Raw genomic sequence first — 46,787 nt, 5'->3', positions numbered from 1 at the left:
AGAATCATAGGTTGCGATATAGAAATTGAAAAAAGAAAAAATTGAAAATATGCAAAATATATAGGATATGATAAAAAGGAAATTTATTGTGCTAGAGTAGAAGCATTGTATATTTATAAAAATGCATAAAAAAAAGAGGCCTTTGAAAGTTAGTATGAGAACATAATTTATACTAACTTTTTAAGGAGCCTCTTTTTTGTATATAGTTAGTTAAATTGACTTAGTTAAGATAAATTTTATTTATAGTGTAACTTTTTTAAAAAGAATAATATACTAACTTAATAACTATATTTATATAAAGGGGGAATGGCATGAGGCGAGTAAGAGATAATAAATCTATATGTGATAATAATGGATTTTTAAATGAGTATGCTATTGGATGGAATGATATACCATTTAAAGATTGTTCTATAAATCAAAGCTGTCTAAAGAAAAAGAAATGGAATCAATATGTTTGGATAGGGAAAGATTTTATATTTAACTTTGTAATATCAGATTTAGGACATTGTTCAATTATACATGCAGACTTTTACAATTTAAAAGATAATATAAAAATAAGTAAAATATATAGACATCCTATAATTAAATATATTGTGATTGATGATAAAATAAACTCATATGCACATTACAAAGGGAAACGTAAATTTATAAATATATTAAGAAGTTCAGGTTACTTAAATTTGGATTTAAAAATAGATAATTTTGATATTACCTCAACTATATACTTAGATTATGAATCATTAAATATACTTATTCCATGGGACATAGAACATTTTCATTACACATCAAAGCATATGAACTTAATAACTAAAGGGATATTAAGAATAGGTAACCAGAAGTATGATTTAAGCGATTCAAGATGTTTTATAGATTATGGTAGAGGTGTTTTAAAACGACAGTGTGATAGAGAATGGTTAACTAGTTATTTTACAAATGAAAAGCATGAACATATATCTATAAACTTAGGATCAAAGTACACTGATTATACAGGTGTAAATGAAAATGCGTTAAAGATTGATGACAAGATATATAAATTTGATAGCGATGTTAACTTCAATTATAACGATGATGGAATCATATATATAAAATCAACTCGACATGATGAAGTAAATTTAAAATTTAAGCCTATAATTAGTGATATAAAGCCTGATAATATAAAAGTATTTAAATATAATTTGAAACAAATGGTAGGATACTTAAGTGGATATGTAATGTATAAAGATAGAAAAATTAATTTTAATGATGAAATAGGGTGGTGTGAAAATCATTTTGCTAAGTGGTGAAGATATTAAAGAATTCAATTATATAGCCGTCTAATAATATGTTAAAATATTATTTAGACGGCTGAAATTATCTCATCCAATTTGGATTCCCAGGTACAAATGGTCTTTTACCAAATTTTTTAGTATATTCCTGAAGAACCTCTTTTATAGCAGGTAAGTTATCTTTAAATGTATATATATTTTTTATACTTTCTAATTGCTGAGAAAATGGACAAACAGCAATGCATATTCCACAGTCAGTTCCTAGGTATCTCCACTTTATATAACATGACTCGGCATCTATTTTCCAGTTATAAACCCCATCAAACTCTTTAGTCGACTCATTAGATAAAGAAGTAGAAGGGCAGTTATAAGAACATTTTTGCATACACTACAAAAATCATCTAAACCAAAATCCATAGGTGAATCTTCATCTAAATCTAAATCTGTAGTTACAACTCCAAGTCTTATACAAGAACCATATTCTTTAGTTGTAAGAATTGTATTCCTTCCAATACAACCAAGACCTGCATCTCTAGCTATTAAAACCGGCATTAAAAGGTAGTTTGAATCCATATGATTTCTAGCATCATATCCTAAATTTCTTATATAGTAACTAAGAATCATACCTATAACTGAAACATCTACATAAGCTTTACTTGTTTCAACCACTTCAGCTAGCATAGGACCTCTATTTATCATATCCTTTTCCATTGGAACTGCAAAAACTATAGCATATTTATGATTAAGATCTACTTTTTTTCCGTAAACATCTTCATGTCTACCTCTATGAGTATAAAAATGATAATCTTTAAGTTTTGTAATTCCAACTAATTTAGCTCCGTAATGTGAAGCAAAACCTTTAATACGCTTAGTTATAATTTTTTTATTAACTTCAACTTTTGTATCATTAACTTGTCCTTCACAGAGGTGTTTAATATCTGATAAAAATTCAAATGCAGAAGACGCCATAGGAGAATTAACTTCATTGTATGTCATAGTACCTTCTCCGCAAAGTTCTGGTCTAGACCTGATACTATCATCTATAGCTTTTTTATCTGGATTTTTTTCATAATAATCATTATAAGCAGGTGAGTTCTTTTCATAGCTAGCCCTTGAAAATATAAGATCTCTTTCATCAACTCTATTCATAATATTCCCCCTATCCCTATAATAAAATTATATACTATCTTAATTAAAAAAGGGAAAAGATTATCTTTAAAAAGACAAGCTTTTCCCTTAGAAGGTATTCGCCTATAATAAATAGGAGTAGAATTATTATAGTAAGGTCGAATCCAATATATACTAATATTAGTATATATTAAAGTATATTAAATTATTACTATTTATGTTACTAAATTATTTTATATTTTTGATACTTTCATTAGCAAAACTTGTATCAACTATTTTTTCATAAGGAGCTTTTTTATCAAGTTCATTAGCTTCTTCCATTACATTCATTAAAAGATTTAAACTATCTTCTTTTAATACAGGGTCAGAAGACCACGCATCTATAGATTTATATCTTTCAACTACTGATACTAAATCTTTTTTCTCGAAATCTGTAAAGAAAGGTTCTATAGCTGTAGCTACTTCTTCAGCTGTATGATTTTTAACCCATATTTGACCTTTATAAACTGCATTTGTAAATCTTTGGATTACTTCTTTATTATCCTTTATATAATCTTTAGGTGCAGAATAAGCAGTGTAAGGAATAAGTCCAGACTCTTCACCAATAGAAGCTACTACATAGCCCTTACCTTGCTTTTCTATTTCAGAAGCAGCAGGTTCAAATAATGCAACATAATCACCTTCACCACCGGCAAATGAACCTGATAAAACGTTGAATTGGTTATCGGTTTGTTTATATCAGTTTTATTCTATCTTTGGATGGATTGTAATTTCCACCTTAGATTTCTTTGAACCTGGTTTTCTATAATAAATTACTTTGTCTATAATGCTTTTTAATAACTTATTTCTTTGTGCAAAAGAAGTTTCAGTATAATATAGTTCTAAAACATGTTCTATAAGAGGAATAGTACCTTCAATTAAAAGACTAGATTCTTCTTCATTTAGAATTTCATTTTTTATATTATTAATATTAGTTTTATTCTTTTCTATTTTATCTGATAAAACTTTAGATCTATCTAAATAAGTATCTATATCGTAAATTCCTTGTTCTAGTAAATTGTGTAGATTTTCTTTTTGAGATACCAAGGTAGATGCTTCATTTTCAAGTGTACGTAATATCTTATTTAAACTTGCTAAGTTATCATTATTAGAACTAGAGTATTCGATGCCATTAAAATCAGCTTTATAGTTTATAACGAACTGATTGAGGTTATTTATAATTTCTTCTTCCACTATATCAAGTTTTATCCCTCTATTATCACTGCAATTAACACATCTAAGAAACTTTTCATAACCGGTTTTTGTTGTACTTGCGCTTCTTGCAATCATAGTATGGGCACAACACTTACATACAACTAAACCTGCTAGAGGATTAGTTATTTCTTTAAATACAGCAGTAGGGGATATAGCATTACCTTTAAGCATTTTTTGAGCCTTATTCCAAGTTTCTTCGCTTATTATAGGTTCATGAATACCTTTAGATTCTAAAACTTCACCAGCTGGTCTATTTCTATAATATTCTTTGGTTCTTTCAACTCTATTCCATACAACATAACCGCAGTAAACTTTATTCTTTATAATATCTCTAACACCTTTGTCATACCACGTTCTACCTGTGGTAGTTTTCAATCCTAGTGCATTTAAATGATTAGCTACTTTATTAGCTCCATTTCCATTTATATAAAGATTAAATATTAATTTTACGACATCGGCCTTATCTTGATCTATAACCATTGATTTATTACCACTTTCATTGAATACAAACTTATACCCATAAGGCGGTTTAGAAGCTATAAACTTTCCATCTTCAACACTTTTTATTCTACCTCTTTGCATACGTCTAGTTATTAATTTAAGTTCTTTACGAGCCATAAAGGCTTCGAACTCTGAGTATTCCTCATCAAATTCATTGGTTAGATCATATGTTTTTCTAGGAGTTATAATTTTAGTTTTAGACTTTTTGAAAGTTTCTAAAATTAATCCTTGGTCCTGCATGTTACCTCTACCAAGTCTATCTATATCCATAACTAACACTGCATCGTATAATCCTTGTTTAACTTCATCTAAAAGTTCTAACATTTTAGGTCTATACTGTATGCTTTCTCCAGATACAAGTTCTTCTTTGATTTCAACTATATTCAGTTGTTGTTCTTTTGCTACTTTTAAAAGAGTAGATCTATGTCTACTTAAAGTTTCAAACTCGCCTTTATTTTCGGCTTCTTCATCAGCTCTAGATTTTCTCAAATATATAGCACAACGCATTATGTATACCTCCTTTATGATATAAAATAACTAATACTATATTTTAGTTTTTAAAACTATAGAATATATCAAATATATTTAATGATAGACATATCATAGATAAACATATTAGGAAGATTAGTTAAGGAAATAAACCTATCATTACCTAAGTGTAAAGATTTAGTTTCTAAAGATAAAAACTTAAGCTTACTTAGTAACATTTCAATATCAACATTTAAATAGTCGCATATATCTTCTACAGATGTAGGGTATTTATTTATAGCATCAATTAAATCAAAAGTAGATATTAAATAGTGACACAGCCATTTTTCAGCTTTTATTTCACACTTATTGATTTTAAGTTTATCTAAATAAGTATCAACGCAACTAATAGAGTCCCCACAACTTGTATAGTGATGACCTAATTCTTCTAATAATATTTTATATGCTTTTTCATCATTGTTTTTTAAAGAATCATCTAATAGTATCATAGAAGGTGATTCGTAACACTCTACATATAATCCCAAAAAACCTAAAATTTTCAAATCCTTATAATATATTTCAATGCCTTCTTTTTCGGCCAAATTAAATAGTTTTTCTAATTTTGTCATAAATCCCCCTTAACATAAAAGAACATATGTTCTTTGAAAGTGTATAAAAAAGAGCAGAAATACTGCTCGATTATGTATTATTTTTAACTTTGAAACTTAATAAAAAATAATCATTTTAAATATCGTTTAAATTTATACTTATGCCAAAACTTGAAGGATAAATTTTATCCTCGATAACATCCCAATTATAGTCTTTTTTAGGGTTAATAGTATTAGGTAAGTTATTTAAATTAAACATTATTTTTTCATAAGAAAAAGAAGGACAGTTTTTATAAGGTACATAATATTGATTAATTCTATTAAGTATAGCATCCTTATCAACATGCCATATTCCTTTAGTGTCTAACATTCCGAAACTCCACCAAGGATTGTTATGTTCACTTACTTGCAACCTATGACAACCAAATGGGTTAGTTGTAAACTCACTAGCTCCATAACAAAATTTATCATTACCAGAACGACACTTATCACCGTAACAATAGTTTAGTTTCCCTATAATTTTTCTATCAGATATTTCTCCGTTTATAAATACAAATGATGACTTCCAAGATCCTACTAATTCATATAATTTTATGAAATTTAAATAATCATTAGCAGAAGATGTGAATGTAGCTTGATGTATTATATTTTTACCTTCACCATCTTCAAAGTAATTAGATGACTGTTTTGCGAGATAAACAGCTTTATCATAATTAGAAGATGTAGATCTTCCAAAGAAATACTTATATTCCAACTTGAAATATAAGTAGAAAGTTGATTTTCAGGTTTATGCAACGGAGGTACTGAGACCTCTTTAGAATCTGCTTTTTTATAGATTTAGGATTAGGTGGATTTTTAATTTTACTTTCTAACCTAGCTATTCTATTGTCAAAATAACTTATATCAATATTATTTTCATTTATACTACGAGTTATGAGATTTTGTTTGCCTATCATGCTTATAGACAGAGCCCTTTTATAATCTCTGATTTTTTCTAACATTATAGCTGGTCTCTCATAATATGAACTTCCTTCTGGATTATAATTATTTATTACATCCATATATACAGATAAGGCTTTTTCAATTTCACCGGCTTTTTCCAAATCCTTAGCTTTTAGGAACTTAGAATAATACTCATTAAAAGTATTTTGTTTTAACTTTTCTTGAGCTTCATACTCCTTTAACTTATTTTTCAATTCGTTATATTGTTGTTTTGAATTAGGTTTACCTTTAATATAATTATTTAATATTCTTCCGGTATCTTCTAAATCTATATTTAAAATATCGTTATTCAGAGAATTACTAGAAGTTTTAGCTAAAGTTCTAATATTATGCTTTTTAGTAGCTTTCTTCTTCTTAAAGAAATCAAGTATTCCCATATATTCCCCCATAGTGCATTATTTTATTTTTTATTATGTTGCATTCTAATAAATTCTATATATTCATTTATTTTGTCAATAGCATCATCATCTAAGTCTTCAATATCACTTAATCTATGAGCTGCTATTGTTTTTATGCTTGTATCAAGTTTTGATTTTTCTTTAGTTATATTTCTTCTATCAGTTCTTCCAAGGAGATAGTCTACAGATATCTCCAATGTATCTGCAATATGTCTAGCAACCTCTAAGCTAGGGCTTCGCTTTCCAGTTTCATAACCATTATAAGTATTAGGAGGTACCTCTAGTTTTTGAGCCATCTCCTTTTGCATTAATCCTAATCTTTCTCTTTCTTCTCTCAACCGATTCGCAAATATTAATTTTTCTTCTATAAATGCCAACAAAATCACCTCCAATACACCTATATAATATATCAAAATACTCGTTCTGAGTATTTAATTCGCAAATTTAGATTTTTTTATTAAAAATGCATTGACAATTCGCAAAATGAGTATTATATTAATAATATAGAAATTCACAAAAAGCGAATCGAGGTGAAATGTATGAAAAATTATACTCTTAAGTCACTTAGAGCTAAAAGGGGTTTAAGACAAAAGGATTTAGCTAAAGCATTAAACATATCTGCATCAACATATTCTAGCAAAGAAAATGGTGAGAGAAGATTCACTATAGAAGAAGCAATAGCAATTGCAGATTTTTTTAATCAAGATATAAGAGAAATTTTTTTAACTTCCTAATTCGCTTAATGAGAATGAAAATTCAATCTATTTAAAGTTATTTTTAACGAATGGGAAGTTTATATGCAATTAAGGAGGAACAAATGATGGAAAGATTAGCAATAAATAAAACTGAAATAGCAACAGTTACAAGTTTAGAAGTAGTCGACTTAATAAACAAATTTAGATTAGAAGAAGGAAATGAGACAGTTAAAGAGCACAAGGATTTTATGAAAAGTGTCAGAAATGAAATAGCATCACTTGAAAAAGCAGGAATAATTAACGGGGGAAATTTTTCGCTGGTTACATATATAGATGCAAAGGGTGAATCAAGACCATGTTATCAAATGAGTAAAGCAGGAACAATGCAAATGCTAAATAAAGAAAGTGCATTAGTTAGATATAAAACACAACAGTATATAGAAGCTTTAGAAAATAGATTAAAAGAGCCATCCAAACCATTGGGCACTATGGAATTATTAAAACTTCAATATAGAGCATTGGAGGAACAGGATAAAAAGATAGAAGAAGTTGATAAAAAAGTAGACCAAAAATTCGATGATTTGCCATTGTTCCCATCTGATTCGAAAGTTTTAAAAAAATTAGCGAATCAGACTGTAGTTCCACTACTTGGAGGAAAGAAATCTAATGCTTATAAAAAATTAAGTAGAAAAGTATTTTCAGATTTATATAAGCAGATACACAGAGAATTCGATGTAGTAGGATGCGAAGAGATAAAAAGAAAGGACTTAGAATTTGCAAAGGAGATTATTTATAACTATAAATTACCGAGAGCTTTAGAAGAAGAAATTAAACTATTAAATAGCCAAGTTGCTTTTGCATAGGACAATTTTAATCAGACATATATTTTATAGAAGGAGTGATGGGATTGAGAGAGATATATAAGGCTGAAAATGAAAGAGCTATAGTAACAATCATTCCTCCCAGTGTGACATTAGGAAGGGAACTTACAGAAGAAGAAAAAGAACAAGTCATACAAGAAATAAATGCGGTTAATTATGAAATTGTTCTTAAGTTATATAAAGAAGGTAAATTAGCTACTTTTAAATAGTAGCTATATATACAAACTTAGGACAAGGTAGGTGATATAAAATGAACATATCAAAATTTCAAACTATGACTATTCAAGAAAAGTCACTTTGGTTTGTAAGAAAATTAGTAGATTACAAGTTGAAAGTAGGTGATAGATAATGGATGGCTTACTTAGGATAAAAGAAATATTACAAACACAAATAGAAGTAACTCAAGATATGTTTAATCAAGCAATTAAAAAAGAGATTCCAGCTAAAGAAGAAAACTATATGAGTTTCTATACAGAAGGTTTAAAAAACAAAATAGAAGCTTGGGAGCAAACATTAGAATTTGTTAATACAGAAATAGACATAAAAAAGAGCCTGCAAAGGCTCAAAATAAAAAATTTAATTAAAAAATCGTAAATATAGTATACCACAGGAGGATAAATATGAGTTCAATATTTTTAAGAAAGTTAAGTATAGAGAATTTTAAAGGGATAAGATCACTAGAAATAGATTTTTCAAAAGTAACTAACATCCAAGGAGAAAATGCATTAGGTAAAACAAGTATATTCGATGCTTTTAACTGGGTGATGTTTGATAAGGACAGCAAGAATAGAACTACTTTTGAGATAAAGCCACTGGATGAAAATAACACTGTAATAAGAGGATTAAATCCAACAGTAACAGCAGTTTTAGATATAGATGGAACAGAGATTAAGCTTACTAAGATATATAAAGAGAAATGGACTAAGAAACGTGGAGAAGCTGAAAAAACATTTACTGGTAATGAAACTATATATGAAATAAACGATGTGCCAGTTAAAAAAACAGAGTATCAAAATAAAATATCTGAAATAGCAGATGAAAAACAATTTAAGCTACTAACTAACCCATATTACTTTAGTGATTCACTTAACTGGAAAGATGCTAGACAACTTATATTAGAAGTTGCAGGAGATATAACAACAGACCAAGTTATAGATAGTAAAAATGAATTAGAACCTTTAAGAGCAGAGTTAGCAAGCCAAGACATAGAAACGGTTATGAAAAGTAAAAAAGCTACTATAAAGAAGCTTGGAGATAGAAAGAAAGATATACCAGTAAGAATAAATGAATGTGATAGAAGCATAGTTGACATAGATTTTAAGGATATAAAAAGTGAAGTCAATGAACTTAATGACTTACTAGAATATACAGAAGATAAACTTTTAGATAGCAGTAAAGCAAACGAGCAAATTTTAAAAGATAAAGAAACTATCTTCTATATGAAACAAAGAATACAAGAAATAAATCAACAAGCTATCAATAGAGGTGGAGCTAAGAAATTAGAGCTAATGGACAAGTTAAGAGTTGCTGAAAATGAAGTTAATGAATTTAGAATGAAACTTATAACTGTTGATAATGAAAAGAAATCTAAGGATTATCAAAAAGACACACTTGTAAATGAAATGAATAAATTAAGAGCTGAATTTGGGAATAAGAAAGAAGAAAACTTAGATACAAGTTCTATAGAAACAGAGTGTCCAACTTGTAAAAGAGCCTTTGAAACTAATGATATAGAAGCTAAGAGACAAGAGTTATTAGAAAACTTTAATTTAAATAAATCTAAGGTCCTAAAAGATATACAAGCTAAAGGTATTGCAGCTAAAGAAAGAGTTGAAAAAATAACTTTAGAACTAGATGAATTAAACAAGCAATCAACTGAGTTACTTGGAATCATACAAGAAAAAATATGAAAGTAGCACAAATAAAAGAAGAAATAGAAAAGCTTAAAGTTGAAGCTGTTTACCTAGATACAGATAAAGAAAATTTAGAATCACTTAATAATGATATAGCAGAGTTAGAAGCTAAGGTTTCAAATCCTAATGATACAAATGTTGAAGAACTTAGAGCTAAGAAAAGAGAAGTTATAAACCAAATAAATGAGCTAAATAAAACTCTATCTAAGGAAGAATTAAACAAGGATTTAGAAGTTAGAAAACAAGAGTTACTAGATGAAGAAAAAGAGCTTGGAGTTGAGATAGCTAAACAAGAAAAGATAGTTATGCTATGTGAGTTATTTATAAAAACAAGAGTTAATATGCTTGAGAGTAATATAAATAGCAAGTTTAAAAATGTTAAGTTCAAGTTATTCAAAGAGCAGGTTAACGGTGGAATAGATGAAACTTGCGAAGCTTTAGTAAATGGAGTTCCATTCTCTAGTGCAAATACTGCAGGTCAAATAAATGCAGGATTAGATATTATAGATACGTTAAGTAAGCACTTTGATGTACAAGCTCCAATATTTATAGACAACAGAGAAAGCGTAAATAACCTTATAGAAATAGATAGTCAAATTATAAACCTTGTGGTTACTAAAGATAACCCATTAAAAATACAAAATTATTCAATAGAAGGAGTGATGTAATATGTCAAATCAAATACAAACACAAAAAAATAATGTAAAGGTAGCTGGTATAAAGCAACTTTTAGATATGGATGTTTATAAGAAAAGAATAAATGAAATCATGGGTAAAAAAGCAGCTCCATTTATGGCATCAATAGTTAATGTTTCAAATTTACCAAGTTTAAAAGACTCAGATCCAAACAGTATTATAAGTTCAGCTATAGTAGCAGCAACATTAGATTTACCTATAGACCAAAATTTAGGATTTGCATATATAGTTCCTTACAACACAAAAGAAGGTAAAAAAGCTCAATTCCAAATGGGATATAGAGGATATATACAGTTAGCTATGAGAACTGGACAGTACAAAACAATAAATGCAATAGAGATATATAAAGGCGAAATAAAGAGAGTAAACAGACTTACAGGCGAAATGGAATTTAATGATGATGAAGATTTAATAGATAGAGATACAGTAGTTGGTTACATGGCTTATTTTAAACTACTTAACGGTTTTGAAAAGACATTATATATGACAAAAGAGGAAATGGAAAGACACGCTAAAAAATATTCTCAAAGTTATAGTAGTCAGAAAAAATGGGTAGTTGATTCTAGCTTATGGAGCACTGACTTTGATGGAATGGCAATAAAAACAGTTATAAAAAGACTTTTAAGTAAGTACGGAATATTATCAGTAGAAATGCAAAATGCAATAAGTAATGACCAAGCAGTTATGAATAATGAAGGTAAGCCAGAGTATGTTGACAATGAAGTTAAAGAAGAAATAGCTCAAAATGCTAATAAGAAAACTATAGATATACCTCAAGAAAATGTAGTAGATACAACTTTTAAAGAAGTTGAAAATGTAGAGCAAAATACATTTGATGGACCAGGGTTTTAAACATGAAACTGAAAGTATTAGCGAGTGGCAGTAAAGGCAACTGCTACTTGCTACAACAAAAAGATGAAACTCTTATCCTGGAATGTGGAATAAGATTCAGAGAAATAGTAGAAGGGTTAGATTTCAATTTAGAAAATGTGGTTGGCTGTTTAGTAACTCATGAACATAAGGATCACTCTAAAGCTATCAAATATTTAAATATGGATGGAATAGATGTATATGCAAGCAAAGGTACTTTTGAAAGTTTAGGAATAGAACATCACAGGGCCAAAGTTATAGAAAGTGAAAAGTTATTCAAAGTTGGAAACTTTACTATAATGCCTTTTGAAACTAAGCATGATGCAAAAGAGCCACTTGGATTTTTAATAAATCATAAAGAAATAGGAAATTTACTTTTTATAACAGATAGTTATTACTGCGAATATAACTTTAACAACTTAAATCATATTTTAGTTGAATGCAATTACAGTAAAAATATACTAGATGGAAATATAGAGAATGGAGTTATTCCAGTGTCTCTAAGAAACAGAATAGTTAAAAGTCACTTTGAATTAAACAATGTAATAGATTTCTTAAAATCAAATGATTTAAGCCAAGTAAAGAATTTATTATTAATACACTTAAGTTCATCAAACAGTGATTCAGATTATTTTATACAAGAGACAGCTAAGGCAACAGGACTAGCTATAGATGTAGCTAGAAAAGGACTAGAAATATATTTATAAGCAAAAGAAGAAGGTGATATAGATGGCTAATAAAAAATACTACTGGCTAAAGTTAAAAGAAGATTTCTTTGAGGAAGATGCAATAAGTTGGATTGAGGAACAAGAAAACGGAAAAGATTACTGTTTATTTTACTTGAAGTTATGTTTAAAATCGTTAAAAACTAATGGATTATTAATAAGAAATGTAGGAAGTATGCTAGTTCCATATGACATAAAAACACTAGCTAGAGTTACTAATACTGAGCCAGATACAGTTAGAGTTGCTATGGAACTTTTTAAAAAATTGGACTAGTTCAGATATTAGAAAATGGAGAAATTTATATATCTGAACTTCAAAATATGGTTGGAAGTGAAACTTCAAAAGCTCAACTAATGAGAAATAAAAGGCAAAAAGATAAAAAAGTAATTGAAAGTGGTAACAATGTTACCTTGATGTTACCCGACAGTTACTTAAATGAGGAAAATCGTTACACAGAGATAGAGAAAGAGATAGAGAAAGAGATAGATATAGAACAACAACATATAGATAAGGTTGTTGTTGATAACGAAATAGAAAGAAGCTTAGTTATTGTTGAATTAAAAAAAGCTTATAACCAACTTGGAGATAAAGACATAAAAAGAATAGCTGATACGTTATCAGCTAAAAGGGAGAATTACGACTTAGACTATCTCAAAGAAAAGATTGAGCTTTCTAAGAAACAATCTAATATTAGAAATCTAGTAGGATTTCTTATAAAGGCAATAATTGAAGATTTTGATAATGAAAGTATAACCAATTTTAACAAAAACAATTCAGATAAGAAATTAAATCCTAAAGTTCATAACTATATGGGAAGTGACAACTTTGCTAAGTACACTGAGGAAGAACTTGAAAAAATGATATTAGAAAATCAAAAAAATAAATTTAAATAGGAGGGTTAATCCCTCCTGGAAGTAAGGGGATAAAGATATGAGCGAAGTTATAGATTTAAATTATATAAAAAAAGAGCAAGAGCGCTTTGCTAAGCATTTAGAAACTACAAAAGGTATAAAGTATCAACAAGGTAATTTAAAAATCACAGAAGGGCAAATATTACATTTACAATCTGAGTTATTTGAGGTTTTGAATGAAACTAAAATACATAAAGAATATGACAATGATGTTGATAGAAATAAATTGCTAGAAGAATTAAGCGATTGTTTAAGCTGCATAGGTAATATAGCTAATAGTATTGATGTTGATTTAGTTATAAATACAGAAATAAGACAAGTATCGGACCTTATAAAGCAATTTAGAGAATTAATATATGATACTTCAAGGTTAGATAAAGTACCTAAGATAGGAGTATCCAGAAGGAAGCTAAAAGAGATTATAGTTCCTAATTTTATAAATATGGTATATAGCTTAGGGTTTAACCTGGATGAACTTAAAGAAGCTTATTTTAGCAAAATGAAAAAGAATTATCTAAATCCTAAGTTTATGGAGAGTTGATATGAAAAAAGAAACTAATATATCAAGTATAAAAGATACATTTTTTAAGCCAAGTGATTATAAAACATATCCAAATTACATGGCATTGGCACAATGTATATGCGGAAAAGAAATAAACGGAGAGAGAAAGTATCCAATTAGTCCAGATAAGTTAATGACTGCATGGGGCATAAAAGGTGGAGAGAAATAAGGGGGAAGTATGGAAATATTAAGACAAGCTTTAGGAGAAATGTATGAGACGTTTGGACATGCTCCTGAAACGGTTAAGTTAAGCGAAATATTAGATAGATATGTAGTTGAAGCACAAAGAAAGGAGCTAGATAAATGCAAATCAATAAAGAAGTCAAAAGAGCTAGTTGTAAACTTGTAGTTACATTAAATAATCTTATAGATTCATCATTTATAAATACTCATAACAGAGTAGTAGAAAAGTTTGTAACTGATAACTACAACGTGATTATAAATATACATGAAAAGAAGCGTAAAAAGAGATATGCAGACTTCAATACATTTGAAAGAGAAGAAGTATATCAAGAGGGTAAAGAGTACGGAGATTACCTTGTAAATAGATTTTATATTGAAAATTAAACTAATTAGGGGGAACTAAAGATGAAAATAAAATTACCAGTGGTTTTAAGAAGTACTTATGAAAGAGAAACTAATGAGTTAGTTTCAGATATAAATGTTTTAGAAGGTGTAAAAGATGCATCTGATAAAAAGATAGAAAGTTTAAAGTCAGACTTCCAAGAACTTAAGGATTCAAGCTACTTTACAGTTAGAGAGAAAGATAGAGAGATTGAAGAATTAAAACTAGAGTTAGAAAAAAGAGAAAAGCAAATCAAAGGTATGGAATGGTGCATCCAGGAGAGAGATAAAGAACTGGATAAAGTAAAAGCATTTAACATGGATCTATACAAGAAAGTTGAGTTAGCAGGTGAAATGTATAGACAGTTTAAAGATAAAGTTGATAAGGCTTGTGAGATTGAGTTTGTAACTAGAACTATTACACATGAAGATATTAAGAAGTTTATGAAAGTAGAAGATATAATCCAGCTATACACTTTAATAGGAATTGCAGGTAAATAGTTATGGCTCATATATTAAAGCTAGTGACTAAGAAAACTTGTCACCACTGTTCGGAGAAATTTATTGTGATAGAGGTTAGAGGAACTGAGTATTATCAATGTAAAAGTTGTGGGTGCATGACTAAAAAATAGGAGGTTATTATGAGAGTACCTTTAGATGATGATTTATATGAGAAGCTAGATAAAATAGGAGAGAAATTCAGAATGACAACAGATGCTTTAATTGAACTTGCAATAGAGCAGTTTATAAAAGAGGTAGAAAATATAAATAAGTAAAATAAGAAGGAATACATATCATTATCAGTACATTTATCTAAGTGTATTGATAATGATAATTAGAACACTTCAAATTAAATGTGATGATGGGAGAGTTTTTTACGCTCCATACACAGATTTTATAAAAATAAATTAAAACATATTTATCATAGGAGATTTAACATGAAAGAAATATTAGTAGGGTTTATAGGAATTGGATTACTGCATATATGTTCTAAAAATGAAAGGTTAGGATCATTAGCTTTTTATGGAATGAAAGCTATGCTGATAGTAACAGCTGCATATTTATTAGGAGCAGTTATATTAGGGACTATATAAATTAATATAAACAATAGAAAAGCGGGATATTATTTTCCCGCTCCACCTATAATCTGTCTAAGCTTATTTGAACTGTCATAACCTGAAGAAAATGAAACAATAGCATCAATTAAATTATCAGGATCTTTAGTTTCAAAATATGCTTTTAGCCTGCTTAAAGAAATTTTATAATAATTTAATATGGATTGCATAGATAGAATTACATCATTATCTCTTTGAGGAAGTTTTAATGTTTCAGCAGTTAAAGTGTTAATTGCTGCTTCTATAAACTTAATATCCTTTTCAACTTTATCTTGTTTATAGTTTCCGGCAGCTACATATTTAATTAGAAGGTACATATTATTATCAATCAATTCAAGGTCTTTAATCAATCGATTGTTAACCGGAACAGGAGCAGAAACATTACAAGCATTAGAAAAACTTATAGTGCTTGTAAATAAAATTAAAGTTATAGCAAAAACAATATTTAGCTTTTTCCAAGACATAAATTCACATCCTTTCTCGAATAGTATGTGTAGTATTAATAAACTATAGTTATGAAAAATTTAACAAAAGAAATGTAGTAGATAATTAGATTTGCAAAAAGATAAGAAGGCTAGAAAGAATCTAGCCTTTACTGGTAAAAAATGTTTTTATCACGATGATATTACTGAGAAGGTTAAGTATATTATTTGCAGTTTTTAAAATAGATATTCAAAAAATTAGGAGATTGATATGGATAAATATTTAATAGAGTTTTGCAAAGAGGAAGGAATTGAAATTGATAAGCTAACTAAGAAGCAAGAGAGAATGATTAAAAATACGTTAAGTTTTAATGTTTATGCATTAAGAGAAAGTATTATAGAAAAATTTAAAATTATTACAAATAAAAAGTAGGAGATTGGTATGAAAGTTAATTTTACGATAGATGGGGAAGCAAAAGGAAAAGAAAGACCAAAGTTTTCAACTAAAAATGGTAGAGCATTTACACCAGAGCAAACTAAGCATTATGAAAACTGGGTTAAGCTATTATATAGAACTACAGTTAAGCATTATTTTGAAGGTAATGTAAAAATGTCTATAGTTTGTTATTACGGAATCACTAAAAAAGATATAAATGCGATAGCAAAAAATAATATAAAAACTAAAGAGTTTAAAGAAGCTAGAGATAAGTTAGATGGAGTTATAAGACCAACTAAGAAACCGGATTTAGATAATGTTATAAAGGCTATAGCTGATAGTTTAAATGGAATAGCATATAAAGATGATGCACAGATTGTCGAGGTAGTTTCTAAGAAGTTCTACAGTGACAGAGCTCGTGTAGAAGTCACAATAGAAGATTTAGCTTAATATATAGGGGGAATTATTATGGAAAATTTAGAAAAAGAGCTTGAAATAGATGAACTATTTTCAAAAGTAGAAGGAATGTTTTATCACTATGAAGATTTAAAAAAAGAAATTACATATCTAGATGAAGAGATAGAATTTATAGAACAAGATTATTTAGGTTGTGGATCTATAAAGTATTCAGAAAGAGTACAGACAAGCACTAATATAACATCTTCAGTAGAAAGGGAAATAATAAAAAACAAATCAAATAGAATTTTTAGAGAAAGAAAAACGTAAAAAGGAAATGGATTTAAAAAGGATTGAAAGAGCGAAATCTAATTTCAACATGGAAGAAGAACAAATGTTTAAGATTAGATACTTATTAAAAATCAAAGATTGGAAAGTTTATTCAGATAAAATGAACGTAGGGAAAGATACTTATTACGCAATAAGGGACAATATGATTTATAAGTCGATGTCTACAATGTATCCTTTTTATAATTTTAAAAATACAGCAATGGAAAATATTATAAATTTCTAAAAAGGCAGAAAAATTTCAGAAAAAATGTAGAAAAGTTTCAGAAGCATAAGGGATGTACATGTGCTATTATGTTAATATAAGAAATTAAGCACCCTAATTTCTTTATTCTCAACTCAATCTTTTTACAAATAAAATGGCCAGGGCTAACCCCTTGCCCTGGTAATGTGCAAGTAAGAGTATTAGTTGGTGCAACTCCAACGACTTGCTAAATTAGGACTACGAAAAGAGAAACTCTGTAGAGGTACGGAGTATAAACTAAAAAAATACGTATACTCGTTTTTAACTAATGAAAAGCCTAGAAGCCAACTAGGCTTTTTTATTTTTAAGGAGGGGTTAAATGAAAAAATTATTTATATCTCAACCAATGAGGGGATTATCAGACGAAGAAATCCTAAAGGCTAGAGAAGAAATAAGGATAAGGGCAGAGAAAGCTATAGGTGAAGAAATTGAATTAATAGATTCTTTTATAAGTAAAAAACCATTAGAAAGCACTAAGCAAGTACCCGTTTGGTATTTAGGAAAATCAATACAATTCTTAAGTCAAGCAGATGTAGCTTACTTTGGAGGAAATTGGAGAAATGCTAGAGGTTGCAAAATAGAGCATGAAATAGCTAAGGAATATGGAATGGATAGAATCGAAGAATAGTTTGTAAAAGGCATCTGAACAAGATGTCTTTATTTTATTTAAGGAGAGTTAAATATGGATAATAAAGCTTATTGTTTAGATGTTATACAAGGTATAAATGAAACCATAGAAGATGATGATTGGTTTGACAATAAAGAAAAAATTCAATTCATATATGATAGATCAGAAGAACTAATGAATGAAATGTATGCCAAGGGCGCATCGGAAGAAATATAGCAATTAATTAAGTAGGTTGTTTTAATTGTATATAAAAGGTGATTATATGAAAAAGTGGAAAGATGCTAATGATGTAATTAAGATGATTCATGATTTAGACAGCCACGAGTTAAGACAGTTAGCTAGAGAAATGAGCAAGAAACCTAATTTTGATAAATGTAAGAAAAGTAAGAGGAGGAACAATGAAAAATAGTAAAAATTTTATAAGTGATAGTTTTGAGAAAATAATTATAAAAAATCAAGATACGAAAGAGATTATAGCTGAAATAAATAATGATGAAATTATTCCAGCTATAGGCTTTGAGATTATATTAGTTCCCAAAGTAAATTAATATTTTTTATCTCTTGGAGGAATAGGATCATTTCCATAGCTATCCTTATCCCTGATTTGGCCGTTAGGTCTATGTATAACAACTTCGCTTTTTTGATTGATTGCTATATCTCTTGCTATGTTTATAGCATCTTGTTGAGTGGAAGTTCTAGCCGTAGCTTTTTCATTTCCGGCACCTTTAACTTGCCATCCTCCATCTGGATGTGGAGTTACATGTTGATTTTTTCCCATAGGATCACCTCCTTTCAAATAATATATTCTACAAAATGATACAAAAACCTCTATTTATATAGAAATATTTGGATAAAAAAGAAGGAAAACCTCGATTTAAGTAGAATTATTATGGTTGGAAAAGAGGTGACAGATATGAAGATTAATGGAGAAAATAAATGTTTTCAATGCGGAAAACTGATAAAGTGGTATTCGTACACTAGAAACTCAGAACATAAATTCGGGGTTATGAATAGTATAGAAGCTGAAGTTATAGCTATTGGTAGTTATATGAGTAGCAATGGAAATTCAACTAAATATGAAGTAATAGTTGAATGTAAACATTGTGGAATAAAAAATAAATTTGAAATATAACAATATGTTGTAGGCAAAGAACTCTCTAGTAGGGTTCTTTTTTATTTCCAAAACGAATAAGTGAGGTGGTGATGTGGCTAGGGTAAGAAGTCCAAATAGAGATAAAGCCTTTGAGATATACAAAAACTATGACGGAAATATTGATTTAGTTGAGATTGCGAATATTTTAAATATATCACCAGGGACCGTTAGAGGTTGGAAAAATAAAGATGCCTGGGAAGAAAAATTAAATGGAACGTTCCAAAAGAATAAACAGAACGCTCCGAAAGAAAAACGAACCAAAGGTGGTCAGCCTAAAAATAAAAATGCTGAGAAGTTTGGTTTTTTCTCTAAACACTTGCCAAAAGAAACTTTGGATTTAATGAAAGAGATATCAGAGAAAACTCAACTTGATATACTTTGGGATCAAATTACAATTCAATATGCAGCAATAATAAGAGCTCAACAAATTATGTATGTTGAGAATAAAGATGAAATGATAAAGGAACTTAAAAAGCACGAAACTAGTGAGTTTGGTGAAAAGATAGAATACGAGTTCCAATTTGCTTGGGATAGACAAGCTACCTTTTTAAATGCTCAAAGTAGAGCTATGGGAGAATTGAGGTCATTAATAAAACAATATGATGCTATGATTAATAATAATTGGGATTTAGCTACAGAGGAGCAGAAACTTAGAATAGATAAACTTAAAGGTGAAGTTAAAAAACTTAGTGGTGATGGTGAAGATAACAATATAACTATAAAAGTAGTAAGGGCGAGTGAAAAGCATGGAACTAGAGATAACTCCGAATGATCACTTTGAAGATTTTATATTTGACTGGGACTATAAGTTTTATTTTCTAGTTGGAGGATATGGTAGCTCTAAAAGTTATCATGTAGCCACTAAGCTTCTTATCAAACTGTTTCAAGAGAAAAGGCTAGCATTAGTTGTCAGGGAAGTATATGACACTATGAGAGATAGTTGCTATTCATTATTAGAAGAGGTTGCTTTAAATATAGGAATTTGGGATAAGCTTAAGTTTAAAACGTCACCAATGCAGATTATATTTCCTAATGGATCTAAAATAATATTTAAAGGGATGGATAAACCTGCTAAATTAAAGTCTATAAATGGAGTATCTATTATATGGTTAGAAGAATGTTCAGAAGTTAAATATGCAGGCTATAAAGAGTTACTTGGCCGTTTAAGGCATCTTACATCGAGCAATCACATTATATGTTCTACCAATCCAATTGGAGAAGATAACTGGACATTTAAACATTTTTTTAGAGATGATGAAATGATAGATTGGTTCTTGATGATAATGAACTTTATGAAAATAGGATCGTAAAGATAAACAATACCTATTACCATCACAGTACTTGTGAAGATAATTACTTTTTACCTCGAAGTTATATAGAAGAATTAAATGAAATGAAAGCCTATGATCCTGATTTATATAGAGTTGCTAGATTAGGAAGATTTGGTGTAAATGGTACTAAAGTGTTACCTCAGTTTGAAGTCATACCATACGATGAAGGTATAGGAAAGATAGCTAATATTCCTAATAGATTTTTAAGAGTAGGTATGGACTTTGGATTTGAAACTTCTTATAATGCGATAACGAGGTTAGCTATTGATGATAAAAATAAATGGCTATATATCTATTATGAATACTATAAAAACAAAATGACTGATGATAAAACAGCTATTGAAATAGCAGAATTCAAAGGGGCTAAAGAGCTTATAAGGGCAGATAGTGCAGAACCTAAGACTATAAAATACTACCAACAAGAAGGTTTTAAGATGATTGGAGCTAAGAAGTTCCCAGGAAGTAGGCTAGCTAATATTAAAAAGTTAAAGAGGTTTAAACGTATCATATGTTTAGATAATTGTAAAAACACTATCAAAGAGTTAAAGAATTTAACCTATGCAGTTGATAAGCAAGGCAATATGATTATGGATGAGTTTAATATAGACCCTCATACACTATCTGCCATTTGGTATGGGTTAGATGGTTATGAAGTGGCAGATGTTAAATCTAAAAAGACATTAAAAAGATAGGAGGTGTTAACATGAATATAGCAGCTGCAAACAACATAATTGAAATGGAGTTAAGAGGTTTGTTTCCAAAGGATAGGCTTGAGGAAATGAATGAAATAATAAACTATTATAAACAGTATGAAGGTGAAGAGCTTGAATGGATTAAAACAACTACTGATTATGTAGCAACAGAAAAAAGAACTAACTACATTAAGAAGCTAATAGATGAAGAAGCCAGGTTTATGTTTTCAAAACCTCCATACTTTAAAATTGATGTTGAAGGAAATGAAGAAACAGAAAAAAAGCTAAATAAATATCTTAAAAGAACTCTTAAAAAGAATTTATTTAACAATGATATTATAAAGGCCACTAAAGACTTTTTAATAGGAAAAAGAATAGCTCTTAAGTTAGTTGCTAATAAAGAAACTAAAAAAATTGAGATAGCATTTATTCCTTCATTAGAATTTGTATTTGTTCCTAAGCTAGATAATGTAAAAGAGTTAGAGCAAATAATCTTTTGTTATCAATTAGAAGATAATACAGTTAAAGAAAATCAACGGTTTTGGAAGCAAAAATATTATATTAAAAAAGGTTATTGTTATGTACATGAAGCTATATATGATGGTTCAGGGAAAATAGTAAAGATTATAAAAGATAATGAAAATATTAAATTAACTTTTATACCTGCATATGTAATAATGAATGATTCGCTCACAGGAGACACAAAGGGTAAATCAGATGTAAAGCCATTAGTAGAAAACCAAAAAGCTTATAATCAACTTACAAGTGAAGATATAGATACCATAATAAAAGGTATGAACAGGATTATATATATGCTTAATGTTGATGATGATTCTATTATGGAAGAGGATGGAAATCCGAAGATAAGTTATAAAGCTGGAGCTGTTTGGAATCTAGAAAAAGATAGACAAGCAGGTGAGAGTGATAAAGCGGAAGTAAATGCTATAGGCTCTGACTTTGTATATGACGAAAGAATAGAAAATTCATTAGATAGGATATTATCTGATATGTATAATAGCTTATCGATACCTAAGCTTAATACAGAGGATTTAAAAGCTCTAACAAGTAGTAAAGCCATAAAAGCTATATACCAACAATTCACATCATGCATAGAAGAGAAAATGACATCATGGATACCTATGCTTGAATGGATGGTGGAAGCTATTATGGAAATGTCACAAATATATGGTATAGGTAATCTACCTAATGTAGACGTTGAAGATATGGAAATAATAGTTCAAAATCAGTACCCATTGCCAAGTGATGAGTATGAGGAAAAAGATAATGATATGAAACAGGTTAACGCTCAAGTAATGAGTAGGAAAAAATATATAGAGAAATGGGATAATGTTTCAGGAGATGTAGCAAATGAAGAGCTTAAGCAAATACAAATTGAAAAGCAGTTATTAGAAGATAGTTTTAGTCAATTTGAAACTAATTTGGAGGATGATGAATAATGGAAAAATTAATTACTATTCAAAAAATAGAAAAGTTAAATGATGTTTATGCAATGGATGAAAAAGGTTCTGGTGGAGCTAATCACAGATATATAATTTGTAAGCATGGAGAAACTAACTGGACTTGTGGTAATAATTCTATTGGAGTATATGATGATATAAGATTTCAAAATGGACCTAGGGCAGATGAAAACTCAATACAAGGAATATGTGACCAAGACTTACTGGAAATTGTAAAACATAGACTAGAATGTTTTCAATCTGGACCATTTGCTAGTGAATATAATGAAAAAGCATTAGAACACTTAGAGATAGCATTAATGTATATGAACAGAAGAGTTGAAGATAGAATAGAACGTAATGTTCTAGGTACTTATAATAAATAAATGAGGTGAATTATAATGGCTAAATATAAAAAGAAACCTGTAGTTATTAATGCTTTTAAATGGACTGGAGATCAATATCAAGAAGAAGATCCAATATGGATTATAGATGCTATTAAAAAAGGAACTGTATGGTTCGAAAATAATCCAGGAGAAGATGGATTAACAGTATTAACAATGGTAATAAAAACACTAGAAGGAAATCATATAGCATCAAGAGGAGATTATATAATTCAAGATGTAAAAGGAGAAATATATCCTTGTAAGCCAGATATATTTGAAATGACTTATGAAAAGGTTAAATAATGGCTAGTAAAGATTATATTGAACTTCAAAAAAGCACAAAGTAAGAAAATTAAAATAGCCAGAGAACAAGAAAAACAAATAAGAGCTTTATATGAAGATATATATAAAGATTTATCTGATAGACTTAAAAAAGTTACTCCAGGAAGTTTAAATGAGAGATGGATAATTGACTATCAAAGGTCTTTAAAAAAAGAGATACAACAACTTAATAACAAGATACAGGGTGTTATAGAAAAGAATATGCAATACGCTTCTAATATAGCTGTAGGGCCTGACTTTTCTTTTTTTATGATTTTAGACAATAAGTATAACTTAGATATGGAGAGTACTTTTACTAGTATGTTTTCAAATATACCTAAAGATGCCATGAATGAAATATTGTTTGGAAAAGTATATAAAGACCGAAAAGGGTTAGCTGAACGTATTTGGCAAGACACAAAAAAGTTTGATAAAGATATAGATTATATAATAGCTAAAGGTATTGCAGAGCAAAAAAGTTCTTTTAAGATAGCTAAAGATTTAGAAAAGTATGTTAATCCAAAAGCTAAAAAAGATTGGAATTGGAGTAAGGTATATCCAAAAAGTAATAAAAAAGTAGATTATAATGCTCAGAGACTAGCAAGAACATCTGTGAGCCATGCTTTTCAACAAGCACAGAAAAGAAGTTGTCAAAGAAATCCCTTTGTTAGTGGAATTAAATGGATAACGTCAAATAACCATAGAACATGTGAACTATGTAATAGTAGAAATGGAGTTATATACTCAGTGAATGATTTACCACTAGATCATCCTAATGGGATGTGTACAACTGTTCCAGTACTTGAAAAAGAACTCGAGCAAATTGGTGAGGAACTTAGAAATTGGATAGATGGTGAAAGTAATACAAAACTAGATAAATGGTTTAAGGAATATGGTAAGGACTTTTTATAAGTTCTTTTTTATGCGCCTTTTTAGCTTATATTGCAGGTGTAAAAGAACAAATTAAGCTTAATCTATGTTGTCGTTACAACTAAAAAACGTATGGAGGATTTATGGATAATATTAATAAGCAAGTTATAGGAATAATTGCAGATGATTGGAATAAGCAAAGACCTAAGCAATCTTTTGGTTATGGAGGTATATCTTCTAAAGATATTCAAAATTTCAAAATACCTCAATTTGGAACTCTAAAGTTAGATGCAGAAGAAATCAAACCAACAAAGTTAATTCAGTCTGTAAATGTTAAAGTTGAATTCGAGCATTACAAAGAACCGGCAATAGAGTTAAATGAAAATAATGAGGTTGTTGTGAAATTAGGGAAAATACAAATAGGAGGGTATAAGTAATGGACTTAAAACAATTGTTAGGAGAAGAACTTTACAACCAAGTTACATCTAAATTAGGTGATGAAAAGATAATGATTGATGATGGAAACTTTATACCTAAAGCTAGATTCGATAAAGTTAATGATCAGAAAAAAGAATTAGAGACTCAATTAAAAACATCTAGTGAAACAATAGAAACTTTAAAGAAGAACAACTCAGATAATCAAACTCTTCAAAGTACTATTAGTGAACATGAAAAGACTATAGAAAAGCTTAAGAAAGAAGCAGAAGATAAGGACTTTAGATATTCGTTAAGAGATGCATTAAAAGAAGCTGGATGTATAGATAGTAAAGCTTTAGAAGTGTACTTAACAAAAGAAAACTTGAAGTTAGAAGATGGAAAAATAGTAGGGCTGGAAGAACAGTTAAACTCTTTAAAAGAAAGTAAAGCCTACTTATTTAAAGATACGATACCTCAAGATACAGGAGGACTAGGAAATTTCAATAGAAATACAGCAGCCGGTGGACAAACAGAAAGCTTAGGAGAAAGGTTAGCTAAGCAAGCGACAGAGTCAAATCAATCTAACCAACATAATTATTTTGGAGGTGCTAACTAATGGCGAAGATAAGAGTTACTGAATACTCAAATAGAAAAGAAATATTAAAATATGATCATTTTGTATCACAACCTATTGTACTAACACAATCAAATGCAACTACAGTAGGCGATAAGAAAATAGTAAAGGCAGGAACTATATTACCTGCAAATGATGTAACAGCAAAAGGTGTTGTTTTATATGATGTAGATGTTACAAATGGTGATGAAGTAGGATCTTTAGTTATACATGGTTTTATAGATAAAACTAAATTGCCTAATGAACCAGAAGCAAATGCAGTAACAGCTTTACCAATGATAAAATTTATATAATTTAAAGGAGGAAGTTTATGAAAACAATATACGATATAGTTAAGGCTAAAGAAATAGGAGTTTATTACAATGCAATGCAAAAGGATAGAGCTCCTTACTTAGGGGAAACTTTATTCCCTATGGATAAAAAACTTGGATTAGATTTAAAGTGGATTAAAGGGTCAAAAGGTATGCCTGTAGCATTAAAGTCAAGTGGATTTGATACTAAGGCAGAATTAAGAGATAGAATAGGATTCTCAGATGTTCAAACTGAAATGCCATTCTTTAAAGAAGCTATGCTAGTTAAAGAATCAGATAGACAAGAATTAAATAAGTTAATAGGTAATCCATCTAACCAACCATATATAGATTTAATAACTAAAAATATATTTGATGATACTAGAACTCTTTTAGAGGGTGCACTAGTTCAGTTGGAAAGAATGAGAATGCAATTATTATCTGAAGGTAAAATTGCTATAATGGCAAAAGGCATAGATGGAGTGGCTAAACCTATGGATTACGATTATAATTTAGATCCTGAACAAAAGGTGAGCTCTGATTGGACACAACCTACTGCTGATATATTAGGAGATATAACTAAATGGATGGATGAATCAGAAGATAGAACGGGTTCAAGACCAACTAGAGCTATATGTACAAGAAAGACATTCTCTTACATAGTTAAGAATGAAGCTATTATAAAAGCTATAAAAGGGATTTTACCAGAAGTAGCAATAACTACAGCTAAGGTACAAAGATACATACAAGAAGAATTACAGTTAAGTATAGAAATATATTCTAAGAAATATAGATCAGAAGCTGGAGTAGTATCTAATTATTTCAAAGATGATGTATTTACTTTATTGCCAGAAGGAAACTTAGGTAATACTTGGTTAGGAACAACTCCTGAAGAATCTGATTTAATGAGTGGAGCAACGGATGCAGAAGTTAGTATAGTTAATAAAGGGATAGCAATAACAACTACTAAAGAAACTGATCCAGTTAATGTTAAGACTAAAGTATCTTTAATAGGATTACCATCGTTTGAAAGAGCGGATGAGATAGTTATAGCAGAAGTTAAACCCAGCTAAGGCCCTTACGAAAGATAAGGGCGATATTGAAGAGGTAGAAATGACTGAGCTATCAATTGAAGAAGATGCAAATAGTGAAAAAATGGATTTAGACTCTATGACTGTAGATGAACTTAAAAAGTTAGCTGAAGAAAGAGGAATAGAAGGTTATTCTTCTATGAAAAAAGCTGAATTAATAGAGAGATTAGGTTAAAGCCTAATCTCTTTTTTGTAGGTGATAATTATGGAAGAAATATTAAGTTTAAAGATTATATTAAGAGAAGAAAGTTCTCCTTTTTTTACTGATGAAGAATTAGTTTTCTATTTTAAAAAAAATAATTTTGACTTAAATAAAACAGCATATGAATGTTTTAAACTAAAGGCAGAAGATGACTCTATAAGTTTACCAGGTGGTTTACAATTAGCTAATAATCGTGAATATTGGCTTAGTTTAGCTAGACAATATAAGCCTAAAAAAAGGAGCTTTGTATTATGATAGAAAATAAGATAAAACCTAAGATTTTGAAAGTTATAAACAAGTTTCCAACCAAAGTTACTATCTTAAGAGCTACTACAAATGAATTTGGAGAGCCGGGAGTTTCACAGGTTGTATGCGAAATTACAGGTTTCTGGCATGATGGAAGTAATATGATAAGTCAAATAGCTACTAATAGTGGTGAAGTTAAAAGACAAAAGCAAAACTTTCTAATGGTAGTGTATGATCAAGTTAGTTGCTTAATTGAAGAAGGGGACTATTTTGAATTAGATGGTGAGAAATTTGAGGTAGTTGATAAAGGTAATAAGAACAAAATGAATATTTACTTTGATATGTTAGTTAGGAGGTGCTAAAATGAGTGGTTTTAAACTAGATATGAGTAATATAGCTAAAAATATGTTAGAAAAACAAGCTAAAACTATTGCTGCTTTGGCATTGTACGGTGATAGTGTGGCAAAAGATATGGAAGCTTATGCGAAAACTAATAGACCTTGGAGTGATAGGAGTTCTAGTGCTAGAAATAGATTAACAGGTGAAAGTCAAAACCTGGGTACTTCAATTAGATGTAGTATAAGTCATGGTGTTAACTATGGTATATATCTTGAAATGTGTAATGAAGGTAGATACAGGATTCTTAAACCGACTATTGATGCAGTAGGTCCTAAAGCGGTTAGAGGATTAGATAGAATATTTAAGTAGGGGTTAATATGTTTAAATTAATCTACAAACATTTAAAAGCAAATAAGTTTGATTGTTACAGTATAGGTCAACATAAAGGAATTTGTGAAAACCCATATATAGTTATTAAGAATAATACTCCGCGTGCTTTAAGTAAAATAATGCTTGAAGAAGAAGTGGAGTTATTTTTATATTATCCTTTAGGCAAATACACTGAGTTTATTGATTATATAGACAATGTTAGAACATCGATGAATGGATTGAGCTTAAAAGACAACCTTGTTCCATATCCAATAATAGTTGAGGATGATAAACAAGCTTATATGACTATATTAAGTTACCAAAATAATAGAGAGAGGGTGTTATAATGGATAAACCATTTTTACCAACGAAAGATATTGCAATGGTTACGTTGGATGGATACCAAATAACTACTGCCGATGAATACGAAGCAGATCCAGAAGTAGTAGAAGGTGATAAAACAGAACTTATAATAAATGGAGAATTAATCGCAAGTGATGAAGCTCCAACGATAGTTAAGGGATATAACTTAAAATTTAAAGATAATGCTATAAGACCAGAAGTTATGAAGAAGCTTCAAGGTGGAGTTTTAACTCCTGGAACTGAATCTAAAGGACTTAATTATAAAGGTCCAAATGTAGGAGCTTTAAAGCCTGCTACAATAGACGAAATATGTGTTTACACTAAGGTTTATGCAGAAAATGGACATACTGGTGAGTACATAAAAACTACTTATACAAATTGTGTAGGTGATTTAGTTAAGTTTGCATACAAAGGCAATGAGTTCTCGGCTTCTGAATTCACAGTTAAGTCAAGACCTGCTGGAGGAACACAAGTGTATGATTTAGATTTAGTAAAAACACTTCCAGAAGTTACTCTTTAAAAATCTAAATAATAAAGGCTAGAGATTAATTTATTCTCTAGTCTATTTTTTTATAAAGAAAGTGAGGAATATATATGCAAGTTACAAGTTTAGAAATATTAAAACAAATGAAAAGAACAGAAGTAGTAGAGTTGCCAAGTTTTAACGATGGGACTCCATGTGTAGTTGAGGTTAAAAGACCGAATTTAATGAATTTAATAACTACAAATAAGATACCTAATACACTTTTAAGTGCGGCTATGGCAATGTTTAAAGGTGGTATAGGTGGAGCGGCTAATGAAGCTATGGAAAATGCTAAAAGTTTAAAAGATTTAGCTTCTTTAATGCAAACTATTGCAGAAAATACTTTAGTTACTCCTACTTATTCATGGTTCAAAGAAAATGATATAGAGTTAACAGAAGACCAACTTGTTGAAATATTAAATTACATGCAAGGTGGTGCTCAAGCATTAAAATCTTTTCGTGACAAGCAGAAATGTACTGAGAGTAATAAATCAGAGTAAAAAATTTAATAGACTTCCTTCTGAAATTATAGGCTTAGACGATGATTATGTAGCCTTTTGTTTTGATGAAGCTTGTATGTATATTTTAAACGAATATGAACAAGGGAATGAAGCTGAATTTAATGAAGATGCAATGACTGTTGAAGAGTGTAGAAGTCAAGCGTTTAATTTAGCTGAACAACTTAAAATGAAAGGCTGTGATAATTAATGAGTATGAATCTAGGTACAGCCATAGCTTATATAGATATTGATGCCAATAAATTTACTAGAGGAATGACTGAAATTCAAAGTGGTTTAAGGACATTTAATGATAAGACTTTAGACACTTCTACTAGATTTAAAGCACTTGGTAGCACTATGCAAAGCACTGGTCGTAAAATGACGTTGGGAGTTACTTTGCCACTTGCTGGTATGGCGGGTGCTGCAGCTAAAAGTGCAATTGACTTTGAAAGTGCTTTCGCTGGTGTTAGAAAAACAGTTGATGCTTCTGAATCTGATATGAGAAAGCTTGAAAGTGGTATAAGGGATATGGCAAAGGAAATGCCTACCGCCGCTACTGAAATAGCTGGAGTTGCAGAAGCGGCTGGACAGCTAGGTATTAAAACTCCTTCTATACTTGGATTTACTAAAACTATGGTTATGCTTGGTGATAGTACTAATATGAGTGCAGAAGAAGCTGCTACAAGTTTAGCAAGATTAGCCAATATTACTGGCATGAGTCAGAATGATTTCGATAGACTTGGAAGTACGATAGTTGCGCTTGGAAATAATATGGCAACGACTGAATCTGAAATTACTGCTATGGGGTTAAGATTAGCTGGAGCTGGGAGTCAAGTCGGAATGACTGAGCCACAAATAATGTCCTTTGCCGCAGCTTTAAGTTCTGTTGGGATAGAAGCGGAAGCAGGAGGAAGTGCTTTCTCAAAAGTTATGGTTGATATGCAACTAGCCACAGAAAAAGGAGGTAAAAAGCTTAATCAATTTGCAAAGGTTGCAGGAATGAGTGCATCTGATTTTAAAAAAGCTTTTGAAACTGATGCATCTGGGGCAATAATGAAATTCATTGAAGGATTAGGAAGTGCAGAAGAACGAGGAGAGTCAGCAATAGGAATACTTGACGGAATGGGTATAAGCGAAGTTCGTATGAGAGATGCACTTTTAAGAGCTGCTGGTGCTAGTGATGTATTTAGTGAAGCGATAGGAATTGGAATACAAGCTTGGGAAGAAAATACTGCTCTTACTAATGAAGCTAATCAAAGATACGAAACAACTGCTTCTAAGTTACTTATACTTAAAAATAATTTAATTGAAGTTGGTATACAAATAGGAGGAATATTAATACCTTATATTCAAGATTTTGTTAGTTGGCTTCAAGGTTTAATAGAGAAGTTCCAAGGATTAGAACCTTCTACGCAAGACTTTATTGTAAAGGCTGGATTAATGGCTGCTGTTATAGGACCATTGCTTATGATATTTGGTAGCTTGATAAGTGCGGTAACGACTATTGGTGGAGCTTTAAGTGGATTGGCTGGCATGTTTGGATTAGCTGGCGGAGCTGCTGCTGGGACAAGTGGTGCTTTAGCTGGAGCAACTGGAGCAGCCACTGGAACAACCGGTGCTTTAGGAGGACTTTTAGGAGCTGGAGGACTTTTATCTAGCTTTTTAACTGGAGGACTTATATTTGCCTTATTTGGTGTAATAGCTAAAATAGGAGAAAGTGAGCAAGCTTTAGGATGGTTGCAAGATAAATTTGGAGGTTTTGGAACTGTTATAGGTGGTGTTTGTGAGTTCATCGCTGGTATATGGAATCTAACCATAGATAATATGATAAATGTTGGTAAGCTTGGATTTGATGTATTAGCTGCAATGATAGATGGGCCTGGCGGTGCTACTGTTAAAGATGCGTTTAGTAGATACAACAAAGGAGTAGAGGAAATAAACAAAAATGCTTGGGATAATATAACTATGAAAACAACTAGAGAGTTATCTCAACAGAAAAATAGTGTTGATAAAGAAACTAAAGAAGCTTCTGATAAGGCTAAAACTAATACGGATAAAATGGCTAAGGATATGACTGACAATGCTAAAAAGGGCGCTGATGGAGTAGGTAAGGAAATGAAAAATACTTCTAAAGTCGTAATGGATGAAAGTGGTAAAATTCCTAAAGATGTTCAGTCTAATATGCAAAAGTCAGTACAATCAATGAGACAAGCTGGTAGTGATATTTACAATGGTATGAATACAAGTTTTAGTAAACTTGCAAGTCAAGGTAAACAACATTTTAGTGATTTATACAATGGTGTAACTCGCTCAACTTCTAAAATGGCAAGTCAAGTTATATCTGATTGGAATAGGATTAGAAGTGCTTTAAGTGGGACTATTACTGGAAATGTTCAAATAAAAGTACATGGTGTCCAAGCTGCTTTGAATCAAATAAATAGTGTTAAAAATGCTTCTAAAGCTAGAAGTATTTCACCAAGTCCGTTTATGAATCTTATGGCTATGCCACAAAGTTTTGCTATGCCTATTGACACCAATATGTATGCCCAAGCTTACGATATGGTCAGAAGTAATGACATAGCTTCTTATGTTAGTTCTCAAATACCAAGTGCTATTAACTTGAATATTGACTCAAATAATAGTAGTAAATCTAAGAAAACTAATAATCCAAATATAAATGTAGAAGTTAAGATTGATAAGTTTGAGAATAAAACAAGTGATAGTCCTAAGGAAATTGCAGAACAAGTTTTAGACCAGGTTATTTATAAAATCAAGCGAGAAAGATTTGCTTTAGGAGGTGATAGATAGTGGTACAATGGTATAAAAATATAACTGAATTAGATAGTTTTATATATGGTGCTACTTCTAGCACTTTTTTTAATTTTGCTTTTGAAGCTGATAACTTAAAACCTTTCGAGAATGATTTTGAATTACTTCCAGTTATGGGACGTGATGGGGATTTATTAGTTGATAATAAGAGAAGAAAAAGTAAAGATGTAAATGTAAAAGGTTATCTGATTTGCGATGGAGTTGAGCCTAATGTGATGTCTGATAAATTTAATGATTGGCTTGTTGGCGAAGTTAAGTATAAACCTTTAAAGTTTAGTAACGATAAAACTGAATATGAAGCTATCGTAGTTGGTGGAATCTCTATGGAAGAAAGACTTAAGGGAATATTTGATGTAAGTTTTAAGTTTAGCTGTATGGAGGTGGTTAAGTGATACCTATACTATACGACAAAACTGGTAAAATAAAGCTTGGTGAGCTAGTTGATATTATAGATAGCGGATATGTAGAGGAAGAAAGAAACGGAATATTTGAATTTACAATAGATTATCCAGTTGGATATCCTTTATCAGATTTATTAGTTGAAGAAAATATGATAGAAGCTAAACCAAATGAAGAACAAGGTTTGCAGAAGTTTAGGATATATGATACCAAACGACTTATGAAGAATGTTATATTGGTATTTGCAAGGCATGAAAGTTTTGACTTAGCTAATGATCACGTTGAAAATGTAAACTTAGAAAATGCTAGTTGTGAATATGCTTTAAATACTTTATTTAGAAACTCACACTTTTCAACTCATTATCGAGGATATTCTGACATTATTAACGCTCAAAATTATAAGATAGATAATATTAATATACTTAATGCTATAGCTGGAAAAGAAGGAAGTATTATAGACACTTACGGTACAGGTGCTGAAATATTAAGAGATGGAACTAATATTCATGTACTTAATAAGCGTGGCCATGACAATGAGGTTACTATTGAATTTGGTAAAAACTTAACTGACTTTGTACTTGAAAGAGATTTAACAGATCTCGAAACTAGAGTTGGTGGTTTTGCTAAATATACTCCCGAGGGTGGAAAAGAAACTATAGTTAAAAGTAACTGGATAGATAGTCCTTACATAGATAATTTTGCACACCCTTATATAAATATAGAGGGTAGACGTGATTACTCTGACAAATTTAAAGATGGTGAAGTTCCAACTGTTGATAAGCTTAATAAGTTATGTGAGGATGAATTTAAGATTAATAAAAGAGATATTCCAAAATCTAATTATACTATTAAGTTTATACCTCTTAGTAAGTGTGTAGGATATGAAGGAATACAAGATAAAATAAGCTTATGTGACACTGTTAGAATAATAGATAAAAGGTTTAATGTAGATACTAAAGCAAAAGTTATTAAATATAAATATGACTTCGTAAAAGAACGATATGAAAGCATGGAATTAGGAGAGCCTAGAACAACTCTAGGTGATGTTATAGGCGGAAGTAGTGGGGAGAAAGGTCCTCCAGGTAAAGATGGACAAAATGGTAAAGATGGAGAACAAGGACCACCTGGACAAGATGGAAACGTTGAAAATATGCCTGATACACTTCCAAATACTCCCGTTTTAACACCAAAGGTTTATGGTATGGGTTCAGTTGAATTAAGTTGGACTTTTGAAAACAAGCTTTATTATACATACGAATTATATGCTTCAAGGACTAAGGATTTTACTCCTAATTTCCAAGATTTAATACATGCAGGTCAATCAAGTTCATTCTTGTTTAAAGCTAATCCAGATGAAACTTGGTATTTTAAGGTTTGTGCCATGAATAGCCATAATAGGCGTACGGGATTCTCTAATCAAGTAGAGGTTGCGTTGCCTAAAATAGAAGATATGAACAATTATTTTAGCGAGATTGCTATTGGTCACGCTGTTGCCCAATCCATTACGGCTGACTATATGGAAGCGGGTATGTTTAAAGGTCATTGGATAGATACTAAAAACTTAAGTTGCACTGATGGTAACGGAAAGCGTACTTTTGATATAGATAGTTTTGGGCGTTTAACTATGATGCCAACATCATTTAAACTTCTTGTCGATGGAAGGGAAGAAGGTGTTGTTACTCAATCGGCCTTCAATAGTACATTAGATGGATTTGAATATAGATTTTTCAATAATACCGAGCCTAACATGCTTAGAAATACGTCTTTCCTTAATGGATGGAAGTATTGGAACTGGAATGGTTCTTTTGAAAAGTTTATATATCATGATGGAAACTTTGGAAATGGAGATACGGCTAGACTTGAGTTTACCGATGAAAATCAAGGTTTGTTCCAAAGAGATATGGATTGTACTCACGGCTTGGCTATAAGGGTTATTGCTAACGCTTCAAGACCTGTTAATGTAATGGTGGGTATAGAGGGCGTTAAAACTGAAGTGTTTACAATTGGAAATGGTGATGGTTGGAGCACTTTAGAGGTTATAGTACCTCCTATACCTAGATTTGGCACTTTTATATTTTATACGCAAGCTGGCGGCCCTCATACTGTGTATGTTAATCAGTTTAAAGTACAAACTGGTAATATATGTACACCTTGGAGTCCACACCGAGAAGAAATATATTCAAATACTACTACTATAGATGGCGAAGGAATTGAAATAAAACATGATAATGGATCAATGTCTAAATTTACTCATGAAGCTATTGATTTTTTAAATTCTCAAGGATTAAGAACTTTAAGAGTTAAAGATGGTGGTTTGAATTTTTATACATATTGGGACCCAGCAGAAATGGTAGCTTTTATTAAGTCATCCTCACTTGGAAGTACATCTTGGAATGGAGCAACTTTATCTACTTATGGTAATGGTGATTATATATCCATAGGCACAAGTAGTAGTGTAGATGAAAATGCATGGAAATCAGATACCGCAATAATTATTGTTCCACATGCTAATATCCAAGAATATCCAGAGATAGGAACATGGTTTGTTAGGAGTGCATTTTTTAAGCAGATAGCTAAATTTAAATCTGGAATCAAAATGGATTACGGAAATGTAGAATTTAATTCTAGCAGTGAGTTCCCTCATTTGATATACAATTCTACTGCAAATAATTTCTGTGTAATGGGAGATAATTCTTTAAAGTTAGGAATTAGAGAAGGCACTATAAATAGAAATATAATTGATATTGAAGAAGATGGTAGTCAAATTAATAAGGGGTATGTGCATAATTGGGCATCTTGGAATTTTCATGGTCATAAATTAGAAAATGTTAACATGACATATGCTTTGCAACCTCAAACTTCATTTTTAAGAACTATGTCTTTTAGATTTAAGGAAATAAATGAATCTTATGCTATTACAAGTATGACAAACGGAGATATTAGACTAGCATGTAGAGATAATCAAATTATTTCTAGTGATAATAAGAAATTAATAGTTGAACTACCTCAAATTTTTGCAGAAAATATAGAATCAAATTACCATTTAAATATATCAAAAATGAGTTGGGGAGATTATCGAATTATCGAAAAAAATACATATTATTTTGAAATTGAAACAAATGTAGATAATTTCTCTTTCACATATGAAGTAGTTGCTAAGTTAATAGAAAAGCCAGATGCATACACTTCAATAGCTAAATCTCAATATATGGTTCAAGAAAGTAATGAAATAAATATAGAAAATGATGAAATTAAATCTATTATTGAAATCTAGAAAGGAAGTGATGTGATGTTTACAATAGACTTTACGAAACCTTGGTTATATAAAGATATAATTTATTTTAACCAGGGTAATTTGAGTACAAATAATACTTTAAGATGCAAACTTGTTACTGGTGGATCTGATGATTTCACTGGCGGAAGTATTACTTGTAGGTTTGAAACTAAAGATTCTCCCGAGATAAATGGATTAGGTAGATTAGTAGATGCTAAAAGTGGAATAATTGATATAGTATTTCCTTCAAATTCTTTGGTAGTTGGAACTAATAGGCTTGAAGTATTAGTTAATAGAGCAGATGGGGGAGTAGCTCAATCACCGCCTGTTATGTATGATATATGGCAAGGGTTAACTACTGGAAATGGTATAGAAGCAGAAACTAATTATCCTATACTTATACAGTTAATAAATAGTACGAATGAAGCATCAAATAAAGCTAATTCAGCACTTAACAAAGCTAACTCAATGATTACAGATATAACAGATGCTATTGATAATGCTTATAGGTCAGCTAATGATGCTGATATAGCTACAAGTAAGGCATATAGTAAAATAGAAGAAGTTGAAAGCTTCAAGGTTGGAATGATTAACAAAGTAGATACTGAAATAGCTAATATGAAAACTCAAGTTAATGCCTCTACTAATACAATGACTTCTAAAGTTGACATGAAGATAGCTGACGTTGATTCCGCTATTGCTAGTGGAACTAAAGATTTAGAAGTTAAGGAATCTAGACGTGATATGGATGGGGTAGAGCATGACACCTTAAAACTTAGACTAGAAAGTGACTTAAAAAAAGGAAAAGTTATAGAAGAAACCAAAGAAGGAACTTATTTATCATTTAATGATACGGTAGGTGGGCTAGTTTCATATTTAGAGTTGCTTGGAAATACCGTACAAGATGTAACTAACTTATCAAACATAAGATCAAGCTGTATTCCTAATGGTGATGGAACATTTAAAATGAGTATTTTATCATGTGGTGAAAATTTATTGCCTAATAATTTTAAATTAGGTGATTTAGATTGGAATACGGGCGTGATTAAGGAGTATTCGTCAAGATGTGCTAGTGATAGCTATATAAAAATTGGTTCAATTAAAAGTATGGTATTTTCTTCAATGGACAAAACTAAGGTTTTTACAATATGTTGCTATGATAATAAAAAGAATTTTATAAAATCATTATCTGCAAACACTAATAATTCTACTGTAATTAATTTAGATTCTAATATTGTTTACATTAGAGTATCTGTTACAAGTTCTACTACTTTAGGGGAAGTCAAACTCCAAGAAGGAACTGTTGCAACTCCATACACTCCATATGAAGAAACTAGATGCGATATAAAACTACCTTGTCAATTAGAGAAGTGGGATAGGTTGTATTGGGATGAGAAAAAAAATGCTTGGTGTGTGGATAAATATACCCATGATTACAGTAAAAATGACTACATTATTCATGCGTCAACTCCATTGACTAACACGTATAGATTTTATATAAGAGTTAATACTCCTTTCGGTGCAATAAGAGAAGGCTTTTGCAATAAGTTGCCTTTTTTATATGATTATGTATCTGATACAGAGCATTTTTATATTAATAGTGCATCCGAGGGTCACTCAATATGGGTATTCATAAATAAATCTACAATAGACGCTTACGAAGGCAATTTGGTGTATGACAAGATAGGTAAGTATCTAGAAAAATCTGGAATACTGTTTAAGTATCCCGTAGCTACGCCTCAAAAAATAGTATTACCTCGAAGCGAGCAAATTAAGCTTAATTCATTTGCAAATAAAACTCATATATACACTATATCGGGTGATGTGGATGCAACTGTAAAGGCTACTGTTAGTAAGTCTTTAGCAAGTACAGTACAAGCCAATATGGATGAAATAAGCAAAATTAACAATACGATTGCAGATATTCAAGGATTAAAGGAAAGCCAGGACTTTGCATATGAAACTGACAAAGGTTATTTAGTTTGCAAAGACACTCAAAATGGAGTTGTGGATTTAAAGATATATGGTAAGAGTTTAGTTAATAAATCTAAAATAAAAACTACATCTTTTGAGAGTAGAATTGTTTCTTTATTTTCTAATAATGGCATATTAAACGGATTTACAATAGTTGTGGATACTATAAAGAATACAACGTCTAAAGGGATTGCTATTTCAATAACAGGTATTAACGGAATTGTTTCATATCCACTTGTTCAACATGCTAATACAACCGGAAAATCTATTTGGTTTTTTGACAAACAAGCAAAGGATATAGCTATATACCAACAAACGGATGATTATTCACCGGATAAAGCTACGGTTGATAACATTATAATATTAGAAGGTGATAAAAGAAACAGTATACCTAATGCTTACTTTGAAGGAATCGCAAGTGTTGGTAATGGTAATGGAATAGAAGTTTTAAGTGTTAATGATGGAAACTTATTTGATGGGGAATTTATAAGAGGAACAGTAAACGGTGATAATGGCACTTTGATTCCTCAAGATAATATTTACAATGTTGCTACAAAAAACATAATAAAAGTTGTTCCTAATATGATGGTTAATTATAAGTCAATAGGTTCTAGGGGTTTTAGGCAAGGTAAAAACGTATCTTCGTATTATTACGATAAGAACAACGTATTGGTTGCAAAGATGGCGGTAAATACATTTGAGTCCATAACAATTCCTAATAATTGTTATGGTATTAGGTTGGTATTTGCTGATTTTGAACTAGCTACAAACCAACCTTTAAATAGCTACAATATGATTTTAAATCAAATAGGTAATCTTGATAACCCTAATTTTGCAAAAGAAGATAAAAAACAATTTTATTTAAAGATACAGATAATACATGGAAACCCGTAACGGAGTTAAGAGGTATCAATGAAAATAATTGTGATGTTATTGATAGTATTAATAACGTGCTTGAAAGCAATATAGTAGAAGTTACCTATAATGGAAGTGAAACAAATATAGTTCAAAATAATGCGTACCCACCCGTTAACACCGATTTACTTAGGTTTGATATAAATACAAATTATGGTTCTCTTTCGGTTTTATGTAATAAATTTAAAACTTTAAATGGTAACGACCAAGGAAGTGAAGAAGGTATTAGACCACATACTAATAAAAACTTGTTCGCAATATACATATCTAAGTCTAAGTTGGAAACTCAAGATTTGGCAGGGTTTAAAAAATGGTTACAAAACAATAACATTACTTTATTATATAAAAATATTACACCTTTGAAATATGAAATAAATCCAATATATCCAAGTTCTTACGACAATGAAACTATGATTTTATTTAACAGTGGAGCAATAGCACCTTATGCAAGTTGGAAGATAACATCTAGTTTACCTAACTTTGTAAAAGAGTTATCGAATCAGATTAAACAGTTACAAGACCAAGTATATAAAACTAATGTAGCTAACTTTACAGTCGCACTTAATACATTAGATACAAAATTAAGATTAGATAGATTAGAAGCACCTCAAATGTAGGTGTTATTTTTATATAAAAAGGAGATGGTTTTATGAATAATACTATGACTTTAGAGGAAGCAATAGATCTTTTAGCAAAGAATTGCCCTCATGTATTTTCACCAATAGCAAATGAAATGCAAAGACTAGGAAGTGAAAATACTGATTTAAAAGAAGCAATGAACGCAACTCAAGAGTTATTAAATGAGTTAGTAATTCAAAATATGTCACAAAATATATAAACACAGGAGGATACAGAATATGAGTAGTGCAAAATATTTAGCAGACCAAATAATAAAAGGATACGATAATGGAGGATTGCCATACTGGGTGGTTATTCCCGATTCTTATTGGAGCAAATACCAAGGTGAAGTTGACCAAATGCTTAAAGACAGAGGTTATGAAAACCTAATAGTAGACGAAAAAGAAGTACTTAAATAGTACTTCTTTTTATTTAAATAAAACATAGGAGGAATATATGGAACAATTAGTTGCAGAATTTGCGGGATATGGAGTTATAGGACTTGTAGGTGGATATTTATTTACAACTTTCATGAAAGAAAGGTCAGAAGAAAGAAAGATTAGTTTAGAAAATCAGAAAGAAGATAGAGAACTTTTTAGGAAGTCAGTTGAGACCTTTACAAATACTTCAAAAACTTATGCTGAAACAATAGCTAGTTTAACTGTAAGAGTTGAGAATGTAGAAGGTGTTGCTGAAAGAACAGAAGGTAAAGTAGATAAAATATTAGAAAAGGTTGGTGTTTAATTATGAGTAAAGTATTTATAGGAGTAGGTCACGGAGGAACAGATCCAGGAGCAGTAAGTGGAAGTTTTAAAGAGGCTGATATGAACTTAGTTATGGCACAAGCATGCAGAGCAGAATTAGAAAGACATGGAGTTCAAGTTCTTATGTCAAGATATAAAAACGAGAATGATGCCTTATCACAAGAGATAAGTGAATGTAACGCTTATAATCCAGATTTAGCAATTGATTGTCATAACAACAGTGGTGGCGGGGATGGATTTGAAGTATTCTATTCAAAAATAGGTGGAACATCAAAAGTGTTAGCTCAAAATATAGAACCATTCGTAGTTGCTCTAGGGCAAAACTCAAGAGGTTGCAAAACTAAATTGAATTCTGATGGTAGGGATTACTTTGGATTTATAAGACAAACAAAATGTCCAGCTGTAATATGCGAAGGTGTATTTATAGATAATGCTAAAGATATGCAAATAGCTGACACTATAGATGAACAAAGGGAATTTGGTCGTGCATATGCTAAAGGAATATTAAAAACACTAGGAATAGCATATAAAGATAGCTCAATTCCTCCTGCTAATAATGATAGTGATATGTTAGCTGTGTGTATAGGAGCTTTTAAAGTTAGAGCATATGCAGAAGAAGCATTGAAAGAAGCAAAAGAAAAAGGATTTAAAGATGCTTATTTAATACCTAGATAGAACTAAGGGTTATTTCTAGTAATACTTATTACTATTGAAAATATTTGGTAAAAAATGTAAAATAAAAAAGAACCTTGGTGTTGGCGCACAGGTTCTTTAACAATAAACAAGTTATATTCATAGAATTATTATGATTATTATATCATAACTTTCTTTGGATATAAAGAAAGAGGTAGGAATGTTATTTAATGATTTTGTAAGAAATTTAGATGAACAATATGAAGAACTAAATAAACTGGAAGATATTATTGCAGATTTCAATGAAATTTTAGATTTGGAAAAAGATTGGATAGAAAAATGTTTTAAATTTGGATATTTAGGGCTAATCGACCAGGCAAGAAGTTCTTCTCCAACGTCAAGTGCAAACAAGTTAGCAGCTGATACAGTAAACTATTTTAATATTTTAAGAGAAAAATTAATTTGTATTGATTTCTTAGAATTCGGTGCGACATTAGGAAAAATAAATATTATCGGAGATGAATTGTTAAGCAAAGAAACAGACGAAATGGTAATGTCCTTAAAAAAGTCATATAAAACTATACATGAGTATAAAAAATATAGAGACGATAACGACAGAGTTGACAAATACTGCGAAAGCATGGACGCTATTAGGTTAACGGTATCAACTTTTAATAAATTTAAATATACCGTAAATTACATTAAATCTATAAATAATAAACTTTGTAATGAATTCGAAGGCGAAGGATTAGAAATACAACTTTTAAATCATGGAATATCTAAAGATACTTATTCTAAAGTAGTTGATCCTGTATATGTTATTTATGATAAGTTATGTGAAATTGCTAATATAAAAGAAGAATTAGTTATAGCTAGGGTTGAAACTGGAAGCTTATTCGCTAAGTTTGCAGGGAATGCGTCTATTTTAAAGTTAGTTGAAAAAATTATAGGAACTGTTCATGATATAGGTGTAAGAAATTTAACAAGAGAAGGTAAAAAGAAAAATTTAGTAGAGAGTACAGATTTATTTAAAGATCATTTTAACATATTAAAAGAAATGGAATCTATGGGAATGGATGTAAGTGAACCTAAAGAAATAGCTAATGAAACTTTAGTAATACTTATGAAACAATCGAACATTCTATTAACTGCGAGTCCAGATATCAGAATAAATGAAAAAACATTAAGTAAATCAGAAGACGTGAAAAAACTATTAGCTAAACAAGATTATAAATTATTAGCAGTTGCAACGGAAGAAGATTAATAAATAATTTGAAAGGAGGTTTGTTCTATGAAAGTATACTTAAAATTGAGGTTGTTTTATACAAAGCAGCTTTTAAAAATTTATAAATGTACGAAAAGCACACTTCCTAAATTTTCAAATAATCTAAAAACATATATAGAAAGAGTAAGTTTGAAAAATTCAAAATTAATAAAGAAGAAGATAACAAAATAAATAAGGAGTACTCAAGCCAACGAGTACTCCTTATTTTTTTATGTTTAAATATATATATATTGAAAAATATAAAAATGCCAAATTTTTACAAATTTTGACATGAACTATAATATATAATAATTTTGAAGATACAAAATATACAATTGGAGGAATATATATGGCAAAATGATAAAATGTAAAACTTGTTCAAATGAGATAGCGTCAAATGCTAAATCTTGTCCAAGTTGTGGAGCAAAAAACAAGAAACCGATTTATAAAAGGGGTTGGTTTATCGTAGTAGCATTTTTTGTAATAGTTGGAATAATAAATGGTTTGGGTTCAGATAATTCAAATTCGGATACTGCAAATAAACAGGAAATCAGCCAGGATGAAAAAACAGAAGCGGTTGCTTCAACAGAAGAAAAAGTTCCAACAGAATATAAGTCTGCATTAAAAAAAGCAAAAATTTATAGTGATACTCAGAGTATGTCTAAGGCTAGACTATATGATCAGTTAACATCAGAGTATGGAGAGAAGTTTTCACAAGAGGCTGCTCAATATGCTATAGATAATGTAGAAGCCGATTGGAAAGGAAATGCATTGAAAAAAGCTCAGTCATATCAACAACAACAGTCAATGTCTCCAAGTAGAGTTTATGATCAATTAACATCAGAGCATGGGGAAAAATTTACAGAAGAAGAAGCTCAGTATGCTATAGATAATTTAGAGTAATAGAACACTAAATAAAATATAAAAATCCGAGAGAAGAGCGTCTACATTAGTAGATGCTTTTTTATTTTGAAAAATTTTATAAGGACAGGCAAGTTTATGCTCCCATCAACATAGGATGGAGTATACCAACAAAGAAAGGAGCATCAAAATGGGTAATTCAAGAGCTAAGAGTGAATTAAGGGAAGATTTAAGAATCAATGTTTCATTTAAAAGTTTAGATGTAGATGAAGTAGAGCTTTACGAATGGATAAAAAAATTCTAAAGGAGTAGGTCCAAGTGGATTTATAAAAATGCACATGTTTAAGCTTATGAATGAAAGCAAGTAAATTAAAAGAGCCCCCAGGATGGCAGTCCGTAGGAGCTCAAAGCTAAGTGAATTATAAAAATATAATTCTCTAAGTATTTCGATAAAAATATTTAAATTCCTTTTAGAAAATTGATTTCTGAACAATGTCTATTAATGCTGCGGCACCAAACCACATAAGATAAGATGGTATCATAAGATTAACCTCCAAGATAAAAGATTATATAATTAGTATTTAGAAAATTAAGGGGGATTATACTATGAAAATATTGGTAAACGGAAATACAGTTACAGAAATGATATGTGAAAAGGTTGTAAAAGTTAGAGAATTTAAAAAAGTTGAGTTGGTTAAAGAAGTTAGTTTTAGTAATGAAGATGTAAGTATAGCTAATAAAATATTGGATCATATAAAAAGGAATAAAAAAGTTTATGCTAGATTAATAATAATGACAGCTATAATGTTGCATTTTGATATTGTTATATATGCTAGTGGATTTGAAAGTAGTTTAGATAGAGTAGGTAACCAAATATTAAATATGTTAATGTCGTTTGCTAAGTGGGGTTGTTTAGGAATGGGAATAAAAGATATGATAACAACTCTTATAAATGGTGGTAATATGAAACATTCAATAAATGCAGGTTTAATGTATTTACTAGGTTATGTATTTATATCTATATACCCTCAGTTATTCAGTATGTTCCAAGGTATAAAATTTTAAGGAGGTACGATTATGTTAGAAAGATTCTTTAAAAGTTTAAATCCATTGGAATTAATTCAAGAGTGGGTATTAAGTGTTACTGAAACTATAGTGTTAAGTAGTTACTGGGTATGTGTTATAGCAGGGGTAATAGGTTTGCTTCTATATATATGGGGATGTAAAAAAGGTAAAAATATAGCTATGATAACACCAGCAATCTATATAATAATTAGAATATTAGGGAGCGTGGTTCTAGGTGTTTAAAAATAAAGTTCAATCAATTTCTATAGATAAGTATTTCGAGATTAAGAAAAATGAATATGTAACGGTTCAACTTATACCTGCAAAATCAACTAAAAACAATTCAACCGATTCTATTGCAACTATGATAAATCAAATGTATTTACAACTTAATAAGTTTATAAAAGTAGAAAATAAGAAGTTAATTATAACACCTCAAGTAAAAGTATCCTATTATATGCATATAACAAAAGATGATATACAATTCTATTTTATAATACCAAAGGTTCATTATATAAGATTTAAAACTAAACTAGCTGAAACATGGAGAAACGTTGAAATAAAACAAGTAGATGATATACCTATGAATTTAAATGGTTGTACTAAGTATCAACTTAAATATAAATATGATGATGCTCTTAGCTTATCTGTAGATAAAAGAAATAATCATTTATTAGAAGCTAACTTAAGTATATTGGAAGTATTGGAAAAGAAGAAACAACAGGTATATATTATAACTTTATACCTACGGGAGAAAGAGAAAATAACTACTTTAAAGTAATGTATAAAAATATAATAGAAAAATATAAAAATGGAGAGAACTTAAAGAAAAATAAGAACTTATTAGATATAGCTATTCTTGCATTGAAGTTTTTATTAGGAATGATTGATGATTTTATTAGTTGCTTACAATCTAAGAATAATAAAGAAGTTGCAAGTGTACAAAAGTCTCAAAGAAAAACTATAGGCATAAAGAAGAAAATAAGTTCATCTACTGAAAGAAAAGTTCATAGCGATATATGTAAAACTCAAATAGTAGTATTAGCCAAAAGTAATAAAATAGAAAGAGAAAATACATTAGCTAAAAGCATGTGTAATACATTTAAGTCTATAGATGATAACAATGAATTAATTGCTAAAAAGATTAAAAAGGATATAAATATCAATTCAATACAGATAGATCATGTAGCAATAAATAAAACTACAACAGAAGAATGTCAAAACTTTATTTCACTTCCTGGATCAGAATTAATAAACCAACATAAGAATATAAATCATATCGAAACTAAAGAGAACCCTATACCAGAAGAATTAAAAGAAGGAATAATTAACTTAGGACCTATTAAGTATAAGGACCAAAGAGATAAAGTTTATGCTAATAATGATAAAGATTTACAATCACTACCTCATGTTATCATGGGAGGTAGTAGAAGTGGAAAGTCTACATTAAGTATAAATATATGTAAAAATTTAATAGATGCAGGAGAAGGACTTATATTAATAGACTTCATAAGAAATACAGAGTTTTCAGATGTAATAAGAGCAATAACTCCTACAGATAGACTTATAGATATAGACTTATCTGTATATAAGTGCATACAGGCTCTTTCGTACAATGAATATAAGATAACTCCAGAAATGGATGCTTATGAAGTATCTAAGATTGCAAGAAGAAAAACTAGCAATTTACTAGAGCTAATAAATATAATGAATGATGATGATAAACAGTTAGCTCCTAAAATGAGAAAATATATAGGAGCTGCAGCTAGAATAGCATTTTGTTTTAACTCTTCAAGTATGAAAGATATACTAAGGATATTACAAATACACACAGTTAGATACGAATATATAAATAAGTTAAGTAAAGAGTTATATGATAAATTAGAAGATAGTGTAATAGCTCTTAAAGAATTAGATGAATATACTAAGGAAACAAAAGATAAACCATCACAATTATGCGGTACTAAAGATAATAAAATAGAAGGTATAATTGATAGAATAGATTTATTTAGAGAAAATGATGTTATAGATGCTATGTTTAGTAAGGATCCTACTGATAATATAGATTTTGTTAAAGCTATGGATGAAGGCAAAGTTATAATTATAAGAATGAGGGATAAAGATTTTGACGATGAAACTTCTATAGATGTATTAACTACATTCTTTATTCAAAAGATTTGGTTGGCTACAAAGATAAGAGGAAGTAAACATAAAGAGTCTAAAAAAGTAACTGTTATTATAGATGAAGTATTCCAGGTTCCAACAGCTCAAAAGATATTAACTAAAACATTTGTGCAAAGTGCTAAGTTTAAGTTGAAATATATATTAACGCTTCATAATTTAGAAGGATTATCAAAAGAAGCTAGAGCATCTTTAAAAGGAGCTAACACAACTTATACTTTAATAGCGGGTGTAGATAAAGAAGCTTTTGAGTCTCTAGATAAAGAATTTGCAGTGCATGGATATTGTGTAGATGATCTACTTAATTTAAAAAGATATACAGCTCTACATTTAATTAAGGGTAATGATAGTTATAAAGCATTGATAACAAATTTACCTCCAGAGCTAAAAGTTGATATAGAGGAAGAAAATGTAGCATAAAAATAGGAGAGTAGACACTCTCCTTTATATTTTTTACATATATTTAAAATAGCATATATTATGGCCAGGATGCTATGAGCTAACATAAACACTACACTCACATTCCACTAAGTTAACTTCGTTACACTTGCTACATGTTCGCTTCGCATGTTATAGCATATGATAAACAACTATTAAAAGTTGCATGTCCTTACATAAAAAACAATTTATCTGTAAATAATATTAAAAAATCAACTGTGTATTAATCTTAAAATAACTGATATAAAGAAACTGATTATTGGTTATCGGTTTGTTTATATCAGTTTTATTCTATCTTTGGATGGATTGTAATTTCCACCTTAGATTTCTTTGAACCTGGTTTTCTATAATAAATTA

At 29.9% G+C, this 46,787-nt stretch carries 71 protein-coding genes; 62 read left to right on the top strand and 9 right to left on the bottom strand.

The genetic code is table 11. The annotated features are described in order from the left end of the window. The first annotated feature begins 311 nt into the window (after positions 1-311). Positions 312-1,283 carry a DUF2804 domain-containing protein gene (locus LEQ07_RS13475; protein WP_263331093.1) on the top strand — a complete coding sequence of 324 codons (972 nt, stop codon included), beginning with the start codon at positions 312-314 and terminating at the stop codon, positions 1,281-1,283. Positions 1,284-1,350: 67 nt separating this feature from the next. On the opposite strand, the gene LEQ07_RS13470 is transcribed toward LEQ07_RS13475, so the two are convergent. The 7 genes from LEQ07_RS13470 to LEQ07_RS13440 all read right to left on the bottom strand — a co-directional run bounded on the left by LEQ07_RS13470 (position 1,351) and on the right by LEQ07_RS13440 (position 7,001). After that, positions 1,351-1,650 carry a hypothetical protein gene (locus LEQ07_RS13470; RefSeq protein ID WP_263331092.1) on the bottom strand — a complete coding sequence of 100 codons (300 nt, stop codon included), beginning with the start codon at positions 1,648-1,650 and terminating at the stop codon, positions 1,351-1,353. Then, on the bottom strand, positions 1,563-2,414 hold the full coding sequence (locus LEQ07_RS13465; protein ID WP_263331091.1) for a reductive dehalogenase domain-containing protein: 852 nt from the start codon (positions 2,412-2,414) through the stop codon (positions 1,563-1,565). The genes LEQ07_RS13470 and LEQ07_RS13465 overlap by 88 nt, the downstream gene beginning before the upstream one ends. A 723-nt stretch (positions 2,415-3,137) precedes the next feature. After that, entirely contained in the window at positions 3,138-4,655 is a 1,518-nt protein-coding gene (locus LEQ07_RS13460; protein ID WP_263331090.1) for a recombinase family protein, read from the bottom strand. Positions 4,656-4,723: 68 nt separating this feature from the next. Continuing rightward, positions 4,724-5,245, bottom strand: a complete 522-nt coding sequence (locus tag LEQ07_RS13455) for a hypothetical protein (protein ID WP_263331088.1) — start codon at positions 5,243-5,245, stop codon at positions 4,724-4,726. A 115-nt stretch (positions 5,246-5,360) separates the two neighbouring features. After that, entirely contained in the window at positions 5,361-5,978 is a 618-nt protein-coding gene (locus LEQ07_RS13450; protein WP_263331087.1) for a hypothetical protein, read from the bottom strand. After that, entirely contained in the window at positions 5,968-6,603 is a 636-nt protein-coding gene (locus tag LEQ07_RS13445; RefSeq protein WP_263331086.1) for a hypothetical protein, read from the bottom strand. The genes LEQ07_RS13450 and LEQ07_RS13445 overlap by 11 nt, the downstream gene beginning before the upstream one ends. A gap of 23 nt (positions 6,604-6,626) precedes the next feature. Continuing rightward, on the bottom strand, positions 6,627-7,001 hold the full coding sequence (locus LEQ07_RS13440) for a helix-turn-helix domain-containing protein (RefSeq protein WP_263331085.1): 375 nt from the start codon (positions 6,999-7,001) through the stop codon (positions 6,627-6,629). Positions 7,002-7,163: 162 nt separating this feature from the next. Here LEQ07_RS13440 and LEQ07_RS13435 point away from each other — a divergent pair, with 162 nt between their 5' ends. The 17 genes from LEQ07_RS13435 (at position 7,164) to LEQ07_RS13355 (ending at position 15,536) form a co-directional block, all read left to right on the top strand. Further along, the gene (locus LEQ07_RS13435) at positions 7,164-7,358 is read left to right on the top strand and encodes a helix-turn-helix transcriptional regulator (RefSeq protein WP_263331083.1); all 195 of its coding nucleotides are present in this window, start codon (positions 7,164-7,166) and stop codon (positions 7,356-7,358) included. Positions 7,359-7,441: 83 nt separating this feature from the next. Beyond that, on the top strand, positions 7,442-8,182 hold the full coding sequence (locus tag LEQ07_RS13430) for an ORF6C domain-containing protein (protein ID WP_263331082.1): 741 nt from the start codon (positions 7,442-7,444) through the stop codon (positions 8,180-8,182). A gap of 44 nt (positions 8,183-8,226) precedes the next feature. Further along, positions 8,227-8,409 (top strand): hypothetical protein, encoded by a 183-nt coding sequence (locus tag LEQ07_RS13425; protein WP_263331081.1) that lies wholly within the window; start codon positions 8,227-8,229, stop codon positions 8,407-8,409. Positions 8,410-8,548: 139 nt separating this feature from the next. Further along, on the top strand, positions 8,549-8,794 hold the full coding sequence (locus tag LEQ07_RS13420; protein WP_263331080.1) for a hypothetical protein: 246 nt from the start codon (positions 8,549-8,551) through the stop codon (positions 8,792-8,794). Positions 8,795-8,820: 26 nt separating this feature from the next. Beyond that, positions 8,821-10,110 carry a DUF2813 domain-containing protein gene (locus LEQ07_RS13415; protein WP_263331079.1) on the top strand — a complete coding sequence of 430 codons (1,290 nt, stop codon included), beginning with the start codon at positions 8,821-8,823 and terminating at the stop codon, positions 10,108-10,110. Next, positions 10,107-10,781, top strand: a complete 675-nt coding sequence (locus LEQ07_RS13410) for a hypothetical protein (RefSeq protein WP_263331077.1) — start codon at positions 10,107-10,109, stop codon at positions 10,779-10,781. Before LEQ07_RS13415 ends, LEQ07_RS13410 begins: the two co-directional genes overlap by 4 nt. A 1-nt stretch (position 10,782) precedes the next feature. Further along, positions 10,783-11,661 carry a recombinase RecT gene (locus LEQ07_RS13405; protein WP_263331076.1) on the top strand — a complete coding sequence of 293 codons (879 nt, stop codon included), beginning with the start codon at positions 10,783-10,785 and terminating at the stop codon, positions 11,659-11,661. Between the two features lie 2 nt (positions 11,662-11,663). Continuing rightward, positions 11,664-12,386 (top strand): MBL fold metallo-hydrolase, encoded by a 723-nt coding sequence (locus tag LEQ07_RS13400; RefSeq protein WP_263331074.1) that lies wholly within the window; start codon positions 11,664-11,666, stop codon positions 12,384-12,386. Between the two features lie 22 nt (positions 12,387-12,408). Continuing rightward, on the top strand, positions 12,409-12,678 hold the full coding sequence (locus LEQ07_RS13395; protein WP_263331073.1) for a phage replisome organizer N-terminal domain-containing protein: 270 nt from the start codon (positions 12,409-12,411) through the stop codon (positions 12,676-12,678). Between the two features lie 47 nt (positions 12,679-12,725). Continuing rightward, positions 12,726-13,298, top strand: a complete 573-nt coding sequence (locus LEQ07_RS13390) for a hypothetical protein (protein ID WP_263331072.1) — start codon at positions 12,726-12,728, stop codon at positions 13,296-13,298. A gap of 37 nt (positions 13,299-13,335) precedes the next feature. Next, positions 13,336-13,857: a dUTP diphosphatase gene (locus LEQ07_RS13385; RefSeq protein WP_263331071.1), complete on the top strand. Its 522-nt coding sequence runs from the start codon at positions 13,336-13,338 to the stop codon at positions 13,855-13,857. Between the two features lies 1 nt (position 13,858). Next, positions 13,859-14,047 carry a hypothetical protein gene (locus tag LEQ07_RS13380; RefSeq protein WP_263331070.1) on the top strand — a complete coding sequence of 63 codons (189 nt, stop codon included), beginning with the start codon at positions 13,859-13,861 and terminating at the stop codon, positions 14,045-14,047. Between the two features lie 9 nt (positions 14,048-14,056). Next, on the top strand, positions 14,057-14,227 hold the full coding sequence (locus tag LEQ07_RS13375) for a hypothetical protein (RefSeq protein WP_170182728.1): 171 nt from the start codon (positions 14,057-14,059) through the stop codon (positions 14,225-14,227). Continuing rightward, on the top strand, positions 14,182-14,445 hold the full coding sequence (locus LEQ07_RS13370; RefSeq protein WP_263331068.1) for a hypothetical protein: 264 nt from the start codon (positions 14,182-14,184) through the stop codon (positions 14,443-14,445). Before LEQ07_RS13375 ends, LEQ07_RS13370 begins: the two co-directional genes overlap by 46 nt. A gap of 21 nt (positions 14,446-14,466) precedes the next feature. Continuing rightward, positions 14,467-14,943, top strand: a complete 477-nt coding sequence (locus LEQ07_RS13365; protein WP_263331066.1) for a hypothetical protein — start codon at positions 14,467-14,469, stop codon at positions 14,941-14,943. A gap of 140 nt (positions 14,944-15,083) precedes the next feature. Next, positions 15,084-15,218, top strand: coding sequence for a hypothetical protein (locus LEQ07_RS13360; RefSeq protein ID WP_263331065.1), 135 nt, complete (start codon positions 15,084-15,086; stop codon positions 15,216-15,218). Positions 15,219-15,380: 162 nt separating this feature from the next. Beyond that, entirely contained in the window at positions 15,381-15,536 is a 156-nt protein-coding gene (locus tag LEQ07_RS13355; protein ID WP_263331063.1) for a hypothetical protein, read from the top strand. A gap of 29 nt (positions 15,537-15,565) precedes the next feature. Here LEQ07_RS13355 and LEQ07_RS13350 read toward each other — a convergent pair whose 3' ends face one another. Then, positions 15,566-16,021 carry a hypothetical protein gene (locus LEQ07_RS13350; protein ID WP_263331061.1) on the bottom strand — a complete coding sequence of 152 codons (456 nt, stop codon included), beginning with the start codon at positions 16,019-16,021 and terminating at the stop codon, positions 15,566-15,568. A gap of 229 nt (positions 16,022-16,250) precedes the next feature. Here LEQ07_RS13350 and LEQ07_RS13345 point away from each other — a divergent pair, with 229 nt between their 5' ends. The 8 genes from LEQ07_RS13345 (at position 16,251) to LEQ07_RS13310 (ending at position 18,579) form a co-directional block, all read left to right on the top strand. Further along, positions 16,251-16,412 carry a hypothetical protein gene (locus LEQ07_RS13345; RefSeq protein ID WP_263331060.1) on the top strand — a complete coding sequence of 54 codons (162 nt, stop codon included), beginning with the start codon at positions 16,251-16,253 and terminating at the stop codon, positions 16,410-16,412. A 9-nt stretch (positions 16,413-16,421) separates the two neighbouring features. After that, entirely contained in the window at positions 16,422-16,865 is a 444-nt protein-coding gene (locus LEQ07_RS13340) for a RusA family crossover junction endodeoxyribonuclease (protein ID WP_263331058.1), read from the top strand. 18 nt (positions 16,866-16,883) lie between these two features. Further along, complete coding sequence (locus LEQ07_RS13335; RefSeq protein WP_263331056.1) at positions 16,884-17,141, top strand: hypothetical protein; 258 nt, start codon at positions 16,884-16,886, stop codon at positions 17,139-17,141. A 7-nt stretch (positions 17,142-17,148) separates the two neighbouring features. After that, the gene (locus LEQ07_RS13330; RefSeq protein ID WP_263331055.1) at positions 17,149-17,385 is read left to right on the top strand and encodes a hypothetical protein; all 237 of its coding nucleotides are present in this window, start codon (positions 17,149-17,151) and stop codon (positions 17,383-17,385) included. A gap of 337 nt (positions 17,386-17,722) precedes the next feature. After that, positions 17,723-18,031 (top strand): DUF4406 domain-containing protein, encoded by a 309-nt coding sequence (locus LEQ07_RS13325; RefSeq protein ID WP_263331054.1) that lies wholly within the window; start codon positions 17,723-17,725, stop codon positions 18,029-18,031. Between the two features lie 54 nt (positions 18,032-18,085). Beyond that, positions 18,086-18,247 (top strand): hypothetical protein, encoded by a 162-nt coding sequence (locus LEQ07_RS13320; RefSeq protein WP_263331053.1) that lies wholly within the window; start codon positions 18,086-18,088, stop codon positions 18,245-18,247. Positions 18,248-18,293: 46 nt separating this feature from the next. Next, positions 18,294-18,440, top strand: coding sequence for a hypothetical protein (locus LEQ07_RS13315; protein ID WP_263331051.1), 147 nt, complete (start codon positions 18,294-18,296; stop codon positions 18,438-18,440). Further along, positions 18,430-18,579 (top strand): hypothetical protein, encoded by a 150-nt coding sequence (locus LEQ07_RS13310; RefSeq protein ID WP_263331050.1) that lies wholly within the window; start codon positions 18,430-18,432, stop codon positions 18,577-18,579. Before LEQ07_RS13315 ends, LEQ07_RS13310 begins: the two co-directional genes overlap by 11 nt. Here the strand turns inward: LEQ07_RS13310 and LEQ07_RS13305 are convergent. Then, on the bottom strand, positions 18,576-18,809 hold the full coding sequence (locus tag LEQ07_RS13305) for a DUF2188 domain-containing protein (RefSeq protein WP_263331049.1): 234 nt from the start codon (positions 18,807-18,809) through the stop codon (positions 18,576-18,578). The genes LEQ07_RS13310 and LEQ07_RS13305 overlap by 4 nt on opposite strands. A gap of 135 nt (positions 18,810-18,944) precedes the next feature. On the opposite strand from LEQ07_RS13305, the gene LEQ07_RS13300 reads away from it, so the two are divergent. The 36 genes from LEQ07_RS13300 to LEQ07_RS13130 all read left to right on the top strand — a co-directional run bounded on the left by LEQ07_RS13300 (position 18,945) and on the right by LEQ07_RS13130 (position 46,412). Next, positions 18,945-19,163, top strand: coding sequence for a carbon monoxide dehydrogenase (locus LEQ07_RS13300; RefSeq protein ID WP_263331048.1), 219 nt, complete (start codon positions 18,945-18,947; stop codon positions 19,161-19,163). 73 nt (positions 19,164-19,236) lie between these two features. Further along, entirely contained in the window at positions 19,237-19,956 is a 720-nt protein-coding gene (gene terS / locus LEQ07_RS13295) for a phage terminase small subunit (RefSeq protein ID WP_263331046.1), read from the top strand. Continuing rightward, on the top strand, positions 19,931-20,494 hold the full coding sequence (locus tag LEQ07_RS21645; RefSeq protein ID WP_332843186.1) for a PBSX family phage terminase large subunit: 564 nt from the start codon (positions 19,931-19,933) through the stop codon (positions 20,492-20,494). Before terS ends, LEQ07_RS21645 begins: the two co-directional genes overlap by 26 nt. Next, complete coding sequence (locus LEQ07_RS21640) at positions 20,452-21,207, top strand: PBSX family phage terminase large subunit (protein WP_332843185.1); 756 nt, start codon at positions 20,452-20,454, stop codon at positions 21,205-21,207. Before LEQ07_RS21645 ends, LEQ07_RS21640 begins: the two co-directional genes overlap by 43 nt. 11 nt (positions 21,208-21,218) lie before the next feature. Beyond that, the gene (locus LEQ07_RS13285) at positions 21,219-22,664 is read left to right on the top strand and encodes a phage portal protein (RefSeq protein ID WP_263331045.1); all 1,446 of its coding nucleotides are present in this window, start codon (positions 21,219-21,221) and stop codon (positions 22,662-22,664) included. Beyond that, the gene (locus LEQ07_RS13280) at positions 22,664-23,050 is read left to right on the top strand and encodes an ABC transporter ATPase (protein WP_263331043.1); all 387 of its coding nucleotides are present in this window, start codon (positions 22,664-22,666) and stop codon (positions 23,048-23,050) included. Before LEQ07_RS13285 ends, LEQ07_RS13280 begins: the two co-directional genes overlap by 1 nt. A gap of 15 nt (positions 23,051-23,065) precedes the next feature. Beyond that, the gene (locus LEQ07_RS13275) at positions 23,066-23,353 is read left to right on the top strand and encodes a hypothetical protein (RefSeq protein ID WP_263331042.1); all 288 of its coding nucleotides are present in this window, start codon (positions 23,066-23,068) and stop codon (positions 23,351-23,353) included. Between the two features lie 18 nt (positions 23,354-23,371). Beyond that, a complete protein-coding gene (locus LEQ07_RS13270) occupies positions 23,372-24,283 on the top strand; it encodes a minor capsid protein (protein ID WP_263331041.1) in 912 nt (303 codons plus the stop codon). A 101-nt stretch (positions 24,284-24,384) separates the two neighbouring features. Continuing rightward, positions 24,385-24,678 (top strand): hypothetical protein, encoded by a 294-nt coding sequence (locus LEQ07_RS13265; RefSeq protein ID WP_263331040.1) that lies wholly within the window; start codon positions 24,385-24,387, stop codon positions 24,676-24,678. Continuing rightward, positions 24,678-25,274, top strand: a complete 597-nt coding sequence (locus LEQ07_RS13260) for a phage scaffolding protein (protein WP_263331039.1) — start codon at positions 24,678-24,680, stop codon at positions 25,272-25,274. The genes LEQ07_RS13265 and LEQ07_RS13260 overlap by 1 nt, the downstream gene beginning before the upstream one ends. Continuing rightward, complete coding sequence (locus tag LEQ07_RS13255; protein ID WP_263331038.1) at positions 25,274-25,585, top strand: hypothetical protein; 312 nt, start codon at positions 25,274-25,276, stop codon at positions 25,583-25,585. Before LEQ07_RS13260 ends, LEQ07_RS13255 begins: the two co-directional genes overlap by 1 nt. A gap of 17 nt (positions 25,586-25,602) precedes the next feature. Continuing rightward, a complete protein-coding gene (locus LEQ07_RS13250) occupies positions 25,603-26,655 on the top strand; it encodes a major capsid protein (protein WP_263331037.1) in 1,053 nt (350 codons plus the stop codon). 40 nt (positions 26,656-26,695) lie between these two features. After that, the gene (locus LEQ07_RS13245) at positions 26,696-26,848 is read left to right on the top strand and encodes a Rho termination factor N-terminal domain-containing protein (RefSeq protein ID WP_263331036.1); all 153 of its coding nucleotides are present in this window, start codon (positions 26,696-26,698) and stop codon (positions 26,846-26,848) included. 30 nt (positions 26,849-26,878) lie between these two features. After that, on the top strand, positions 26,879-27,130 hold the full coding sequence (locus LEQ07_RS13240; protein ID WP_263331035.1) for a hypothetical protein: 252 nt from the start codon (positions 26,879-26,881) through the stop codon (positions 27,128-27,130). Beyond that, a complete protein-coding gene (locus LEQ07_RS13235) occupies positions 27,127-27,483 on the top strand; it encodes a hypothetical protein (protein ID WP_263331034.1) in 357 nt (118 codons plus the stop codon). The genes LEQ07_RS13240 and LEQ07_RS13235 overlap by 4 nt, the downstream gene beginning before the upstream one ends. A gap of 1 nt (position 27,484) precedes the next feature. Further along, a complete protein-coding gene (locus tag LEQ07_RS13230) occupies positions 27,485-27,829 on the top strand; it encodes a hypothetical protein (protein WP_263331033.1) in 345 nt (114 codons plus the stop codon). Positions 27,830-27,837: 8 nt separating this feature from the next. Then, positions 27,838-28,176: a hypothetical protein gene (locus LEQ07_RS13225; RefSeq protein ID WP_263331032.1), complete on the top strand. Its 339-nt coding sequence runs from the start codon at positions 27,838-27,840 to the stop codon at positions 28,174-28,176. Further along, the gene (locus tag LEQ07_RS13220) at positions 28,176-28,712 is read left to right on the top strand and encodes a hypothetical protein (protein WP_263331031.1); all 537 of its coding nucleotides are present in this window, start codon (positions 28,176-28,178) and stop codon (positions 28,710-28,712) included. Before LEQ07_RS13225 ends, LEQ07_RS13220 begins: the two co-directional genes overlap by 1 nt. A 74-nt stretch (positions 28,713-28,786) precedes the next feature. Next, positions 28,787-29,215, top strand: coding sequence for an esterase (locus tag LEQ07_RS13215; RefSeq protein ID WP_263331030.1), 429 nt, complete (start codon positions 28,787-28,789; stop codon positions 29,213-29,215). Further along, positions 29,175-29,423, top strand: a complete 249-nt coding sequence (locus LEQ07_RS13210; protein WP_150885881.1) for a hypothetical protein — start codon at positions 29,175-29,177, stop codon at positions 29,421-29,423. The genes LEQ07_RS13215 and LEQ07_RS13210 overlap by 41 nt, the downstream gene beginning before the upstream one ends. Continuing rightward, positions 29,423-32,023, top strand: coding sequence for a phage tail tape measure protein (locus LEQ07_RS13205; RefSeq protein WP_263331029.1), 2,601 nt, complete (start codon positions 29,423-29,425; stop codon positions 32,021-32,023). The genes LEQ07_RS13210 and LEQ07_RS13205 overlap by 1 nt, the downstream gene beginning before the upstream one ends. Continuing rightward, on the top strand, positions 32,023-32,436 hold the full coding sequence (locus LEQ07_RS13200) for a hypothetical protein (RefSeq protein ID WP_263331028.1): 414 nt from the start codon (positions 32,023-32,025) through the stop codon (positions 32,434-32,436). The genes LEQ07_RS13205 and LEQ07_RS13200 overlap by 1 nt, the downstream gene beginning before the upstream one ends. Further along, positions 32,433-35,717: a phage tail spike protein gene (locus tag LEQ07_RS13195; protein WP_263331027.1), complete on the top strand. Its 3,285-nt coding sequence runs from the start codon at positions 32,433-32,435 to the stop codon at positions 35,715-35,717. Before LEQ07_RS13200 ends, LEQ07_RS13195 begins: the two co-directional genes overlap by 4 nt. 15 nt (positions 35,718-35,732) lie before the next feature. Next, positions 35,733-38,585 (top strand): hypothetical protein, encoded by a 2,853-nt coding sequence (locus tag LEQ07_RS13190; protein WP_263331026.1) that lies wholly within the window; start codon positions 35,733-35,735, stop codon positions 38,583-38,585. Positions 38,586-38,641: 56 nt separating this feature from the next. Further along, the gene (locus LEQ07_RS13185) at positions 38,642-39,223 is read left to right on the top strand and encodes a hypothetical protein (protein WP_263331025.1); all 582 of its coding nucleotides are present in this window, start codon (positions 38,642-38,644) and stop codon (positions 39,221-39,223) included. Positions 39,224-39,255: 32 nt separating this feature from the next. Next, positions 39,256-39,444: a hypothetical protein gene (locus LEQ07_RS13180; protein ID WP_263331024.1), complete on the top strand. Its 189-nt coding sequence runs from the start codon at positions 39,256-39,258 to the stop codon at positions 39,442-39,444. Between the two features lie 19 nt (positions 39,445-39,463). Further along, positions 39,464-39,643 carry a hypothetical protein gene (locus LEQ07_RS13175; protein ID WP_263331023.1) on the top strand — a complete coding sequence of 60 codons (180 nt, stop codon included), beginning with the start codon at positions 39,464-39,466 and terminating at the stop codon, positions 39,641-39,643. Between the two features lie 37 nt (positions 39,644-39,680). Then, positions 39,681-39,968 carry a hypothetical protein gene (locus LEQ07_RS13170; protein ID WP_263331022.1) on the top strand — a complete coding sequence of 96 codons (288 nt, stop codon included), beginning with the start codon at positions 39,681-39,683 and terminating at the stop codon, positions 39,966-39,968. 2 nt (positions 39,969-39,970) lie between these two features. Next, positions 39,971-40,663: an N-acetylmuramoyl-L-alanine amidase gene (locus LEQ07_RS13165; protein ID WP_263331021.1), complete on the top strand. Its 693-nt coding sequence runs from the start codon at positions 39,971-39,973 to the stop codon at positions 40,661-40,663. 178 nt (positions 40,664-40,841) lie between these two features. Then, positions 40,842-41,885, top strand: a complete 1,044-nt coding sequence (locus tag LEQ07_RS13160) for a hypothetical protein (RefSeq protein ID WP_263331020.1) — start codon at positions 40,842-40,844, stop codon at positions 41,883-41,885. A gap of 27 nt (positions 41,886-41,912) precedes the next feature. Next, entirely contained in the window at positions 41,913-42,077 is a 165-nt protein-coding gene (locus LEQ07_RS13155) for a hypothetical protein (RefSeq protein ID WP_263331019.1), read from the top strand. Between the two features lie 165 nt (positions 42,078-42,242). Then, positions 42,243-42,788: an Ltp family lipoprotein gene (locus LEQ07_RS13150; protein WP_263331017.1), complete on the top strand. Its 546-nt coding sequence runs from the start codon at positions 42,243-42,245 to the stop codon at positions 42,786-42,788. 564 nt (positions 42,789-43,352) lie between these two features. Next, positions 43,353-43,811 carry a hypothetical protein gene (locus LEQ07_RS13145; RefSeq protein ID WP_263331016.1) on the top strand — a complete coding sequence of 153 codons (459 nt, stop codon included), beginning with the start codon at positions 43,353-43,355 and terminating at the stop codon, positions 43,809-43,811. A 12-nt stretch (positions 43,812-43,823) separates the two neighbouring features. After that, on the top strand, positions 43,824-44,054 hold the full coding sequence (locus LEQ07_RS13140; protein ID WP_263331015.1) for a hypothetical protein: 231 nt from the start codon (positions 43,824-43,826) through the stop codon (positions 44,052-44,054). After that, a complete protein-coding gene (locus tag LEQ07_RS13135; RefSeq protein WP_263331014.1) occupies positions 44,047-44,592 on the top strand; it encodes a hypothetical protein in 546 nt (181 codons plus the stop codon). The genes LEQ07_RS13140 and LEQ07_RS13135 overlap by 8 nt, the downstream gene beginning before the upstream one ends. Then, positions 44,592-46,412 (top strand): hypothetical protein, encoded by a 1,821-nt coding sequence (locus LEQ07_RS13130; protein ID WP_263331011.1) that lies wholly within the window; start codon positions 44,592-44,594, stop codon positions 46,410-46,412. Before LEQ07_RS13135 ends, LEQ07_RS13130 begins: the two co-directional genes overlap by 1 nt. Positions 46,413-46,787 lie beyond the last annotated feature (375 nt).

This window comes from Paraclostridium sp. AKS73 (genome assembly GCF_025671395.1).
Classification (GTDB): domain Bacteria; phylum Bacillota; class Clostridia; order Peptostreptococcales; family Peptostreptococcaceae; genus Paraclostridium; species Paraclostridium benzoelyticum.
Note: the sequence above shows the minus strand (reverse complement) of the source record. Positions and strands in the feature narration are given on the sequence as shown.

Excerpts from the sequence above, each read along its gene's own strand:
- LEQ07_RS13145 (WP_263331016.1), top strand. The coding sequence starts at position 43,353 with ATGAAAATATTGGTAAACGGAAATACAGTTACAGAAATGATATGTGAA.
- LEQ07_RS13175 (WP_263331023.1), top strand. The coding sequence starts at position 39,464 with ATGAGTAGTGCAAAATATTTAGCAGACCAAATAATAAAAGGATACGAT.
- LEQ07_RS13435 (WP_263331083.1), top strand. The coding sequence starts at position 7,164 with ATGAAAAATTATACTCTTAAGTCACTTAGAGCTAAAAGGGGTTTAAGA.
- LEQ07_RS13460 (WP_263331090.1), bottom strand. The coding sequence starts at position 4,655 with ATGCGTTGTGCTATATATTTGAGAAAATCTAGAGCTGATGAAGAAGCC.
- LEQ07_RS13360 (WP_263331065.1), top strand. The coding sequence starts at position 15,084 with ATGAGAGTACCTTTAGATGATGATTTATATGAGAAGCTAGATAAAATA.
- LEQ07_RS13130 (WP_263331011.1), top strand. The coding sequence starts at position 44,592 with ATGTATAAAAATATAATAGAAAAATATAAAAATGGAGAGAACTTAAAG.
- LEQ07_RS13280 (WP_263331043.1), top strand. The coding sequence starts at position 22,664 with ATGGAAAAATTAATTACTATTCAAAAAATAGAAAAGTTAAATGATGTT.
- LEQ07_RS13265 (WP_263331040.1), top strand. The coding sequence starts at position 24,385 with ATGGATAATATTAATAAGCAAGTTATAGGAATAATTGCAGATGATTGG.
- LEQ07_RS13285 (WP_263331045.1), top strand. The coding sequence starts at position 21,219 with ATGAATATAGCAGCTGCAAACAACATAATTGAAATGGAGTTAAGAGGT.
- LEQ07_RS13170 (WP_263331022.1), top strand. The coding sequence starts at position 39,681 with ATGGAACAATTAGTTGCAGAATTTGCGGGATATGGAGTTATAGGACTT.
- LEQ07_RS13420 (WP_263331080.1), top strand. The coding sequence starts at position 8,549 with ATGGATGGCTTACTTAGGATAAAAGAAATATTACAAACACAAATAGAA.
- LEQ07_RS13390 (WP_263331072.1), top strand. The coding sequence starts at position 12,726 with ATGGTTGGAAGTGAAACTTCAAAAGCTCAACTAATGAGAAATAAAAGG.
- LEQ07_RS13430 (WP_263331082.1), top strand. The coding sequence starts at position 7,442 with ATGATGGAAAGATTAGCAATAAATAAAACTGAAATAGCAACAGTTACA.
- LEQ07_RS13235 (WP_263331034.1), top strand. The coding sequence starts at position 27,127 with ATGATAGAAAATAAGATAAAACCTAAGATTTTGAAAGTTATAAACAAG.
- LEQ07_RS13410 (WP_263331077.1), top strand. The coding sequence starts at position 10,107 with ATGAAAGTAGCACAAATAAAAGAAGAAATAGAAAAGCTTAAAGTTGAA.
- LEQ07_RS13370 (WP_263331068.1), top strand. The coding sequence starts at position 14,182 with ATGCAAATCAATAAAGAAGTCAAAAGAGCTAGTTGTAAACTTGTAGTT.
- LEQ07_RS13355 (WP_263331063.1), top strand. The coding sequence starts at position 15,381 with ATGAAAGAAATATTAGTAGGGTTTATAGGAATTGGATTACTGCATATA.
- LEQ07_RS13305 (WP_263331049.1), bottom strand. The coding sequence starts at position 18,809 with ATGGGAAAAAATCAACATGTAACTCCACATCCAGATGGAGGATGGCAA.
- LEQ07_RS13190 (WP_263331026.1), top strand. The coding sequence starts at position 35,733 with ATGTTTACAATAGACTTTACGAAACCTTGGTTATATAAAGATATAATT.
- LEQ07_RS13225 (WP_263331032.1), top strand. The coding sequence starts at position 27,838 with ATGTTTAAATTAATCTACAAACATTTAAAAGCAAATAAGTTTGATTGT.
- LEQ07_RS13180 (WP_263331024.1), top strand. The coding sequence starts at position 39,256 with ATGAATAATACTATGACTTTAGAGGAAGCAATAGATCTTTTAGCAAAG.
- LEQ07_RS13345 (WP_263331060.1), top strand. The coding sequence starts at position 16,251 with ATGGATAAATATTTAATAGAGTTTTGCAAAGAGGAAGGAATTGAAATT.
- LEQ07_RS13315 (WP_263331051.1), top strand. The coding sequence starts at position 18,294 with ATGAAAAAGTGGAAAGATGCTAATGATGTAATTAAGATGATTCATGAT.
- LEQ07_RS13350 (WP_263331061.1), bottom strand. The coding sequence starts at position 16,021 with ATGTCTTGGAAAAAGCTAAATATTGTTTTTGCTATAACTTTAATTTTA.
- LEQ07_RS13215 (WP_263331030.1), top strand. The coding sequence starts at position 28,787 with ATGCAAGTTACAAGTTTAGAAATATTAAAACAAATGAAAAGAACAGAA.
- LEQ07_RS13310 (WP_263331050.1), top strand. The coding sequence starts at position 18,430 with ATGAAAAATAGTAAAAATTTTATAAGTGATAGTTTTGAGAAAATAATT.
- LEQ07_RS13340 (WP_263331058.1), top strand. The coding sequence starts at position 16,422 with ATGAAAGTTAATTTTACGATAGATGGGGAAGCAAAAGGAAAAGAAAGA.
- LEQ07_RS13320 (WP_263331053.1), top strand. The coding sequence starts at position 18,086 with ATGGATAATAAAGCTTATTGTTTAGATGTTATACAAGGTATAAATGAA.
- LEQ07_RS21645 (WP_332843186.1), top strand. The coding sequence starts at position 19,931 with ATGGAACTAGAGATAACTCCGAATGATCACTTTGAAGATTTTATATTT.
- LEQ07_RS13380 (WP_263331070.1), top strand. The coding sequence starts at position 13,859 with ATGAAAAAAGAAACTAATATATCAAGTATAAAAGATACATTTTTTAAG.
- LEQ07_RS13465 (WP_263331091.1), bottom strand. The coding sequence starts at position 2,414 with ATGAATAGAGTTGATGAAAGAGATCTTATATTTTCAAGGGCTAGCTAT.
- LEQ07_RS13240 (WP_263331035.1), top strand. The coding sequence starts at position 26,879 with ATGGAAGAAATATTAAGTTTAAAGATTATATTAAGAGAAGAAAGTTCT.
- LEQ07_RS13230 (WP_263331033.1), top strand. The coding sequence starts at position 27,485 with ATGAGTGGTTTTAAACTAGATATGAGTAATATAGCTAAAAATATGTTA.
- LEQ07_RS13455 (WP_263331088.1), bottom strand. The coding sequence starts at position 5,245 with ATGACAAAATTAGAAAAACTATTTAATTTGGCCGAAAAAGAAGGCATT.
- LEQ07_RS13375 (WP_170182728.1), top strand. The coding sequence starts at position 14,057 with ATGGAAATATTAAGACAAGCTTTAGGAGAAATGTATGAGACGTTTGGA.
- LEQ07_RS13475 (WP_263331093.1), top strand. The coding sequence starts at position 312 with ATGAGGCGAGTAAGAGATAATAAATCTATATGTGATAATAATGGATTT.
- LEQ07_RS13300 (WP_263331048.1), top strand. The coding sequence starts at position 18,945 with ATGAAGATTAATGGAGAAAATAAATGTTTTCAATGCGGAAAACTGATA.
- LEQ07_RS13405 (WP_263331076.1), top strand. The coding sequence starts at position 10,783 with ATGTCAAATCAAATACAAACACAAAAAAATAATGTAAAGGTAGCTGGT.
- LEQ07_RS13160 (WP_263331020.1), top strand. The coding sequence starts at position 40,842 with ATGTTATTTAATGATTTTGTAAGAAATTTAGATGAACAATATGAAGAA.
- LEQ07_RS13275 (WP_263331042.1), top strand. The coding sequence starts at position 23,066 with ATGGCTAAATATAAAAAGAAACCTGTAGTTATTAATGCTTTTAAATGG.
- LEQ07_RS13330 (WP_263331055.1), top strand. The coding sequence starts at position 17,149 with ATGGATTTAAAAAGGATTGAAAGAGCGAAATCTAATTTCAACATGGAA.
- LEQ07_RS13400 (WP_263331074.1), top strand. The coding sequence starts at position 11,664 with ATGAAACTGAAAGTATTAGCGAGTGGCAGTAAAGGCAACTGCTACTTG.
- LEQ07_RS13325 (WP_263331054.1), top strand. The coding sequence starts at position 17,723 with ATGAAAAAATTATTTATATCTCAACCAATGAGGGGATTATCAGACGAA.
- LEQ07_RS13385 (WP_263331071.1), top strand. The coding sequence starts at position 13,336 with ATGAGCGAAGTTATAGATTTAAATTATATAAAAAAAGAGCAAGAGCGC.
- LEQ07_RS13220 (WP_263331031.1), top strand. The coding sequence starts at position 28,176 with ATGGATAAACCATTTTTACCAACGAAAGATATTGCAATGGTTACGTTG.
- LEQ07_RS13445 (WP_263331086.1), bottom strand. The coding sequence starts at position 6,603 with ATGGGAATACTTGATTTCTTTAAGAAGAAGAAAGCTACTAAAAAGCAT.
- LEQ07_RS13155 (WP_263331019.1), top strand. The coding sequence starts at position 41,913 with ATGAAAGTATACTTAAAATTGAGGTTGTTTTATACAAAGCAGCTTTTA.
- LEQ07_RS13260 (WP_263331039.1), top strand. The coding sequence starts at position 24,678 with ATGGACTTAAAACAATTGTTAGGAGAAGAACTTTACAACCAAGTTACA.
- LEQ07_RS13245 (WP_263331036.1), top strand. The coding sequence starts at position 26,696 with ATGACTGAGCTATCAATTGAAGAAGATGCAAATAGTGAAAAAATGGAT.
- LEQ07_RS13150 (WP_263331017.1), top strand. The coding sequence starts at position 42,243 with ATGATAAAATGTAAAACTTGTTCAAATGAGATAGCGTCAAATGCTAAA.
- LEQ07_RS13395 (WP_263331073.1), top strand. The coding sequence starts at position 12,409 with ATGGCTAATAAAAAATACTACTGGCTAAAGTTAAAAGAAGATTTCTTT.
- LEQ07_RS13140 (WP_263331015.1), top strand. The coding sequence starts at position 43,824 with ATGTTAGAAAGATTCTTTAAAAGTTTAAATCCATTGGAATTAATTCAA.
- LEQ07_RS13255 (WP_263331038.1), top strand. The coding sequence starts at position 25,274 with ATGGCGAAGATAAGAGTTACTGAATACTCAAATAGAAAAGAAATATTA.
- LEQ07_RS13205 (WP_263331029.1), top strand. The coding sequence starts at position 29,423 with ATGAGTATGAATCTAGGTACAGCCATAGCTTATATAGATATTGATGCC.
- LEQ07_RS13470 (WP_263331092.1), bottom strand. The coding sequence starts at position 1,650 with ATGCAAAAATGTTCTTATAACTGCCCTTCTACTTCTTTATCTAATGAG.
- LEQ07_RS13335 (WP_263331056.1), top strand. The coding sequence starts at position 16,884 with ATGGAAAATTTAGAAAAAGAGCTTGAAATAGATGAACTATTTTCAAAA.
- LEQ07_RS13165 (WP_263331021.1), top strand. The coding sequence starts at position 39,971 with ATGAGTAAAGTATTTATAGGAGTAGGTCACGGAGGAACAGATCCAGGA.
- LEQ07_RS13415 (WP_263331079.1), top strand. The coding sequence starts at position 8,821 with ATGAGTTCAATATTTTTAAGAAAGTTAAGTATAGAGAATTTTAAAGGG.
- LEQ07_RS13250 (WP_263331037.1), top strand. The coding sequence starts at position 25,603 with ATGAAAACAATATACGATATAGTTAAGGCTAAAGAAATAGGAGTTTAT.
- LEQ07_RS13365 (WP_263331066.1), top strand. The coding sequence starts at position 14,467 with ATGAAAATAAAATTACCAGTGGTTTTAAGAAGTACTTATGAAAGAGAA.